Below are 57,671 nucleotides of genomic sequence, written 5' to 3' on the forward strand. Positions count from 1 at the left end.
AAAGTTTATTAAATCGGAACCGATAGCTTTCGCGGGCGTAGGTTCCAGTACTTTGGACAGCGGGAAATGGACCAACATTTCCCGTTTTTTATTTTAGCATTTTAGTAATGGATGTTTTATTTTATCTTTTATTCTATCATACGGATTGCCAGTTCTACAAAGGTTTCTGCCCGGAATACCAGGCGATCTTCCATCCAGGCTGTTTCAACCAGCAGGCTGCCCTTCGGATTAATGACCGCTGTGGACACCTGGAAAATCCGTTGGCTTTTATTCTGATCAACCTTACCGGAATTATTATCACTCTTGCCCGATTCTAACGTATTTGAATAGACGACGATCTTCTCGTTAGGTTTTGTTAGAATGGTCGACTGTTTTTCATTTTTTATTTCCTTTGTGGAAGTTGTTGTATAGCCTGATCCATTTCCCTGATCATTTCCGAAGTAATATAAAGCTGTTCCGGATCAGGTGCAGAACTGGCAATGGCAAGATTGTCTTCGGCAAACAATGTGGTTATTTCCCGTTTTTGGTGGGCAAGGTAATTCAGGGAATGATTACGGACACAGGTATAAAGGTAAACGGTGAGATTGTTGATGGTGTCCAGTTTTCGTCGCATATGCCAAACCTGCAGGAAAACATCAGACACTATCTCCTCGACCGCCGGTTTATATTTCACGAAAGAACCGGCAAACTTGAGAAGCGGTGTAATATAGATACGATACAAGCGCAGATAGGCCGTTTGATCGTCCGATAAAGCAATCAGCTGTTGAAGTTCCGTAACTTCTTTAGAATCTATCATGATCTTTTGCAGACCCTTTTATAATAGCGGGTGACATGCAACGCCATAGATACTTCAGCGAAATATATATTTTTTTCTACTGGTATATTTTTTCTACTGGAAAAATCCTTGTTGCTACATCCTTCTAGTATGGGCACGCAAAGGACTTTTGTTTTAAGATAAACATCAAGAGTTTCCGATTATGAAATTGTTATATCTGCAGTCTCAACAAAATATCTTTTTGCATTCCAATTTCACCTTGAATGTTCAGCAGTCAGTCCCGAAATTTAACCGGTATTGCAATTGGAATTATTAATTTAAGAAAGATCGTTTGTTTACAAATAAAGCCGTTAATTTGTAAACATAATTGCATTTATAGATAAAAAAAGCAACATGATTATCAGAGAAAATCCGGGATTATTTGAGAAGGTTTTAGCGGAAGGGGAACGTTATATCGCCGGCGGAGTGGTTTCATTGAATCGGAAAGTAAATCCGGCAATTGTATTTAAAGAAGGAAAAGGAAGTAAAATTTATGATATCAACGGTAAGGAATATATTGATTATCATGCGGCTTTCGCTCCTTATTTGCTTGGACATAATCATCCGGGTGTAAATAATTCGGTGATCCAGGTAATTACTGATCAGCTGTCCCTGATAGGAAGCGGAACCAATGAGCTGGAGATCCGGTTAGCAAAGTTGCTTTGTGAACTTATTCCGTCCCTGGAGCTGGTACAAATTACAAACACAGGCAGCGAAGCTACGGCCCATGCTATCCGTTTGAGCCGGGCTTATACAGGCAGGGAACATATAATTCTGATGGTGGGTGGATACAATGGCTGGCACAATGATGTGGCCAGGGCGGTAATGCCTTCCATTTCACAGTTAGGACCCCGTGTATCTCCGGGTGAATATCAATTTATCCCCTCTTCTGCAGGTATTCCGGAAGCTGTAAAAAAGCAGGTGCACTGCGTTAATTTTAATGATCTCGCTTCGGTAGAATACATACTGCAAAAATATCCTGTTGCCTGCCTGCTAACTGAACCGGTATTGCAAAACGTTGGAGTGATTTTACCAGAGCCTGGTTATTTAAAAGGCCTCGTGGATCTTTGTGACAAATACGGAACAGTATGCATTTTTGATGAAGTTAAAACCGGATTTCGTTCGGCCCTGGGCGGTTACCAACAAATCGCCGGAGTTACTCCTCATTTGTCAGTTTTCGGAAAGGCAGTGGCAAACGGCTATCCACTCGGTATAATCGGAGGTAAAAGAGAGATCATGGAATTATTTGATGCATCAGATCCATCCAAAAAAGTATTGATAGCCGGAACTTACAATGCTCATCCGATCAATACTGCAGCAGCGATAGCAACACTGGAAATTCTTAAGGATCCTGGTGTTTATGACCATATTTCCAATATGTGTAACCTGCTATATGAAGGACTGGAATCGCTTTTTAATGAAAAAGGCATACCAGCGGTGATTGCAAGAAATGCTTCGGCTTCCTGCACTTATTTTTGCGGGGAAGCGCCTAAAGATGTACACGATATTTTAAATACGCATGATTTTGATTTCGATCTGCGGTACCGCAGGGCTCTTATAGATAAAGGAATTTATCTGATACCACTTGCCTGCAAACAAAGTTCGGTAAGTCACGCTCATAGCGAGGAAGATATTTATCATACGCTTGATATAAATAAACAGGTACTCGACAAACTGTAGTGTATACCCTGGTATGTTTTAACCATATAACAATCATTTTGAAAAAAATGCGCAAATTATTCATTCCATCTTTAGCCGGGTTGTTGTTTATTACAGCATGTTCTGAAACGAATTCAACTTATCAGGGTTTAACAGCGGATATGCTGGGCACTAAAACTGACACAGTGCTTCAGGATAGTATAATCTATCATAAAGTAAGAGTCGATGAAAACGGGTATATTCTTCCCTGGTATTCTGCAGACCTTGGTCAGTCGTACGACCTGGTACTGGACCGTGTTTGGAATTTCTGGAAAAATATGGAGATCGATTCCAATGGTGAGAAATATTATATGAATCACCAGGTGTGGAGGCCCAATCATGATAAAAGAGGACTTGGAGGTGACCAGCTCATGATGGCGCTTTCTTCCTGGAATTTATATTATAATTATACCGGTGATGAGTCGTTGATAGAGAATATGAAGTATATGGCAGATTATTATCTCGCTCATTCTCTTTCCTCCCCGGATAGTAAATGGCCAAATCTACCCTATCCTTATAACATGGTGATTCATTCCGGTGTTTATGATGGTGACATGATCCTTGGAAAAGATTATTTGCAACCAGATAAGGCAGGTTCTTTTGGATACGAACTGGTCACATTATATAAAAAGACCGGCGATGAGAAATATCTTGATGCCGCTATAAAAATTGCCAATACCTTGGCCGATAGTGTAAAGCCCGGTGACGTGGATAATTCACCCTGGCCATTTAAAGTGAATGCAAAAACCGGTGAAACCGGGATTTTGATAAACCATGAGGTCTGGTACGAAGGCATGGATAAGGACTTGAAAAATACTAAAAAGGAAACCAAAAAATCAAGTTATACTACCTTCTGGACCGGCACACTGGGCCTGTTCTCAGAGCTAATACAACTTAAAAAAGGAAATGCCGGAGCTTATCAGAAAGCATTCGATCTTACCATAAACTGGTTAAAAGAATATCCTTCAAAAAATAATAAATGGGGACCTTTTTTTGAAGATGTACCGAGATGGTCCGACACTCAAATAAATGCAATAACGTATGCCATGTTTATCATGGAACATCCGGAACTGGATCCGAACTGGAAAGAGTCTGTTAATAATATTTTTAAATGGGTTTACTCTGAGCTGGGAAATAAGCAATACCTGAAATATGGAATTATCTGTATCGACGAACAAACTGCTTACCGTGTTCCTGGAAATAGTCATTCGTCCCGCCAGGCATCTATGGATTTGCTCTACTGGGAAAAGACAGGCGATACTACCTATGCCCGCAACGCAATACGCCAGTTAAACTGGGCTACCTATATGGTAGATAACGATGGCAAAAATTTCTATCCAACCAATGATATATGGATGACAGACGGATATGGAGATTATTCGCGTCATTATTTGCGTGCTATGGCCGCGGCTCCTCAACTGGCACCTGAAAATGAGGACCACCTGTTGCGCAGTTCGTCAACCGTTAAAAAAATCGTGTACGAACCAGCGCAGATCTCTTACACCATTTTTGATTCAGTTTCTGATGATCTCCTGAAACTTACAGCAAAACCAAAAAGTATAAAAGTCAATGGAAAATTACTCAGTGAAGTGAGTGATACAAGTGCTGTTGGCTGGACCTGGCTATCGATGAATAAAGGCGGAGTATTAAAAATCAAACAAACAACAGGAAATGAGATCGAAATCATTAAATAGTATCTGATTTGAGAACAGGCAAAATAATTGCTCTATTATTCTTTTACATATTTGGTGTAGCTGTTGAAGTTTTGGCGCAACCGATAAAAGTTCATCCTGATAATTTCAGGTATTTTACTGATGGTTCAGGGAAAGCGATCGTACTAACGGGTTCGCATACCTGGATGAGGAAACCAGTAAAAAAACAATGGATGCCTGATGGATGGGATCTTCAAAAGTTTTCGCGATACCTTGATTTTGTTGAATACTGGAACCTCAACTATGTTCGGTTGTGGATGTGGGAACAACCCGGTCAAACGGATATCTGGCTCAAAAACGCTGAAGGAAAATATGATCTGAATAAACTCAATCCTGCGTATTTCGAAATGGTCCGTTCATTTACTTCAGAAGCAGCATCAAGAGGTATTTATGTTGGAGTAATGTTGTTCCAGGGATGGAGCGGAACCTGTGATGCATCTAGAGAAGACTGGATAAGACATCCGATGTATAAGCTCAATAATGTTAACGGTGTGGATGGAGATCCGGATACAATCGGATATGGCAATAAAGTACACTCTCTCGAAAATAGTAAAATCGTTAAGTTCCATGAAGCCTATGTTAGAAAAATGATTGATGTTTTAAATGAATATGATAATATAATCTGGGAGATTGGGAATGAAACGATAGAGAGCAGTATTCCCTGGAAAGCACATCTGGTTAAATTTATCAGGAATTACGAAAAGCAAAAACCGAAAAAACATCTTATTCTTGATGGTACGGGAAATGGTGTGGGAAATAATTCAATCTGGATCACAGACGCAGATACATTCAGTCCCTGCGTTATCACAAAATGGGGGTCATTGGAAGATCCTTATATTGGAAACCCTCCCATCCCATCCGACAGCCTTCATAAGCCGATAGTACTTGACAATGATCATCTGGGAAATCACTTTTTAAGATATACTGCAATTAACCAGCGCAACTGGACTTTCAAATCCTTTACAAGAGGAAATCATCCGATACATATGGATTCTTATGATGTGCATTGGGACAGAGCTGATCCAACACCCAATCATCCCCTTAAAGGAGTGGCAACAAATCCTCATTATGATCCGCAGCGCAAAAGCCTTGGTGATGTTCAGCGATATGCAAAGATGATGGACCTTGTGAACATGACACCGACTTCAGATTCGTTGGTATGTTCTACCGGTTTTTGCCTTGTTAACAATGGCAAAGAATATCTGGCTTATCAGCCTGCAACCAACGGTACTATCAGTATCAGGCTTCCTGCCGGTAAATATGAGGTAACAAGTTTTGATGCAGCAGATAATTCCAACGATAAACAATTTATAAACTGGCAGGGCGGCTTCAAAAAATTTGAAAAACCAACACATGTTAATGAGGACTGGCTGCTTTATATAAAAATCAAACAATAATAGCTGTCAGGTATAGCTCAACCCGCCTGCCATCATGCCTGGTAAACCGCATACGCCGGATATTTTCCTGCACATATCCTGCAAAGACGCATAGCAGACATCATCAAAAAAGTATGAGGAATATCCGGAGATTAAAACTTTCGGAATTGTTATTCTGTTTACATTTTATGGCTATAATTGTAAACGAATAAACCAAGCAATTACAAAAGCTTCCAATAACATCTTAAATACATATAATATGGCAAGAAAATTCCGCGAAATCACTGCAGGAATTATACTGTTGATGGTATTCAATATTGCATCAGCTCAAAGAAGCGCAATTGTTCTGGAGAATCAGAAAGAAGGAACAACCGATTGGTTAATTACAAACGTTAAAAAGCGGGAGTGTGAATATCCGGACAACCAATGGTGCAGGCGCCCGGCTGTTGAAGGATATGTCTCTCACCAGAGTATTCTCGCCGGTGAAAAACTGAAGATTTTTGTAAGTACCAATCCTGTTTCCGAGTTTAAGATGGACATATACCGGTTAGGATATTATGGAGGAAAGGGTGGTAGAAAAATGTTGTCGGTCGGAAAATTAAAAGGTGTTACCCAGGCAGAACCTAAACCAGATCCTGTCACCAATCTTTTCGAATGTGGCTGGAAAGAAAGCTATTCATTCACCATTCCTAAAGACTGGATGAGTGGTGTATATATCGGGAAGATTACGACGCTGAAAGATTCTTCACAGACTTATGTGATTTTTATAGTGAAAGATAAAAGAAAGGTTGATTTTCTTTTCCAGTGCTCGGATATGACCTGGCTTGCGTATAACCGCTGGCCATACTGGAATTCCCTGTACGACCTGGAGCATAAGGCATGGAATAATAAGCCTGGTACCATTGTTAGTTTCAACCGTCCGTATGGGATATTTATAAATAATCTTCCTTCTGATTTTAATCCATATTCTTTGGGTGCGGGCGAATTTTTATTATGGGAATATCCGCTCAGCTACTGGATGGAGAAAGAAGGTTATGACGTAAGTTATATTTCGAATACGGATACCCACGCCGATGGAGAGGGTCTGAATCGCGCAAAGGGCTTTCTTTCTGTGGGCCATGATGAATACTGGTCGCAGGAAATGTTTGACAACCTGATAAAAGCAAGAGATAAAGGATTAAACCTGCTTTTCTTTTCAGGTAATTCCATCAGCGGTCGATTACCGCTTACGCCATCTGTTGACGGTACGCCAAATAAAGTAATGGGACCAAAAACCATGTTTAAAAATGAAGAAGAACTAATGGGTTCTACTTCTTACGGTGTAGGCTATGCGCCTTTCGTTTGTAAGGTTCCTGACCATTGGCTTTTTGAAGGAACAGGTATGAAAATGAACGATACGATTCCGGATCTGATAGGTTGGGAATACCACGGTTACCCGCTTAAAAATGATCCATCGCTGGTGGTGCTGGCCACTTCCGATTCTTTTAATGCCAGCTGCTGTCATGGCGATAGCAGAAAACCGTACGCTGTAACAATTTATGATGGCCCGAAAAATAATATCGTTTTCAATGCTGCAAGTTGTTTCTGGAGCATGCCATTGGCCAAAACACCGTCTTATCAGAATCCGGTTAATAACAGCGGATCATTGGTTTACAAAGAGATCGATTTCGCAAAAGGGGATGAAAGAGTGAGGCAGATGACGAAGAACCTCTTCAAGCGTGTGCTCAAAGGAGGCGAGAAAAAATAAATGTGTGCAATTCATTCTAACACAACTATTTTATTCTATCACAACTATCATAACATAAATCTTTAAAAATATGCCGGCTGCATTATCTGCTTTCAATCGAAAGCACAACAGATACCCAGGTAAACTGACAATAAAATCATTCTTTATTGCACAGTTAATGATGGTTTTCATTTCAGGTATGCAGCCGCTTTATGCCCAGGCGGTGATAATAAAGAAAGGAAACGCTTTTGAACTAAATGTGAATGGTACAAAAACCTTTATTAAAGGAGCCGTTGCGTATGAGTATATTGATAAGATAAAGAAATATGGCGGGAATGCAATCAGGATTCCCTGCAAAGCAGAGCAGATAGCAAAGGCCGGCGAGGAAGGTTTGATGGCTATGGTAGGGCTTCCTTTCGAATCTGAACGAAATGGATTTGATTATAATGATAAGACAGCGGTTCAACGGCAACTTGAAAATGTGCTGGCATTGGTAAAGCAATTCAAAAATAATCCGGCAATTCAATTTTGGGCCGTTGGAAATGAACTGGATTTTATTCCACCCGATAATGCTTGCAATCCTGCTGTATGGGATGCTGTGAACTCGGCTGCAAAAGCAATAAAAGCTATTGATCCGAACCGGTTGGTTCTAACGGTTATCGGTACCGGCAGGATGTATAAACTGGCAGATATTATTAAAAGGTGTCCGGACCTGGACCTTTTAGGTCTTAATACATATAAGGATATTTACGGCCTGGCTGATACGCTGGGAAAATGGGGATGGAACAAACCCTACGTGATTGCCGAATGGGGGCCCAGTGGTTATTGGGAAGTAAGGAAAACGCCCTGGAAAGCGCCTTTCGAGCAGACTGCTGCGGAAAAAGCTGTTGTCTATAAAGATAAATATGAAAAAGTTATTCTCGCCAATGAAGGGCAATGCCTGGGTTCATTTGTTTTTTACTGGTCAGGGCATAAACAGGAAACGACACATACCTGGTTTAATATGTTCGATTCCAAAGGAAATGAAACGCCTGTGGTTGATGTAATGCAGTATCTGTGGGCAGGCAAGTGGCCATCCAACCGGGCACCTGTAACCGACTCCATAAGTATTGACGGAAAAAGCAAATATCAAATTCACCGTTTGAGTCCTTCATCGTCCTATACAGTACAGGCATTTGCCTCGGATCCTGACAAAGATATATTACAATTCACTTGGGAGATAAGACCAGAGGCTCAGTATGCATCATATGCAGGTCAGGGAGAAAAGGAGCCGCAGCCAATAGCAGGGCTCACGGATAAAAAAGGAAATAAAATTCAATTTACCACACCGCCCACAAAAGGTGCATACAGGTTATTCGTTTACGTGACCGACAAGTACAATCACTCTTCTTCTGCTAACACTCCTTTTTATGTGGAATAATTATAATTTTATTTTAAACCACCGAATGGCATTAAGCCTGTAAATTTTATCAACGACTGTCCTGGGCAACCGAAGTCCTTTGAATGCTCCTTCAACCTGAACAGATTCCATCTTGTTGCCGGTAACAAAATAGTTCCAGTCGCTGAACCATGTCTGGTGCCAATAATTTCTGGAAGCTGCTGTATCAGAAACCGAATTATTAAGATCGGTTCCGTAGATCAGTCTGTCCTGATATTTTATGACAAAATTTCTTACTTTTTCATAGTTCGTGATCGATTGGTATTGAAGATGTCCTATACGGGCGGCCATGTCAACAGCCATGTTTGGAAATTTGTCTAAACGTTTGGCCAGTTCATCTATGTTCCATTCAAGGCTACCCAGATGCGCACCTACAAAACGGAGTGTAGGATGTTTTTCAAGAAAGTGGTCACGGGCATTGATTAATTGTTCATACGAAGGATATTCCGGATGAAGATACATATGATATTGGGGGTGACTTTTATAATAGCTCTGATCATTTTTGACAGTCATTTTTTCCAAAGGCAGCCAGCAGTTCTTTGGTTCACCGGAATGGGCCAATAAGGTTTTATCTTCTTTAATAAGATAATTAATAACTGAATCAAACTTCGGATCGTCAATCAAAATAAATCTGCCAGAAGCATCCTTATAATACATGCCTATGTTCTTCCAGATTTTAATTCCTAAAGCGCCGTTATAAATGGATTTCCGGATACCTGCAATGGTTTCATTTGTCCATTGCGGCGAGTTTTGATTTTTGAGACTAAAAGCACTCAGGAACCTGACCCTATCAGGAAATTTACTGATATGAAACAGCGCGAGCCGCTGTTGTTCGGCAAGCTCAGGTTCGCCAGGTGAATCAAGATTCACATCCAATAAAAGAAAATTATCTTCTTTTGCTTTTTCTGAAAAAACGAGACTCTCTGTTCGGAAATGTGTATGAGCATCAATTTTTAAAACGGAAGTATAATCTTCCGGTTTATAATAGACGTCATCGAATGAACAGACCGTACAAAAAACTAAAAAAGATAAAAATTGGTATCTTGTCTTCAAAGCGTAATTTTTTATACACAATTTATTTCTTCCGGATATACAAAACCCAATCTTTATAATCGAGGGTACCAGGATAACCACCTGGTGCAGCAAAAAACCGGGCAGCACCCCCTTTCACTGTTTTCACCTCATTTGATTTTCCTGTTCCCGGGTTAAACCAGTAGTATTCAAAATTGTCAGATTCGGAAGAAGGCCGAAGATCAACTTTCAACGTACCGCCCCAACGCATATACACCACATATTCCTTACCCGGAATAGCCGTACAATATTTATCAGGATATTCTAACACAAGTTCGGGATGAGGACTCATTTGCCACCATTTTATTTTCCGGAAAAACCCCGAGAAATGACCCATGGATACAGCCCCTTCATAATCCATTGTGTTTCGTTCAAATCCTTTTTCCATAGGCCATGTTCCTCCGCCACCGGAAGATTCCGGTACATTGGCCAGCCAAACATGTCCGCCTCCGTATGTATGCCCGGCTGCACCGGACAACATAGCCGACCATGCGGCAAAGCGTATGTCCATTCCCGTTGGGTTACCCTCAATGAACTCATACCATGGTTCAGTGACTACAACCGGTTTGGAAGGCTTTTCCGAATAAGACTGGCTGATTACATCAGGGATCATTTCATTTGCCATTTTTCCGTGGCCAACCTGGGTCTGATTATAATCAAGCCAGGGTTCCTTGTGAAGAACTTCCGCTGTTGACCACTGTTGAGCATCCATTCCTCCACTCCAGTTCGGCGGCGTGTTATGAGCTCCGACTATTCTGTTATAAGGATCCTCGGTTTTTATCATCTGCCCCACAGATTTCCAGAATGGCAGACCCATGCCTCCATAATTGTCGAGATTGTATTCTCCGGCTATCACCCAAACCACGTTATAAGCACCCAGGCGATGCACCAGGTAGCGCCACCACCGTTTCATCTTTTCCTCACCTGCAGTAAGATTTAAGTTTTTCCGGCTCCACCAGCCATGCACCCACACAGTGATTCCTTTGCTATTGGCATAGGAGATCATGCTATCTACTTTCTGCAGAAGTGCGATGTCCGGGATAGTATAAGTTTCATCAAGAATAGAAGGATCCTTTCCCCAGCCATTGGCTGCAACGAAAAGCTGACCAATGGTAAATCCTTTCGCGGCACGATCATCTACCATTGTTTTATAAGTAGACAACTTTATACTTCGTTTTGTCCAGTTCCACCATGTATCACCTACCCATAAAAACGGAGTGTTGTCTGTATATTGGAAAAAATGGCCCGCCTGTGGTCCTTCGTGCATAACCTGTACAAAACCATGGCGCGTGGGGTTCTGGTCTTTTTCATTGTTCTGCCAGTCAGTTACTATCAGCTTACCTTTCTTATTATTCAATCCCTTGTCTGCAGATGAAGTCTTGTATTCCCAGGTTCCACTTTTAGGAGGAGCAAAACGAAGTTTCCAATCCTGTCCTCCATCCCAGAATCCAAAAATATCGATGCTTTCTCCCGCAGCATCGCCATCAATACCAGTGAAATTGATTTTCACCAGACCTTCTTTTGTAATTGGTATCTGCACATAAGGGTTCGCGGTACGATTAGCAGCTTTGAGCTTCAATTCGAATACTTCCCATGTTCGCAGGTTTTGTTGTGCTATTGAATTCAATGTAAAAAATATTGAAAACATTAATACCAGACTTTTTACCTGCCAACCTATAAAGGATCTTTTATTCATGTAATTCTTCATTAATTCGTTTATTTTGATATTTCTGCTTCTTTCTCCATCAGGAGCTTAACGATTTCCTTGTGCCCGTTGTCTCTTGCCCGGTCTATAGCTCTGAAGCCATCGCCATCCCGGTAAAATATGTCAGCGTTTTTTCTTAGTAGTTCTTTTACTTTGGTTGTCTCTCCCATCCATGCTGCTTTTAAAAGCGCTGCTCCATATTTTCGGACCTCATTTGAATCGTTTGCGGCAGTTGTATTCCCGGAGTCAGCATTCTTTGGTCCTTTTCCCTGGAGAATGGCGACTACTTCGTTAAGTTTCCGGTTGCCGGCAAGATCGTCTGCGGTATTTCCGTTCTGGTCTTTTAATCTGGTATTTGCTCCTGCATTTACCAAAGCCAACACTATTGATTTAAATCCCATTTCCGAAGCATAGTGTAATGCGGTTCTATTCCGGTTATCAATCGCATTAATGTTAGCTTTTGATTCAATTAATATTTTAACTACTCCGTCGGAAACTTTTAACATGTCTGTCATTCGTCCGTAACCCTGCCTGGCTGCCCAGTGCAGACAAGTCATACCTGCACTGTCCCTGGCTTCGATATCCACGCCGGCTTTTATTAAATCCCTGATGCGGTTAAAGCTTTCGGCTTCTTGCTGACGCCATGCTGTATGAGCATTCATAACGGCGATATGCAGGGGTGTCTGTCCGTCTTTTGTCCGAACATTGATATCAGGTCCCGCATTTAATACCAGTTTGAAAACATCATACTTTGTAGTTGCAGGTGTTCCATCATTCTGCTGGGGAGTTCCAACAAAAGTTCCGGCTGCCATGTGTAAAGGCGTCCATCCGTCTTTTGCAGGTTTGTTTAAGTTGGCCCCGTTTTCCAGTAATGATTTAACTTCCCTGCTTCTGCCATTCAGAATCGCTTTATGCAAGGGCGTCCATCCATTTGCATCTTCTTCTAAATTACTAAAATCACCAATCTTTTTATTTTTTGAAGCTATAGGTATTTGCCAGGCTGCCGGCCATGGTGAAATCTTTGTGGATGCCAGTAATTTATTTTCACCGTTGAGCGTAATTATGCTCTGAGGCGGTAATGTGACGATAATGGTCTGTTTTTTCAGGGAACCTTTTAGTTCACATTTTTCTTTATCTGTAGAACGGTACCAGTTAAAAGTTTCTGGTATATTTTTACCATCAACCTGAACATTAACTTTCATTTCCTGATCGCCGCGGTTAATCAGTACCATTGTTACGGTACCCTGCTCATTGTGTTTAAAAGCTGAGACAAGGATATCTTTATCTGAAGATTCGCCTTCTATCCGCAAGGCTCCGGGACGAACATACCGATAGAAATGTTTTGCTGCAAAATATTTAGGCGATGTTTTTGCACCATCCATAATCGCATACTCACTGTTTGGTTCAGCAATTTGCCAATACACCCATGCACTCATATTACCGCCAACCAGGTAGTCGTACATATCTGTAGCCATTTTCATCGCCCCTGGCCAGTTCATGTGGTGCCCGGAAGTTTCAGTCATCCAGGTTTGGCGATTATATTTTTTTGTTGAATCCGCCCATCTTCGTACTGTTTCAAACCCTTCCTGACGGTGAGTGGCAAAACCTCCGTTGAAATTTTTCGTTTCCGGATCCGCCATGGTAGGGCCAATGTATGCCAGCATACGACTCAAAAACATCATATCCTCTGGTAAAAGTATCCGGGTGTTAATATTCTCTTTCTTAAATTTATGCATCAGGGCCCTTACCGCCTCTCTGGCCTGCTCCGGCAAATAAATACAGGACTTATAAGGTTCAATAAACAACAATTCATTTTGAATTGCTACTGCACCGATATCGATCCCCCAATTCTGCTTGCAGGCAATTATAAGCGCAGCCATATTTTCAGCATACTCATCGTACATATCGGCTCTTAGTGCTCCTCCCTGTGTGGTTGACCGATGCGTTTTCATAAATTCCGGTGGGGACCAGGTTGAAAATATAAACTTTTCCAATCCCCGCTTTTTGAATTCAAGCGCAATATCCATACGACGCTTCAGGAAAGGCATGTTGAAACCACTCCAGTTAAAATGATCCGGATCCGAATCATCATTTACAGCCTCGAGTTCCTGCGGAAATGACATACGCAGTATACTCATTCCTAAATCATTTACCGCAAGATCATAAAGCTTAGGGTCATTGAAGAAGGCGGGTGGATTAACGTAATCTATGATGCAGCCACCAAACCCCTCAATGGTCTGAAAGGTTTTTTCGGTATTAACCGTTACCTGTACGTTATGATGCTCCTGCGCAGATGCTGAAACTGACGCAAAACAGATGCTTATACTGATGAAAAAAACTTTCATTCATTGTTCCTTTATACGTTGTGGAGATTCCGCTTACCTTAAATATTATTCATCACCTTCCGGAGTTCCTGACTACTGTAGGTTATTGGTTCTTTCGCTCTCTTGACATTATTAAACCTAAGGCTGATGTCATTACTTTCTTTTCCTTCCAGGTGAATAAAAACATTAGTTCCTTCCGTAGCACGTGAATCCCTGATAGTACCATCCTGCACATTATTCATTAGAATGGCCGGATCCTTAGCGTCTTTAATTCCCTGCCGTCCTGAAAAAGAACATATTTCAAAATCAGCAACATCTTTTAATGATAAAGCACTTTTCCATTTTTTCTCTACTTCATCCTCCCACTTTACGGAAAGATTATCGATCTTCAAACCATTGATTCCCTCTATCTGTAACGAATGAGAAGCACGTTTGTCTTTCGAGTTTTCCGGATGCATAAATATCTGCACGTTCGAGAGCCGTATATTTTCAAGTGGCTGATCAGCGTGACCGGTCATGGTACTGGTGCCTCTAACATGAGCTATGATGTTTTCAACAACGATGTTTTTTATTATTCCAAGTCTGGAAGATTTGGTTCTTTTTATAAGCAGGAACTTTGCCATCTCTGAGTTTCCCCACCAGTTCCAGTGCCGGCGGCTTGTTTCAATAGTAAGATTGCTGAAAATGACATCGCTTACTGTAGCACCGTCCTGTACAGTTATACCGAACCCTTTATTGGAATTGCGGATAACACAATTATTAAATAATACATGCCGGATATCTGCTTCTGTTTCCGTGCCGATCATCAGGGCTGCTGATGACGATGTTAGAATACAGTTGGTAACGGTAACGTTTTCAACCGGGTTGGCTTTTTTGCCATTACGCGCTATTGCTTTTAGTACGATTGCATCATCAGCAGTTACAATTACCGAATCGGAAATGGTAACATTACTTGATGAGCAAATATCAATGCCATCTGCATTAACTCCTTTTTCAAGGTCAGAATAAATATATACTCCTCTTACAAACACCCTGTTACAATCATTTAACCGAACGGTCCATAATGGAGAATTCAATATGCTTATATCACTTAGAAGAAAATCAGTACAATCATTTATCACAAACATAAATGCGTTAAGTGCAGTGGTTTTGCGATAATACCTGCGCATATCCACACCTGCTGCTCTTGCGAGCTCTATCTCTTTGCTGATATCTACATCGAGACCTTTCATCTCAGTGTAATCATATTGAGCCAATCCATCCAAAACACCTTTTCCAGTTACTGCAATATTTTTGGCGTTTTGTGCAAAGATCATTGAACGCTGTCCCTGACGGTAGTCCTCTTTTAATTGACTTAAGTACAAGGTTGCTCCTGCTTCAATATTCAGTGTGATATTGTCTTTCAACTCTATTGTGCCAACCGTATACTCGCCAGGTGGAACATTGATTATACCGCCACCACGCAATGATCCGGCCGCGATAGCATCTTTGAATGCCTTTGTTGCATTATCAGCACGTTTTCCGGTTGCCCCGTAACTTTTCACATTAATAATATGATCCTCCTTATTCGTGTCAGCAATTTGTGCCCTAGCCGGGATGGCTGTGGCAGAAAGCAGGCAGGTGCCAAACAATGCAGTGCCTTTGCTGATCATTGAACGACGTGTAGAAAGATTCGAACGTTCATCAGACATTAACTATGATTTAAATTAAAAGAATAACCAACGGGCTTTTCCTTAGTAGCCCGTATTCTGCGGTATGTTTGGATTTACATCGATCTCATTACTTGGAATAGGAAAATTTAAATGTTTTGCCGGCTGAAAAGAAACGGTGTTGAGATTGGAACTGAAGAAAGCATTGTCTAATGAAATGATGTTCTGCAATTGCCATCTTTTAAGATCCGGCCATCTCTGCCCTTCTCCTGCTAATTCAAGAAAACGCTCATTTATGATCCAGGTCATAACGGTCTCTTTATTTGTTTCTGAAACAGCCCTGTCTGCTGGTTCCACACTGGCTGGCACCATTGCCCTTGCCCTGCCCCTTACCTGATTAATCAGTGCTATTGCATCTGCTGTTGAACCGCCGGATTGTAAAATGGCTTCTGCTTTTAATAACAGGACATCTGCATAACGAAGTATACGATAATTGTTCATTGAACTTACACCACTTCCTGTTTCTTTGTCGCGGGACGCGTACTTAGTGACTGTTCTATTTGTAGGATTTAGTGTAGCCGTCCGTCTTGGATCGTTCGTGCTAAATGCATTCAACAATTTCGTGGTTCCAAAAAAACGGGATCTCCCCTGTTGCCCTGTTGCATTGTTTGAGTAAAATCCCCAGTAAACTGAAAAGGAACCGATCGCATTATCAAAATCATTATCCAACCAAACATTATCTTCGGAAAAAGCACCGCCGGATTGGTATTCAAATAAACTTTCTACATTATTCTCAGTGTCCCATGCGAAATTATCAGTGAAGTTTGAAACAAGTGCAGCGCCGGAAATTTTATTAAATGCCGTGATTGCAGCTGTATAATCTGCCGCATTTTTTGTTGCGGAGCCTCTGAATACAAGACATTTCCCAAGCATCCCATGGGCTGAATTTGCTGTAACTCTCCCTCTGTTGGCAGCATCCCATATTCCGGGCAACAAAGCTTCTGCATCCGTAAAATCCTTGATTGCCTGATCAAGCAGTTGGGTACCTGTTGTACCGGGAGGTGTAAACTGATCTGATGATTCCGGACGATCTATAACCAAAGGAGCGGTACCATAAAAGATCCACAAGTTGTAGTAAGCGTATCCCCTTAAAAAAAGTGCTTCACCTTTGTGGTGGTTCTTTAATTCCGGGTTTAGGTAAACGCCATCCTTTACTTCAGCTATCTTCTGTAATACGACATTGGCTCTGTTGATCAATTGATAGTGCCTGGAGAACAAATAGGAAACCCTGCCAGACGTGGGTTGCAGAGGACCGAATATCTCAAATTCCTCATTGCTTTGATTCGTAGTGATATCATCACCCGGCAATAAAAAAGCAGATATGGTTGAATTTCCGGGTGCAGTATTGAACCAGAAGAAATCACTCATTTTAGCATACACGCCCAACACAGCGCGATTGAATTCGTCTTCCGTAACAAAATAAGATTGCTCGGTAGGGCCATGTGGTAACAGATCAAGATGATCCCGGTTACAGCTATTGACGACCATGCAACATGAAAATAAGAATATGATCAGCAATGTTTTTATAAAGAGTTTCATTGTAAATAAATTACTGGATTAAAAAGTTGCGTTGACTCCAAAAGTGAATTGACGGGTAATAGGAACACCATCGTTTTCGGGATCAAGACCTGTCCATTCGGTTACGGTAAACAAATTGATTCCACTGGCATATAGTCGTAAATTTTGAATGAAACCCGCTTTGCTCAACAGGGTTCTCGGAAGAGTATATCCGATCTGAACATTCTTTAATCTGAGATACCCTGCATTTTCTACATACCTGGTCGAATTTCTGGATGGATTTGAAGGATTGTTAAATACCGCTCTTGGCATCGTTGATGAAGGATTGGACGGCGTCCATCTATCAAGTACGGTAGTAAGCTGATTGGCCAGTCCCCCCATTCCTTCAAGTCCGCTGCGGACCCCGTTATATTTTTGCACGTTGCCTACGCCCTGAAAGAAAATACTGATATCTATACCCTTGTAATTGGCACCGATATTAAGGCCATAATAAAATCCGGGAATTGTTTTGCCAACATAAGCGCGGTCACTGGTGTTGATGATACTATCCTGAAACGGACTGTATCTTTCCTTTGAATTTCTTGGATTACCATATACATCCGTAAAATACATATCACCGGGTTTATATTGATAACCAGCTGCAGCGTTAGTGAGGCTTTGGCCAATACTTACGTCCGCATATTTAGATCTCCATGCGTCAATTTCCGCCTGCGATTGAAACACGCCTCCTACCTGGTACATCCACAGATAATTCATAGAATAACCTTCTTCAATTCTTCCGGTTTCACCACCCAGAGGGGTTCCGCCGTTTAGTTTCTGTACCCTGTTTTTAACTGTTGTGAAGTTTCCGGAGACATTAAAATTTACAGGACCGAGTTTATCATTGTAACCGAGCTGCAATTCAAAACCTGAGTTTTTAACCTGCGCAATATTAAGATCCGCCTGGCTTTGAATACCGGTATTAGGAGGTAATGAAACACCCTGTATGATATCAAAAGTTGTCTTGTCATAATATTCTGCGGTAAATGAGATCTTGTTATTGAACAACATCGCATCAATTCCTGCATTGATAGTCTTCAGCTTTTCCCATTGAAGGTTCAGGTTGGCGAAATCAGGAAGTCTGATTGCTTGTGTTTGTGTACCATTACCGTTACCATTTCCGGAACCCAATGGGTAATCAGGAGATCCATTAACACCTGAGAGATATTTATAATAACCGGCTGATTGAAAATTGCCTAACTGGCCCCAGCCTCCACGGATTTTTACGTCATTAATGAAATCGACTTTCGGGAAAAACTTTTCTGAGCTGATACGCCATGCAACGGCAAACGCCGGAAAATAATCCCAGTTGTGCCCGGGAGCCAGTCTTGAAGAGCCATCGTATCGCAGTGTAGCATCCACATAATATTTATCACTGAACTTATAGCTAACCCTTGCCATATAACCGATCAGGGCATCTTCCTGCAGGATGCTTGAAGATCCCTGTGTAAAAGGTGGTTGGTTTGAAATGCCCCTGTATTGAGGGTCAAGGTCATTCACATTACCACTCAAATCCACCCAACTCCATTTTGCAAACTGGTCAGAAGCAGACAAGATCACATCAACGCTATGCTCTTCGGCAAATATGCGGTTGTAGTTTACTGTTAGCTCCTTGTATAAATTGTAGTTGGTACCGCGTCTTTCCATAAGTCTGCCTTCAGCCTGACCGTTGTGACCGGAATAAGGATTACCGGGCGTCTGCGAAAAACGCCACATATCATAGTCTGTCCAACTTTTTCGAAGGTTAGTGAACCAGTCACCCCCCAGGCTACCTTTTATTTTTAATCCCGATATTGGTTCAATCTGCACATAGGCATTACCCATGGCCTTCATGATATCGTATTTGTTATCATTGTATCGCTGAAAGGCAAAGGTATTCTCCCCACTTTGGGGACCCCAAAGCAGTTTGGGATCTCCTGGTGCAAAATTGAAAAGTGGACCCGCATCTATTTTGCTGGCATCGTAGTCAGGATTTGGTACAAAAGAGCCGGTTGAAACGCCCTGAAAACCAGAAGGATCTGATGGATCGTATATGGGTTGGAATGGCACTTTTGCAGCAAGCGAGGTTAAATCTGTACCGGTGTTCACAAGTGCATTCTGCTGAACCAAACGGAGTGTAATACCTGCTGAAAGGAATTTCGAAACTCTTGTATCAATATTGGCCGCGATATTGTAACGCAGCATGTCGTTAGCTTTTAACGGACTTTCCTGTTTTGCGTACCCTGTCGAAACATAGTACGTAGTGCCTTCGCTTCCTCCACTAATTCTTATATTATGTTCCTGCATGGTAGCATTCTTATTCAACAAATCCTTTTGCCAGTTATAGGTAGGATTGTTTCCTACGTACAGCGGACTTGAAGCATCATATAGTGGTCCGTTTTGCGCTTCGAACGTTATACTACCGTTGGGATTTGCATTATAGGCTTCCTTTACGAGATCGAAGTATTGTTGTGTATTGAGCGCTGAATATGTTTTGGTAATATTCTGTACACCGAAAGAGGAACTGACGTCCACTTTAGGACGACCCAACTTACCTTTTTTAGTGGTTATTAAAATAACACCATTTGAAGCCCGGACACCATAAATAGCCGCAGAAGAAGCATCTTTTAGAACTGATATAGATTCAATATCCTGTGGGTTGATCTGGGTCATGATATTTATCGGAGACCTGATGTCGCCGGTAGAAGAACTACTACTGGAACCGGCACCCCCTTCATAAATAGGAATCCCATCCACTACGTATAACGGCTCTGCATAGCCGAAAGTGTTAACACCCCGTATTCTTACCGTGGGTCTGGCCTGCGGATCTCCACCACCGGAATTGATGAAAACACCTGCAGCACGTCCTTGCAGGGCGAGTTCAGGACTTAAGGCGGTACTTTTTTCAATGTCTTTGGCAGTTACCTGTGAAATGGCACCGGTAACATCTTTACGTTGCCGGGAACCATAACCGATAACCACAACTTCTCCAAGCTGTGAGTTGTTACTGGTAAGAAAAACAGTAATTAAACCGGTATTGTTTACCCGGACTTCCTGTGGTTGATGGCTGGTGGAACTAATTTGTAAAATCTCACCTTTTGCTGCAGAAATTTTAAAATTTCCTAAACTGTCCGTGGAAGTTCCACGTGATGAGCCTTTTATTAATATGCTTGCGCCGGCTAGTCCCTGGTTAGACGTAGCATCAACGACGCGCCCCTCCAACACTTGCTGTGCGAACAAAAAAGCAGTGGGTAGTAATAAAAGGATCAGGCTTAAGAGATACTTCTGGCAAAAGGAAACAGCAGTTAAGTTTCGCTTCATGGCAAGTGTTTGTTTGATTACTAGATTAAAATGTTTACAAAAACAACGTTAATATCGACCTAAAAATAGCTATTTAGCTGATTAAAGCACACTATTATAAAAAATTGGGCATTAAAATTTATAAAACTATGTGAGAATTAGTTTACATATATTATTTATATATGTAAACTAATTTACAACCAACCCCTGTAACCCAGGGATCTGGATTTTTACGGTTTAGTATCCGGGATTTTGCTTTAATATAGAGCTTCCGTCCTGCTGACTCAGATCCATTTGGGTTAATGGGATGGGAAACAATTCATTTCTGCCTTTTGTAAAAGTTGCTCCTTTCAGGATCTGGTAGTCGTAACCAGGTATGGATGTTTCGTGCTTAATATAATCATTAAGAACCTGTGCCATATATCCGGTATTGTTATCATATCGTTGTAAATCGAAAAAGCGATGGCCCTCCATAGCAAATTCCAGCTTTCTTTCAAACCGGATAGCTTTACGCGCAAAATCTTTACCCTGTGTTTCAAACATCAATGCAGGATAAGGGTCTATTTTATAGTTCGCTGCGGGAATGTTGGTAAATCCTTTTGCAGGATCATTATCTACATAAGTATGAACCCAGCCGGCGGGATCAGCCGCACGGTTTCTTACCCGGTTAACGTAAGCCTGGGCCTCACTTAAACTTCCGGCTTCTGCTTCCGCTTCAGCGGCCCACAGTAATACGTCGGCAAAACGTATCATAACATAGTTGATGGATGTTGCCTGGTTAACTGCCCAGCCTTGTGCTATATCACCGGTAGTTGCTGCTGTTGCTTTATAAATTACATTCTTCTTCGGGATATATGGTCCACCCTGGATCTGCGCCCTTACCCATGCCTGACCAGGCATAAGGCCCCAATCAAGATAAGGAATACCACGTCTTCCAGCGGTATGGTCCAACCTTGGATCCAATGTTCCGGCATAAGGTGTAAACGGAGTTGTTGAGCTGATGTCCTGATCATTTTTTATGTCTGAATTATTCCAGGTATCTAATAACGGCAATCCTGTTACCGGATCAGTTTTATAAGAATTAACGAGACTGAAGGATGGTTGATAGAAGCCGCAACACGTGGTTGGACCTCCATAAGGAAAGTTAAGGAGGTCACCGATATTACCATTGTTTGCTCCTGCTGCACCGTCCTTAACCGACATTTGAACGGCAAAAACTGATTCCGCATTGTTCTTTTTTGTTGCGTTGAAATTATCCTGGAAGGGCACCAGTGTATACTTCTGGCCGGAGGCAGTTACGCCATTCAATATAATATCTGTCAGCAATGGCTTTGCTTCTGTATACTTATGCTGGAAGATATATACTTTGGCAAGAAAAGATTTTGCGGCCCAGGAATTAGCTCTTCCTTTCTGAGGTTGTGTGGGCTCGAGATTATCCGCTGCAAATTGAAAGTCGGCTTCAATTTTAGGCCATACCGGCACCTCATTAGAAACATTGAAATTGCCGTTTTCGTAATTTACTGTTTCGTCTACATAGGGAATATTTCTCCAGAGTTTTGCTGCTTCAAGATGAAACACCGCTCTTAAAAAAACTGCCTGACCCTTAATGCTTTTCATCTCCTGCTCCGAGATTGATCCGTCAGTTACTTTAGCCAGTACTCTTATCACATCATTTGCGCGCTGAATACCTGTGTAAACAGCAACCCATTTACCATTCAAATAAGACGTTGTTGAGTTGACTGCATATTTCTCGATATCCGCTATAGCAGATTGATCATTATCAGTTGAGCCTTTATGTGCATCATCTGAAGCTACTCCTCCAAAAACCCAGTTACTGATAGATTGTGAATAAGGTGCACCTCCGGTTGCGGGCCCGCCGATACCATCCAGCATAGAATAGGCGCCGATTAATAAACCATTCACTCCGGCTTTATTCGCTAAAGTATTTTCGCTTGTGGAACCCCGTGGTTGTTCATCAAGAAATTTTTTGCTGCAGGCAAACAAGCCAATAGATGCGAGACTGCTTATGAATATAATTCTGGAATATAGTTTCATGATATTCTTATTATTAAGTGATAACTTTTAGAAAGACAGGTTCAATCCAACAATGAAGTTTTTGAAATTATTAGGGTAGTTGGAATTATCTATTCCAAACGCAGCACTTTGCTGGTTACTGCTTAAACTTCCAAAAGCAGAAGTAAGCTCCGGATCCAGCCCTGAATACTTTGTTATGGAAAATAAGTTAGCAACCTGGAAATACACCCGGAACTTGTTGAGGCCTGCATTTTTCAATGCAGCAGGCCTGATGGTGTATCCTAACATAATTGAGCGACATTTAAGAAAAGAACCGTCTTCCACATAAAAAGAATTTGAACTACCCTTGCTGAAATTTGAAGAGTTTTCAGGAATCGGTGCTTTGGCATTTTGATTGTCGGGCCTCCAGGAATCGAAGATGAGATCATTGCTAAGGGCACCCATAAAATCGTCCCATTTAGTTAATTGATATCTTAAAGAATTGAAGACATCGTTACCCTGGGAACCGTAAATCATCATAGAGAAATCGAAATTTTTATAAGCCGCACTCAAATTTAGTCCATAGGTAAAATCGGGATTTGGATTACCAATAAATGTGCGATCATCCGGTGAAATTTTCTTATCTCCGTTCACGTCCCTGTACTTGAAGCGGCCCGGCGCTGCGTCCTGTTGTGTGGGCGATTGTGATACATCATCGGCATCTCTGAAAAAGCCGACCACATCATATCCGAAGAATGCACTTACAGCCTGTCCTTCCTGATTTCTTGCTATACCCACATCAAAATATCCGGGACCAGGAATGTCTGTAATCATGTTTTGATAAGTGGTGATGTTGGCACCAATGTTATATTGGAAATCGTTGCCAACTTTTCCATGATAAACGGCCGAAACATCCCATCCTTTGTTTTCGATATCACCGATATTGATAACAGGTGCAGACGCCCCTCCTGTTGTTGCCGGCAAAGGTTGAGGGAACAGCAGTCCATTGATTTCCTTTTTATATCGTTCTACCGAGATTTCAATCTTATTATTGAAAAGTGATGCATCAAAACCAAAATTGGTTATGATATCTTCTTCCCAGCCGGTATTCTGATTGCCGATATTAGTTTGATAAAATCCCTGCTGTATTGAGCCGGAACCATTGATGTCATAATATGAGTTGCCGAAATTTGAGTTGAAAAGAGAAAATGCATTTGTCGGAGACACATTGTTTTGTGATCCAAGCTTTCCCCAGCTTCCTTTTAATTTCAGGTCATTGATCCAGGTAATGTCCTTCATGAAATTTTCCTGTGAGAGGCGCCATCCGGCAGAAAACGAAGGAAACACGCCATATCTTTTGGCACTTCCGAACCTGGAAGAACCGTCTCTCCGCACTGTTGCTCCTAATAAATATTTGCCGGAAAATGAATAGTCCAACCGGGTAAATAACGAATAAAGACTGTTCGCATAGGCATTACTGTAATTCGTAACATTGGTAGTACCATTATTTAATACAAGATAATTGGGATCAGTTGAGAAAAGACCGGAAGAGGAACCACCGACTGACCGCCCGGAATTCTTAATAGCTTCGGAACCCACCAGTAATTTTATATTATGCTCTCCGAATACCTGACTATATACAAGTGTGTTTGTCCAGGTCCAGCTGCTGTTGAATAAGGCATTTTCATTATAACGGTTAATTCCGTTGTGTTGTTCTTTCTCCTGGTACTGATTTGGAAAGAAGTTATAAGAGTATTGGTTATCTATGGTTCCGCCAAAGCTTGTTCGTGCAGTTAAGTGTTTAAGTATTTCAAGCTCAGCAAATACATTACCGCTAACGTTCCAGGAGTTTGCCCGGTTATTGGATGAGTTCTCCAACATCGCTACGGGGTTCCAGCGATTACCTAATTCTGGTCCTGCCCAGGTGCCGCCATACTTGCCATTAATATCATGAACAGGTATAAAAGAAGGCATGGTGTAAGCAAAGAATATAGCATTATCCTGGTTTTGATTGTTGAAAGAAGGATTTTGCTTATAAAAAGCATACAGATTTTCACCGATCTTAAGCTTGTTTTTTATTTTCACTTCAGAATTACTTCGGATCGAATATCTCTTAAGATAGGTTTCCTGTAAAGTACCCTGCTGGTCTAAATATCCAAATGAAAAAAGGTAGTTGGATTTATCTGTACCACCACTAACAGAAAGCGTATGATTCTGCATGGGAGCCGGTTTAAAAACTTCATGAAACCAATCAGTTCCCTGCTTGTTGAAGCGCTGGATTAAATAATCGTTTGCAGGATTCGCTGCATCGAATACATACCTGGATGGATCAACTGCAGGATCACCTTCATTACCAACACCTATTACACCAGGGCCGGCATAAGTATAATCAGGCATACCGTTAGCAAAAAGTATACTATTGGGCTTCATTTTTTTTACGAACCCCGCTACTGCTTCGGGACTTGCGATGTTAAGCACATTGCCAGCCGGAGGTACCTGGTAACCGAAATAAGAATCCAGTGATACAGTAGGTGTACCTGCCTTACCTTTTTTAGTGGTAATGATGATAACTCCATTGGATCCACGAACGCCATATATAGATGCCGCACCAGCATCCTTCAATACCTGCAGTGATTCAATATCATTAACATTAATGTCGCGAAGGCTTCCCTGTACTCCGTCTATGATCACGAGCGGTTGATTATCTCCAAACGAAGATACTCCTCTGATGAAAACATTGCTGGCTCCTCCGGGTGCACCGGAACTTATGATAGTTACGCCGGAAGCCTGACCCTGAAGCGCCTGTTCCCCGGTTCCTGCCGGAATCGATTTAAGCGATTTTACATCGACCACTGAAACAGATCCGGTGATGTCCTTACGTGCCTGCCTTGTATAACCCGTCACCACTACTTCATCAAGTTTCTGAGACAACGGTTCCAGAAACACCTGAAGGTTGGTTCGGTTGTTTATATCAATCTCCTGTGTTCCATAACCAATATTTGAAAAGACAAGCGTTGATGAAGGCGAAGCATTAATGCTGAATAAACCACTGCCATCTGTTTGAACAGATGTAGTGACTCCCTTTACTTTAACACTCACCCCTGCCAAGGCAGTATCACCACTGCTAACCCGGCCTGTGACTACCTGCTGTGCGGTAAGCGGTGAAACTGACAACAAAAATGACAAGATAAAAAAGAGACTTAACCTGATGTAACCGCAGTTAATTGTAGAGTTTAAAAATTTCATGGTGGAATGCAATCGGGACATAGTAGTATAAGTTTGGCAATTAAATGTTACGGCTCCTTAAAACTGTAAACATATTTATGTAATAATTGTAAACATAATTAATTTTCCTTTCTCACTTTCCTTTTTTAGAAATTTATTTTCCCTTACTTTATCTAGTGTGAAATGGTGCCGAAAAAGAATGATGCAAATCCGGTTCAGCAGTCGTTAAAATTGCGTCTTTGGCGGGATGGGTCTATGTTCCATGAATATTCTTTCAAAATTGTCAGAAGGTTTCTCTGTAATCATTTGCTTTTTTTTATCTTTACCAGGTCACAAGAAATATGTTTACAAATAAAAAATCGTTTGTAAGAGACTCATTATGAAAATAGACTCATTAGCCAGTAAAGCTTTCTCAGAGATAAGAAGGAAAATTCTTAGTAATCAATTGCCCCCAAATACCCGGTTAAAAGAGGATGAATGGGCAAAAAAAATTGGTGTGAGCCGAATGGCAGTGCGGGAAGCTTTAACGCGATTGCTGGGCGAAGATTTAGTAATCCTTGGTGAAAAAGGTGGTTACTATATCAAACCACTTCTTCCTGCAGATATACATGAGATCCGGGAACTAAGAGAAGTACTCGAACTTGGAGCCATCCGCCTCGCCTTCAAAAAGATGAACAAGGAGAAGGTTTCCAATCTCGAAAAGATCTGTGATGATTTCACACTGATGGTTAAAAAAGGATATTTTAACGGCGCCCTGGAAGCTGACATCAAATTTCATGAAACTTTGGTGGACTACTCTGAAAACAGCAAACTGCAACAGGTTTACAGGGTTTCGCATATTCCTTTGTTTCACCAGAAACTCGGAAAGTCACAAAATGGAATGGACGATTACGATCAGACAGATTCTGAACATCGCCTGATAGTTAAAGCTCTTAAAGACAAAAAATTATTGGTAGCTGAAGAAACACTTATCCACCATTTTGCCCGGGGAGAGGCAGTTGTGCTGGAAATGGATTAGGAGCGGAATCGGGCCCGTAATCGCTAACGCTATTGCACAAGCGATATTACTCTTCTCTCTTTCTTTCGATTAACCACTTCAATAGATTTCATTGTACTGTCTGTAATCATAAATCTTGAAGACTGCGAAAGGTAAGAACTGCCATACCCAACCTCCAGTTTTCTTTTCCTGCTATTTTTAAATTGAACAATGCCAAAAAGATCATCATCCCTGAACCGGATTAGATTATTTGCCCGTTGTGGTTCAAAAAACTGAAGTTTGTTCCTGTTCTGTGTTGCGGCAAACTGGTAGTTATCGCCAACAACCAGTTTGATCAGTCCTTTTGAGTCGCCCGATAAAAAGTAACCGCTTCGCTGGGTGGCAAGTGCATGAAAATTTCCTTTACCATCCCCCAGCATTACGAGTCCATACATGGCATCATATTGACCATTGACCGGCTCATTGCCATAATCATTCCCGTTTACGACTAAATCAAGAAAGCCATCTCCGTTCACATCTTCCGGCATCATACCGTTAATGGGGGCCAACTGAGCCTGAACAGGCAATGGTTTCAATTCAAATGTATTGTTGCCGTTATTCTGAATATAACTGCTGGTAAAATAATTCGCTTTTGATAAACGAGCTTTTTGAAATTCATCTTTAGTTAACAAGGCATTTATATCTGCTTCTGCGTAGCTTTTATAGGTGGGGAATTTTCTTCGCATACCAACCAATTGTCCGATCATTTCATCCCGCACATTAACCGGATATTCTTTTCGTTCATTGTTTTTACCAGTAAGGAATAATGTGATAATCGCATCATAAACCTGGTCGTTGTTAAGATCACCGGAATATATCTTTACAGGCTCTTCCGCGGAAGCTTTCAGAAAAGAATTTAATCCAAGATTACCTGCTACATAATCCATATCACCATCATTATCAAAATCCCCGGACACAATGCTAGACCACCATCCATTTAAATTTTGCAGGCCGGTTGTTGGAGTTATGTTCACAAATTTCCCGGCATTGTTTCTTAGAAAAGTCAGCGGCATAAATTCACCTGCGATGATGAGGTCCTGCCATCCATCGTTGTCAAAATCGGTCCATACAGCATCACAAACCAGTCCTGCATTATGAAGGTCCGGCGTTATCTCAGTTGTTATATCCGTAAATTTAATAGTACCATTCCGTGAATCATTCCGATAAACGAAGCTGCTTACAGGTTCTGGATACAGTCCGGGTTTCACCCTTCCCCCGATAAACAAGTCAAGGTCGCCATCATTATCAAAATCGGCTGCTTTCACACAACTTTTGCTGGTAAAATTCTGGGGTATTGCCTGTGGTGATAGCAGGAACTTTCCCTTCCCGGCATTTATATAAAACTGATCCTGGTAATTTTTTGTGTCAGCGGGGAACTCACTGCCACCACTAACGGCATACAGATCCAGATCGCCATCTCCTTCCGCGTCAAAAAGCAACAGACCCATCATTTCCGGTTTTCGACCATCTTTTTCTGCAGATGCAGGCAATGTGTTTTGTATAAATCTACCGCCATTTTGTTGTAAAAATAATAAGCCCTGATTGTGTCCGGAAGCACCGATTATAATATCGTCTGCACCGTTATTATCTACATCGCCGGCCGCGATTGAAGGACCATACTGAGAAAATTTATGAGGTAGAAGTCGTTGGTAGTCGAAGTCATTAAAATCAAATTCACTGTGGCGATAATCAATTCCACTTTTTTGGGTAGCATTTACAAACAGCGTATTCTGTGCAGGTCCTTCTGTAGATTCTTTAATTTCCCGCGCATCTTTATATGAGACAGTGAGGGTTTGATTGACCGGTAAATTTAGTAATACCTGTTGATTGCCATCGGGCCATTTAACAACAAGCGAATCAATTTTTAATATTTTACCTAACCCGAAATGCAAAACATCCTCTACAGTCGACAGATAACCGCGGTATGGCGAATTTTCAAAGGTCTGCATGGCGCCATTACCATAATAAATGTCAGCAATCGCACCGAGACCATTAACATTTCCGACAGTACCGCTGAAGCGGATATTGAGATAATTATTCTTATTATATTTCTCGGATTTGTTTTCATAAATAAAAGCTTCTTCATTGATATTGTTAATCACATAATCCAAATCGCCGTCCCGGTCCAGATCAGCGTATACAGCCCCGGTTGAGAATGCAGGATTGTTCATGCCCCAATGGGTTGTTACATTATCAAAATGAAGGTCTCCTGTGTTTCTGAATGCATAGTTCGCAATTTTTATCTGGGGGATCTGTGCGATCAGCTCTTTTTTTGATACTGTTTTATATGCTTTGGCACGATATGCACCAAAGTCATGATCGGTCACATCCTTAGGATATCCGTTAGTGATAATCAAATCCTTATTCCCGTCATTATCAAAATCTGCCATCGATGGGTTCCAGCTCCAATCAGTTTCTGCCACGCCGGCATAAAATGAGATATCACTAAAAAAAGGTAACAGCTGATTGCTGGTATCAAGCGCAGTCAATCCATTATTCAATTGCAATGTATTGCGTACGTATTGAACCATTAACCCTTTTTGTTTCATTGATTCCTGCACATAATAATTCAGCCCGTTCATGTTTGTTTTCTTACGGTAATTATTTTCGGGGTTCATATCCACTGCAATGATATCAGCCATCCCATCATTATTGATGTCGGCAATATCGTTACCCATAGCATTTTGAGAGGTATGCCTGAAACACAGCTTTGCTTTATCTGTAAAAGTACCGTTGCCATTATTTATATATAAAAGATCGCTGCCGAAGAAATCGTTCGTAACATATATATCTTTCCACCCATCGTTATTAAGGTCTGCAACAGCAACGCCTAGTCCGAATCCCTCATCGCCTATTCCGGCTTCTTTTGATACATCTTTAAAATAGGGATGACCAAGAGAATCGCTTCCATTGTTGCGATAAAGCTTATCAGATAACGCATGTTTGTTTTCATTGCCACCCCCATCAAAACGTGTGCTGTTGCGCTCTGCCAGGGTAGTTGTAACCAGGTACATGTCCAGATCGTCGTCTCCATCGTAATCGAAAAACGCAGCATGAACAGAAAACCCTGTATCGGCAAGATTATATTCCTTTGCCATTTCTTTAAAATGGGGTATACCCTCTTTATTCAAACCCTGGTTGATGTATAAAAGATTTGCTCGGTTGGCAGGGTCTTTTTTTATTGTTGTACACACATATAAGTCAGGCCATCCATCCGCATTAACATCAACGACTGAAGCTGCATTACTCCAACAGTTACCACTACCGGCAGCTGCTCTTTCTGTAATATCTTCAAATACCAGGTTCCCTTTGTTTAAGTACATTTTATTGGTCACCTGGCTTCCTGTAAAATACAGATCCGGTAAGCTGTCCCTGTTGAAGTCCGCAACCGCCACACCACCTCCATTGTATAGAAACTCCATGTCGATAGGATTAATGGAATCGTTTTCTATTATTTCATTATTAAAATGAATATTGGTATAAGATGAAGGTATTTTTTCAAATAGTGTATCGGCGGTATTGCATGAACCCATTAAACCGAGTGCTATGAAAAGTGTGAGACATCGCATGTACAAAAATTAAGCAGCAGTGAATTTTCATCTGTTGGCAAAGGCCGGTACGAAAAACTAAAAAACTGGTTACTGATAACTCTTCAGTTTGTTCAACATGTCCGCACCGGCTTTTTGCCCGGCTAACTGCCCGCCATCAGCAATAATTATCTGACCTGTAATAAAACTACTTTCATGACTGGCGAGGAATAAAAATACAGGAGCTATTTCTTCTACTGTACCTGGTCTGTTCATAGGAATATACTGTCTCACGAAATTTTCTGTGAACTCCGGCGAATCAATTTCTTTTGACATCGGTGTCTGGATATAACCCGGGCAAACAGCATTGACCCTGATTCCCAGGTGGGCCAATTCCAGCGCCATAGTTTTAGTGAGCATAATAACACCACCTTTCGAAGCATTATAGTGAGCGTATCCAAATTCACCATCCAACCCATTTTTGCTACCCATATTCACCACTACTCCTTTCTTTCTTTTAGCCATCAAACGGCACACAGCTTGGGCAACGTTAAACATACCTGTCAAATTTATATCAAGTATCCGCCTCCATTCCACCTCATCGATACCTAAAAATGGAGTTTCTGATGCTATGCCGGCATTGTTGATCAGGATATCAATGGGTTGAGCAAGATCAGCCTGCATTACTGCAGACTGTACGGCCTTGCCATCAGCAACATCCACACAATAAGTATATACACGGGTTCCTTCGTTTTTAAATCCTAAAGCTGTACCCGCCAGATTATCTTTGTGAACATCAAAAAGAGAAAGCACAGCTCCTTCGGCTGCAAACTGACGGGCTATTTCTAATCCAATTCCTCTTGCAGCACCTGTAATCAGAACATGTTGATTTGTGAAGCGATCGCGATTAGCATTCATGGTTCCTTTATAATTTAATTAAAACTTTAGTGAAAATATAATAATGTTTACAATTTATACCTATAATTGTAAACTATTTTTACTTACTCGTTGCATTAAAGATTTCATGCACAATTTTGTAGCCAGAACCATAAACCGACATTAGAAACATATCAAGTCATATGAAGAAATCTTATTTATCCTGGGCTGCCCTGTTCGCATGTAACCTGATGTGGTCATTGCAATTTACTTGTATAAAACTGGTTCAGGAACAGATAGGAGCCTTCAGTACAGTCTTTATCCCAATGCTTCTTGCTACTGTTTTCATGATCCCGTTTGTTTATAAAGATGTGAAGGCAAATAAAAAAAGGAAAATAGGTGATCTGAAAATTTTTGTAATGCTCGCCCTGTTAGGACAATTTCCTGCCCAGGTATTAATGACCCTTGGAACGCAACAATCAACGGCCAGTAATGCGGGAATTATCAGCCTTACATTACCTGTTGTTTCTGCGTTGCTGGCAGTTGTGCTATTGAAAGAAAAAATGAACAGACTAAGATGGGTAAGTTTTTTCATCGCGATCATTGGAGTGGTCCTATGCTCACTGAAAGATATTGTCAGCGTTAACTTTAGTACGCAGTATATCATTGGAAATGCTTTGATCTTTGCGGGTGTGCTTGGAAGTGGGTTCTACAATACCATTTGTAAAAAAATATCGGAAGATTATACAGAGATGGAAATGCTTTTCTATACATATATTTTTATGGTGATTCTGCTCGCTCCATTAGTGTGGCATTACGAAGGCGCAACCCTTCAGCAGATTCCTTCTTACACGGTAAATACCTGGATTGGTTTAGGTCTGCTCACCATATTCCATAATTTCTTATCAATGATTTTATTTTTTAAGGCTTTAAAGAATCTGGAAGCAATACAGGTGTCACTTTCCAACTTTCTGATCGCATTTTTTGCGTTGCCAATAGCTGCTATATGGCTGCATGAAAAACTGAGCCTGATGTCTATCCTGGGCGGTTTACTGGTATTGATAAGTACAATTGCTATTACAATACTGGAATATAAACAACAGTTGACAATTAAAAAGCTGGCTCCCGACAGCAGGATCTGATAACCGGTCTGTTGCGAATCGGGTCTTAATTAAGGAAATGAAAAAAGAATTACGAAGTCATAAATGGTTTTGGGGCGCAAATGAAACGGGCTTGTTGCATAAGGGTGCACTTCGGGCTTCCGGTATCAACATGGATAACTATAATGGGCAGCCGGTAATCGGTATTGCAAATACCTGGGGCGAACTGAATAATTGCAACATGAGTCTTCGGCAGGTGGCCGAAGAAGTGAAATCCGGCATTCGTGCCGCGGGCGGGATCCCTTTGGAATTTCCGGTGATAACCCTTGGTGAAGAGTTGATGAAGCCTACTGCTGCTTTATATAGAAATCTGCTTTCAATGGATGTTGAAGAAAACCTTCGCTCCTATCCTATTGACGGTATAGTATTGCTGGGAAATTGTGATAAGACTGTTCCCGGATTATTGATGGGGGCAATCAGTGCAAACCTGCCCGCCATTCAATTAAACGCCGGTCCTAAAAAAGCAGGCATACATAAAGGGCAGCGACTGGGAAGTGGAACAGATCTTTGGAAGTACTGGGATGAATTAAGGACGGGTGGAATAAACAATGATGAATGGGAACAAATAGGAAAAGCATTGAGTTGTGGTTTCGGCGCATGCAATACGATGGGTACAGCTTCAACAATGAATGGTATACTGGAAGCATTGGGAATAATGCCCCTGGGCTTAAGTACATTGCCCGTGGATAGTGAAAAAAGATTTGCAATTTCCCGAGATGCCGGAAAACGAATTGTATCCATGGTTCACGAAGATCTACGGCCCTCGGATATCCTTACTTTACAGGCTTTCAGGAATGCGGTTGCAGTATGCATGGCGCTTGGAGGATCCACAAATGCCATCATTCATTTAACGGCCCTTGCGGGGCGGAGAAATATTTCGTTATATCCGGATATCTTCAATGAGATTGGTAACAAAGTTCCCTGCATTGTGAATGTACAGCCTGCCGGAGACCTGCTGATTGATGAGTTTGACAAGGCCGGTGGTGTACCCGCTGTAATGATGCAGCTGAAAGATTTTATAGATTATGATGTTAAAACATATACCGGCAATTTGTTGAAATCGGCATTAGGCAGTGCTGATATAGCTGATGAAAATGTGATAAGGAGAATAGACAGACCGGTGCACAAAGCGCCAACGCTGGCCATACTAACCGGGGATCTTGCAACAAAAGGTGCAGTTATTAAAGTCGCTGCAGCCTCTGTTCATTTATTAAAGCATACAGGAAAGGCACTGGTATTTGAAAATTATGAAGATATGCTGGGCAGGATCGATGAAGAAACACTCGACGTTGATGCTTCAAGTGTTCTGATCTTACGCAATGCCGGTCCGAAAGCGGTACCTGGTATGCCAGAATGGGGAATGATACCAATACCTAAAAAGTTAAGGAAGCAGGGAATAACTGACATGGTCAGGATCAGCGATGCAAGAATGAGCGGCACCAGTTTCGGCACCGTTGTATTACATGTGTCGCCGGAAGCGGCAGTCGGTGGCATGCTGGCGTTTATTAAAAACGGCGATGAAATAACACTCGATGTTGAAAAAAGAACAATTACGACTAACATAAGTGATCAGGAACTGGCTGATAGAAAGGCAAACTGGAAAGAACCTGTTTCCATACATACAAGAGGTTATCCAAAGCTTTATGTCAGGGAAGTACTTCAGGCAGATGAAGGTTGCGACCTTGATTTTCTAAAACCGAAAACTGATGCCGACCTGATTTTTATTGAACCGGTTGTGGGCAGATCTTAATATTACTAACCATTTTTAAATTATATGAAACAAAACCTGTTATACTTAATTGCTATCCTTATACTTGGCTCCTGTTCAAATGGCGATCCCGTCGATGTAAAAGGAACAAAAGGAAATGTAATATTTACAGAGAATACCTTGCCCGGCACAACTGATTGGCTGATCGATGTAAAAAACGAATCCTGCCCACTACCGGATCACAGGTTTTGCAGGAGACCCCAGATAGAAGGTTATGCGTCTCAAACAAGTGTGAAACAAGGTGATTCCATAAATCTCTTTGTAAGTACCAATCCCTCATCAAAGTTCACGATTGATATTTACCGGATGGGTTATTATGGAGGAAAGGGAGGTAATTTAAAAAAGACAATTGGCCCTTTGCAGGGAACGATACAACAAAATGCGGAGCCAGATCCAAAGTCCAATTTTCTTGAATGCAAATGGGATGCAACTTATGGGTTGGTCATTCCTCCGGATTGGGTAAGTGGTGTATATATATGTAAACTAACCAGCATGCCGGACCGGTTTCAGTCTTACATTGTTTTTATTGTAAAAGATGACAGGAAATCAGACTTTATGTTTCAGTGCTCTGACTTAACCTGGCAGGCTTATAACCGCTGGCCATACTGGAACAGTATGTACGATGAAGGACATGTTCCCTGGTCAAATACAAATGGTGCCAAAATAAGCTTTGACCGCCCCTATTCCATCTATGTAAATGAGCTGCCTTCTGCTTTTAATCCATTATCAAATGGAAGCGGTGAATTTCTGCTATGGGAATATCCTTTATGTTACTGGATGGAGAAAGAAGGATATGATGTTACTTATATTTCAAATATCGATACGCATTCTGACTCAGCGGGACTGTTACGCTCCAAAGGATTTTTATCAGTAGGTCATGATGAGTACTGGACATATGATATGTTCAACAATGTTCAGAAGGCGCGCGATGCCGGAGTCAGCCTTTTATTTCTAAGTGGCAATTCGTTGGATGGAACCGTATACCTGGAACCTTCTACCGATAAACGGGCGAACAGGACTACGGGCCGCCTTCCCGAACGCGAATTTAAAAATGAACAGGACTTAATGGGAGCCAGTTCCTATGGCGTGGGATATGGTAGTTTTATCTGCGAACAACCGGATCATTGGTTATTTGAAAACACAGGCATGAAAAAAGGAGATAGTGTTGCAAATCTTGTTGGATGGGAATATCATGGACGTCCTACCGGTAACCAAAAAGACCTGGTGGTACTGGCTGAAACAAAAGTAAATGCCCTGGGCTTCGGAAAAGATCCCGAAAACTATGTTGCTACCATTTATACTACACCGAAAGGAAATTTTGTATTTAATGCAAGTACCTGTTTCTGGGTTCAGCCATTAGCTAAAACACCGGCATACCAGCATCCGAGAAGGCAAAAGGATACATTGGATTTTTCTAATTCAGATCAAAGGATGCAACAAATGACCAAAAATCTGCTTGAGAAAATAAAAGCTCAGAAGCAAATAAATTAACTCCCGTTGTTAATATCAATAAATGAAGTTGTTAATATAAATAAATGAAAAAGTTCCTGGTTTTTGTTCTCTTGCTGGCAGCATCTTACAGTTATTCTCAACACACAGAGGTTATATCCGCTTCAAATAAACTTATTCTGAAATGGAATAAAAAAGAAAGGCTTTCGGGAGGAATTGCTACAATTATAAACCATAAGGACATTTCTGTAAAATACCAGCTGGTAAACGATGTAACGCTTTTATGGATGGCAATGCCGCCCGCACCATTGAAAGCTAACGAGATTGCCGGTATTTTTTTTGACGAAGCTCCGCAATACAAACAAGGCGTTGCTCTCTGGCGGTATAAACCCTGGAACAGCTGGACAAAACCAATGGCAATCGCTGCAGCGTCAAATATGCCCGTGGATGATGTTCAGTTTTACTATTGGCAATATGAAGACGGAGTTTACGGAGCGGCAGTGCCGCTGAGTGGTAATGGCTTTAGAAGCACCATTGGAAGTAACGGTTCAAAATGGGGAAGTAAATCGATAAGTTATGCTGATAATAAAAACATAGACAGCGTTCCGTCTATGGCTATAGCATTTGGCAAAGATCCATTTGAACTTTTCGAACGGATTTATGGAGTTTCATTAAAATTTATGGGTAAGGGTGAAAATCTACGTTCCTTAAAAAAGTTTCCTGAACAATTTAATTATATAGGCTGGTGCACCTGGAATGCGTCTGACAATGGAAAAAAACTAAACGAGGAGTTGCTATTAAGGGCAGCAGAAAGTTTTTCAGCGAACAAATTTCCTCTTGGATGGATGCTGGTAGATGATGGATGGTTTCAGGCCGGTGACAGGAAACTGCAATCATTTACACCCAATCTCCAACAATTTCCAAATGGATTTAAACCCGTATTGGATAAACTTAAAAAACAATACGGTATTAAGTATATGGGTGTCTGGCATACATTCAATGGACTTTGGAATGGGATTGATACAGCTTCAGAACTTGGAAAACATTTTGCTTCGGCTATGTTTTCCTGGAAACAAAAAGAGAGTCCAGATAAACAGCTTGAGCCCGATAAGACATATCATTTCATCAGGCCGGATAGTGACTCGCTAAGCGCATTTTATAATACATGGCATAGCTATTTAAAACAGGAAGGATTTGACTTTGTGAAAGTTGATAATCAACTGGCAGTTGAGAAAATGGCAGTAGATAATTATCCGATTTTCAGTTTATCCGATTCCATGCACAAAGCTTTATATAAATCAGCCGATAAACATTTTAAAGGTGCGGTAATCAATTGTATGGATATGACCGCGGAAGCTTATCTGAATTTCGGTTCATCTGCTGTTGCCCGTACCAGTGAAGATTATTTCCCCTACAAAAAAAATGAAACCTATAATCTTCAACATGGTAATGCAGCAGCGCATGTACTACAGGCCATTTACAATTCGATTTATTTCGGGCAAATGGTCTATCCTGATTTTGATATATTTCAGTCACATAATCCGAATGCAATATTCCATGCGGTTGCAAGAGCTATCAACTGCGGTCCCATTTATATAACGGATAATATTGGCGAACAAAAGTTCGATGTGTTGCGTCCTCTTATATATTCCGATGGCCGGATCATTAAATCTGAAACCCCTTTGTTACCCACCGATGACTGTTTGTTCCAGGTCCAGGACGCAAAGTTGTTTAAAGCCTCTTCAATGGTTCGAAATGCAGGATTATTGGGTGTATGGAATGCAGCTGATGCCAATTCAGTGGAAGGAATAATAAAAGCATCGGATATAAGGAATATCAAAGGGAACGATTTCATTATATATGAACACTTTTCAAAATCAATAAAGAAAGCGACATTCAATGATCAGTTTCCTGTTAAGTTGTCCAGGATGGGTTACCAGTTATATTATATTGTTCCACTGAAGAATAATTTCGCGGCGTTGGGTTTAACAGATAAATACAATGCACCTGCAACTATTTTAAAGGAAGAATGGAAAAACAATAACATCTCGGTTACCTTATATGAAGGTGGAACCTTTAAAGCTTATAGCAAGTTGAAGCCTTCCAGGATTCTGATCAATGGTAAACCTGTCCGTGAATATTTGTTCCAGGACAATCTGCTGACACTTGAGATACCAGCTTTACATAAACCAGTAGTTACCATTTATTGGTGAATATCGGATGATGCTCACTCGCTTTTCAACGTTTTAGCAGGATTCGCCAAAGCTGCACGCGCGGCCTGTAGGCCTAAGGTTAGAATCGCAATACCCATTCCAATTACCGAAGCGAGCGCAAACATCCACCAGCTTAACCTGATTCGGTATTGATAGTCCTGCAACCAGTTGTTCATTGCCCACCAGCCTGCGGGAGTGGCAATAACAATTGCAATCATCACCAGCTTTAAAAGATCTTTTGATAGTAAAACAGTAATACCCGAAACACTGGCGCCCATCACTTTGACGCGCTTACCGATCACCGGTTGCGTGATGCCGAATTTTTTCACAAGGTTCAATTTCCTTAAACTTTGAAATATTTGTTCCTGTATGCATTTTGAAAAACCGACTAAAATGCGCTGGACTTTCAAATCCCAATTCATATGAAATTTCCTTTGCGGTTTTGTCCGTATAATGTAGATATCGCTTTGCTTCAAGTACAATCCTACTCTGAATAATTTTCGAGGGAGCCAATTGGCCAACCAGGGCGAAACTATTGCTTAATGTCTTTGGAGATTTATTTAGTGCATCAGCATAAAATTTTACACCGTGTTCACTTTTGAATGATCCTTCCAATAACAACGAGAATTTACGCACTGTGTCCATTTTCTCGTCAGGAAATATTTTATAACTTTCACTTTGCTGTTTAGCAGTTCTTGTAGTTTTGATTATTAAATGCTTGAGCAGAGTTCTTAACATCTCGCCCTGGAAATTGTCCTTTGTGGACCATTCCATAGTGAACATTTTTTCTATGTTAACCATCTCCTCTTTTTCTTGTGCATTCAGAACAATAAACATAGGATGTTCAATTCCATAAAAAAGGAAGCCCACACAACCAACCTCTGCATCGTGATCCACAATACAATAAAATTCTCTATTGAATTGCCAGGCAACCAAATGTTCAAGGCGCTCAAATCTGAAATTTTGATTTGATACTAATGGTAAAATGGACGCTGCAGGCATCGTGTATTCGATTTCGTCTATTTTTACCTTCTGTTCCTCACCATTGTTATAAACAAACGTATTTATAGGTGCGGTAGGCTTCAGAAGTCCCGCCCCTTTTAATTTATCGCTATTTACATGCATAATGAATCGCGCCAGTGTAGCTTTCTCTTCGAATTCGGTTACCATATGCCAATCATTTCCTTGTTACTATTGGGTTTTATCTTTTTATGCCTTCTGTAGCACCACCATCTTCTACATTCTGATTTGCTTTTAGTTCATTTTATTTTATTTTAAAATTCTATTGAACAAAAGTAGTTCTCAATATCAGCTATTGAGTTATCCATATTTCCCTATGACCTGACAGATTACCCCGAATTTTAATTTTACAAAATCTTAAGACACTATCTTAAAGTATTATTCATAGGTTGTTGTTACCTACTTGATAAAACATTGGCATATCTACTCCAAATCTTTGTGGGATGTCGAGGAATGTTACCCAATACTGGCTCTAAAAATTGATAACGGGAAATATTGTCAATCTTTCGGGAAAATCTGTCATTTCCTGAATATCATAGCGGTTATAACTTTACAATCTCCTTTTATACCATAGTGTAAAGGCTAAATATGTTACTCAAGAAGAAGCAAATAGACTATGATTGGCAAATCGTATAACAAGGAAATTTATATCAAAAATTAGAAATGGATTACTTAAAAAAAAATCAAGACTGGGGAATTCTGATTTTGCGTGTAGCATTAGGAGTTGGGTTTTTAGTGCACGGCTGGGCAAAAATAAGTAGAGGAACAGGTGGCTTTGAAAAATTATTAAATTTAATTGGGGTACCTATGGCGAATCTAAATGCACAAATAGTGCCCTACCTGGAATTTCTTGGAGGGATAGCTATTATAGCAGGAATATTTACCCGGATAATTTCTGTTCCTTTGATAATTACTATGATAGTGGCAATGTTTACAATACATATACATTATGGATTTAGTACTGTAAATACGATTGGATTATCTGAAACGGGACCAAAATTCGGCCCTCCGGGATATGAAATCAATATAGTTTATATAGCAGGGTTGTTAAGCCTGATATTTACAGGAAGCGGAAAGTATTCTGTTGACGAATTCTTAAGAATAGGAAAGAAAATAAATAGAAAGCTGAATAAATAAACGAGTGATTGTAATCAAAATATAAATAACAATAGTTAGTTGAATGGATATATTACTGATTAAGGTACTACTGATTAATTTGTTAGCGACTTTAGTTAGATCGACTTTTGGTTTTGGAGAGGCGTTGGTAGCAGTACCTTTGCTAGGCTTATTATTGCCACTGAATATCGCAGTACCGTTATCGGTGCTACTATCAGTGGCAATCGCGTTATTAGTTGTCATTCAAGATCATCGTAAAATAGACGTAGGAAGTGCAAAAGGTTTAGTTTTAGCTGCAATAATTGGCGTCCCATTAGGTCTTTTAATATTAATCTATGGGAATGAAAAATTGATCAAGATGTTTTTAGGTCTTGTGCTGATTATCTATTCAATATGGGGCATGATAAATAAAAGTGCTATTTCTAATGAACTGAAGAATGATAAAAAATGGCTTTGGGTATGCGGCATTATTTCAGGTGTATTGGGTGGTGCTTATGGAATAAATGGACCTCCACTGGTGATTTATGGACAGTTGAAAGGTTGGTCTCCCAAAGAATTCAGAGCCACTTTGCAAGGTTACTTTTTACCGGTCAGTCTGATAACCGTTGTCGGCTACTTTTTTAAGGATTTAATAACCAGTGAAGTCATAGGCTATTTCCTAAAATCTATTCCAGTAATGATTCCTGGGATATATTTGGGTAGGTGGTTAAATCACAGAATTAAAATCGATAGATTTTTCTTTTACGTACATATAGGGTTAGTTGCAATCGGCATTATCGCGATTTTTGATGCAATACTTTCCATCAACGATAGTTAATACAGAAGAAATGGTTTTTATTTCGTCATCCGGTCTGGTAAAGTAATCAGATGCTTCGGGTTACATTGCGGCGAAGCGTATAAGCTCGTATCAATAGCTTTCTTCTGTTCTTAATAATTTTAAGACATTGGCCCAGGCAATTACCTGATCCAACATTTGATGAACATTTTTTTGATGAGATGATGCGGGTTTAAAAACATGGTAGTTTTCAAAATCAGTAATCATTGACAGGGACACTTGAATCCTCACATCAGCGATTTGTAATTCAGCCATTATTAACCTTAAATGCTCAATTGCCCGGGCTCCTCCGAGGCTTCCATATCCTACAAAGCCGGCAGATTTGTTATTCCATTCTTTATAGAGATAGTCAATAGCATTTTTTAATGCCCCTGAAGTTGAATGATTGTATTCAGGTGTTACAAAAACATAACCATCAAAAGATGCAATCGTTTCGGCCCATTTTATTGTATGAGGTTTAGTATACTGTCCCATAGACGGTGGTATGGGCTCATCAAGAAGCGGCAGATCAAAATCTTTGAGATCGATAAGCTCAAATTCTGCATCATCCCTGCTTTTTGAAAGTTCATAAACCCATTTTGCAACTGCCTCGCCATTTCTGTTGGGACGAGTGCTTCCGAGAATAATAGCTACTTTAATCATGATTTTTTGTATTTGATTTATGTTATTCTTTTATTTGAATTTTATTATTGTTTAGCCAGAACCAATGGCTTTAAACGTGTACCAATCAGCTCAATAGATTGCATTAATTTTTCATGCGGCAATTCAGCAGCATCCATCTGAAAAGTAAGCCTTGAAATTCCGCCAAGTGCATCGGAATGACGGAGAATCTTTTCCGCGATTTCTTCAGGACTACCAACAAGTAATGCACCTTCGGGTCCCACCTGGGCCTCGAACCGGCTTCTTGTCACAGGCGGCCACCCACGTTCTTTACCTACCTTGTTCATTGTCTCCGCATATCCCGGATAAAATTCATCTAACGCTTGTTGGGTGGTGTTTGCCACATAGCCCAAAGAATGCATTCCTACTTTCAATTGATCAGGCTTATACCCTGCTTTTTTCCCGGCCTCGCGGTATAGATCTACCAATGGGCGAAAACGATGTGTTTCACCACCAATGATGGCAACCATCAGCGGCAGCCCGAGAGTGCCTGCACGAATAAATGATTCCGGTGTACCACCTACTCCAATCCAAATGGGCAAGGAATCCTGCGATGGTCTTGGGTATACTGGCAGGTTCTTAAGAGCCGGACGAAATTTACCTGACCAGGTAACAAACTCCTCATCACGAATTTTAAGTAAGAGGTCTAGCTTTTCGGCAAACAGTTCGTCATAATCCTGCAGGTTATAGCCAAACAGCGGAAAAGCCTCTATGGAGGAACCACGTCCAACTACCATTTCAGCCCGCCCACGGGAAATCAGATCCAGTGTCGCAAAGTTTTGGAATACCCTTACCGGGTCGGCAGCACTAAGTACGGTAACCGCGCTTGTAAGGCGGATATGCTTTGTACGGGCAGCGGCTGCAGCAAGAATAAGAGTAGGCGCAGAATCAAGAAACCCCCCGCGGTGATGCTCCCCAATTCCAAATACATCAAGGCCGACATGGTCTGCATGTTCAATTCTGTCAAGCAATTGACCAAGTGCATCCGTATCACTAATGAATTTGCTGCGATTGCCGCTAAACATGGCGGCAAAACTATCAACTCCAATTTCCATATTATTTGTATAAAGTATAATTTTTGCTTTTGTGAAACCGTCTTAGATATTTTTAATTTACACTACTGTAATCAATTTCTCCGTATTTGCCATCATGAAAATCACTGTATGCCTGGGCTATTTCAGCATTGCTGTTCATCACAAAAGGGCCCCCAAATACAATTTGTTCTGCATATTTTTCACCGCCAAATACAATAATGTCAATATCATCTTTTAAGTTGTTGTTCATTTCAATTGTTCCTTCGTTCCTGTCAAACTCAATGAATTCACCTTTTCCGAATTCTGTGTCGTTGATCACTGCATTTTGCAGCGGAAGAAAGGCGGCATATTCCAATCCTTCTTCTGCTGTGATTGAAAATTGTCTTCCGGAGCCCAGGTGAATGTGATATAAAAACTGTTTTGAATAATTAGGGATTTTGGACACCAGGTTTTTATACTCCCCCACAATTACTTTGATCCATCCGCTATTATTACTCAGCTTTTGTTGCGGAACTTCGCTTGCCTGTATCGATAGATATTCAGGTGGTTCGGCTTTTTGTTTGGAAGGCAGATTGATCCAGAATTGAAAAGCATGAGTAAGCAGATCGTTGGTTTGATGGTCAACATTCACCACTTCATCATGGATAATACCATCGCCGGCTTTCATCCACTGTGCTCCGCCTGACGATACTTTGGCGTGATGTCCCCTGCTGTCAAGATGTTCAGCTTCGCCGCTAACAATATATGTTAGCGTAGCAATGCCTCTGTGAGGGTGTGCTCCTTTTCCATTTGCTTTTTTAATCGGTTCACCAGGTGAATGTTTAATTGGCAGAGCATGGTCAAGAAATACAAACGGACCTACTGCATTAGTATACCTGTTTGGCAATATTCGCTGAATAATATATTCGCCTATGTCGGCTCTTTTTCCTTTTGTGGTGAAACTAATTTTCTTTTTCATCTCCTTTTGTTTTGGGAAGCACCGATAACACCAAATGATATTCCCATAATATCTTTCCTTAGTAGTTTGTAATATCAACTACTTGCAAAATTGCATGAAAGAACATGGGAGAAACGATGACAAATGATAAAAAATTCTGTTGACAAATGATAACAGAACGGGAGGAGAATAAAAAATGTAAAGCAGAGATCTTATTTTTTCGCTGCCTGTCCACCTGATCCTGCTGAATGACGTATCCGGCTGAGGGTTTCTTTGGTGATGCCCAGAAAAGAAGCAATCATGTGCTGTGGAAAGCGTTGTAAAAAATCGGGATAGGTATTTGCCAGATCGGAGTAGCGTTTTTCAGCCGTAAAACTGATAGTAGCGTTCAATCTTTTTTGAGAAGCAAAAGCATGATGTTCGTCCAACTTCCTTGTCCATTCAGCCATAACCGGAATTTGATCAAGCAGTTTCAATGAATCGGATTTTGTAACGAGCAGTATTTCCGTGTCTTCCCAGGCATCAATATTATAAACCGTAGGAGTGAGCATCACAAAACTTTCGCGATCTACAGCCCACCAATTTTCAATTAACAAGCGAACAATGTGTTCTACACCTTTCTCATCAACACTGTATTGTCGCATAGCGCCTTTAACTATAAATGCAGCGTATTTGCACACTTCGCCTTCCTGCAAAAAGTATTGCTTTTTCCTTATTTTTTTGGATACAAAAGTATTTTTAATCAGCTCTATCTCCCTGACGGTAAGCGGTGTTGAAGTGTAATTGTTGAAGTGTTTGATAAGAGATTCGTGCATTGATTGGTAATTATGACGCTTCACAAATGTAAATTATTAAATACAAACAAGGCATTTCGTGTCTGACAACATTTGTTTTTCCAGTTATCAGGTTTTATTCAAGGTGATTGATTTTTTTAGCCTTCACAGCACATTTTTTAGCCTACACAGAACATGCTGCCAATAAATGTGTAACTACATTTACCTGTAAATAAATTTTATCATCTTTTGTAAAAATTATTGTTATGAAAATTTCAAATATAAGAGCTGCTTTGGGGCGCTCTGAATTTATTGAAGTTGAAAAAAATGTAAGACTTCATGTCAGCGATTTGGGCGAAGGAAGTCCCGTAGTATTAATTCATGGTTGGCCACTCAGCGATGCAATGTATGAGTATCAATATGCAACCCTAATGGAAAATGGCTATAGGGCTATTGGTATTACGTTGAGGGGGTTTGGTCAATCGGATAAACCATACGGAAAATACAACTATGACGTTTTTGCGGACGATATTAAAGTTGTTCTTGAGGATCTGAGAATCGACAATGCTGTTCTGGGTGGCTTTTCATTTGGGGGTGCCACTGTTATCCGTTTTGCTTCAAAATACAATAATGAACACATCAGCAAATTGGCCCTGTTTGGAGCAGCTGCACCTTGTGAGGTTCGCAAAGATGATTTTCCTTATGGTCTTCCAATCGAAATTCTAAATAGCTTGATTGAACTGAACTCTGTAAATCGCCCACAGCTAATAGAAGAATTTGGAAAATTGTTTGCAGCATCAGAAACAGCGTTACCAAAAAGTATATCTGATTGGCTTGCAGGAATCGAATTTCAGTCTTCTCCATACGCAATGGAACAGGGGCTCTATATGATCAGGGATTCAGATATCAGGGATGATCTTAAGAAAATAACAATTCCTACAGCCATTTTTCATGGAAAACTCGATAAGCTTTGCCCATTTGAACTGGCAGAACAATTACATAAGGGAATAGCAAATTCAAAATTGATTGCGTTTGAAAACAGTGGGCATGCGCTATTTCTGGAAGAGCGGTTGAAATTCAATGATGAACTAATCACATTTATCAGGGATAAATATTTTGTGAAAAATTTCAAGCCAACGGCCACAAAAGAAATAGTCTCCTAAATACCGGAAAAAAGTTAGGAAAATAAAATATAGGAGTTAAGCCAGAAAATGCTTAACTTTTATACACACGTGGAGGAACAATGTTCAACTTACTGGAATTTGTAAGCGGCAACAGTATTTTCAAACAGTTTAAGGTAAATGATCTTCTTTTCCTGGAATACAAGTGTGTAGCAGATCAAGCTGCTGTAAAAGTATGGTCAAAGTATAATTATTTTTTGTATGCAGTGCGAGGCAAGAAAATGTGGCAAAGCGCTCGTGCCGAATACTGTGTTCGTGAAGGAGAGGCTATTTTTGTAAAAAAGGGAGCAAATATTATTCACCAGTTTTTTGAAGAAGGGTTTTGTTCGTTGATGATTTTTGTTCCTGATGACTTTATCAGTGGTGTTATTAAAGAGAGCTCTGCTCCTATTCAAAAATACACAATAGAAAACACAGACTCAGTTATTAACCTCTGCTTAGACGAGGTGCTTCCTTCTTATTTTCATTCTGTATTGTCTTATTTTGCTAAACAGGAACCACCTCCCGGGAATTTATTAGAGATAAAATTCAAAGAGTTAATCCTCGATCTCCTATTATCTCCTCACAATGAGTCGCTTTGCAATTATTTTAAATCATTGTGCGACAGGAGTAAAACCTCTATAAGGGAAATCATGGAATCTAATTTCATTTACAATATGAAACTGGAGGAATTCGCGTATCTGAGCGGTAGAAGCATTACTTCATTCAAAAAAGATTTTATCAGTACATTTCAATGCACGCCGGGAAAATGGCTTCTGAAACGAAGATTGGAACACGCAAAATATCTCTTAGAAGTGACTGATAAAAATATTAATGAACTGGTGTTTGAAACCGGTTTTGAAAATGCTTCCCATTTTATCAGGGTTTTTAAGCAGGCATATGGAGTTGCGCCGCTACAATTTAAGAGATCGATTATCGGGCATATTCAGAACGATAGAGTGAAAAAAAACTGACCAATTGATATCTCGTCTTATTTCAGGATCCGTCTAAAATTTCAATACGGCAATTGACTAACTTCTCCAGCTTATGTCAGATAAGTGCTTTGAAAATCATTTATTTCTTTATATGTATTTATCTATTTTATAGCGAACTAGAAAATGTCGTCCAGATTACTGGGATTTTAAACAAAACTGGTACTTAATAGTGTGATTTTTAACATAAATTAGTACCAAATAATGTAAAATGGAACGGGCAGAAATGAGGATTTTGAAGACATGGAAAGCAACTGCGACGAGAAAACCGATGATCATCCGCGGTGCCCGCCAGGTAGGTAAAACCTGGCTGATGAAAGAATTTGGACGGCAGCAGTACGAGCAGGTGGCGTATGTCAACTTTGAAAGCAGCGCTAACCTGAAAGGCCTTTTTCAAGATAATTTTGACATCCGGCGGATCCTGACGGCCCTGCAAATTGAAACAGGCATTACCATAGTACCAGCCACAACGCTGCTAATCTTTGATGAGATCCAGGAAGCGCCGGGAGCCATTAGCTCACTGAAATATTTCCAGGAAAATGCCCCGGACTATCACATCGTAACAGCCGGATCTTTACTAGGCGTCGCCTTGAATAATCACCAGTCATTTCCGGTTGGGAAGGTAGATTTCCTGGAACTTTACCCATTAAGTTATTCAGAATTCCTGGAAGCCGCAGGAGAAAAACCGCTGGCGGAGTTATTGAAAGTACCGGACTGGCCGCTGATTACCACCTTCAAGGTAAAATTCATGGAGCGGTTGAAGCAGTATTACTTCATCGGAGGAATGCCGGAGGCGGTTCGTTCATTTGTCACAAATGGCGATTTCAAACTGGTCCGGACGATCCAACAACAAATACTAACCGGCTACGAGCAGGATTTTTCTAAACATGCACCAACCGACATTATTCCGCGGATCCGTATGCTATGGAACTCGATCCCGGCTCAACTTGCAAAGGAAAACAAGAAATTCATTTATGGATTAATCCGGAGCGGTGCCCGGGCAAAGGAATATGAACTGGCAATGTCCTGGCTGATCGACTGCGGGCTGATCCATAAAGTGCATAACATTTCGCATCCAGGTATTCCATTAAAAGCATTTGAAGAACTGAGTGCGTTTAAGCTCTTTTTAGGAGATGTAGGTTTGTTGTCTGCCATGACCGGCCTGGATGTCAAAACTTTGCTGGATGGCAATGATATCTTTGAAACCTTTAAAGGAGCGCTCACCGAACAATATGTTCTGCAGCAACTTCTAACCCTGCCCGGTCTCCCGGTTTATTATTGGACGCCAAACAACGCAAAAGCGGAAATGGACTTTGTGGTGCAGCACACCGGCAAAGTGATCCCGATAGAGGTAAAGGCCGCCGAAAATCTTCAGGCAAAAAGTTTAAAAGTGTATTGCGATAAATATATGCCGGCACTCGCGGTCCGTGCATCGCTTTCCGATTACAGGCCCGAGGGCTGGATGGTAAATGTTCCTTTATATGCTATTGAAACAATTGATTTACTCGCCAGCGCTGTACCCACGTCACCAATAACAGCAACAATTTAATCGATCTAACTTTTGTTATTTTTCAAGTGCGGTTTTCATAAGAATGCATCAAGGATTTATAACGTCTATGAAAGGGATGTCCAGGTGATTAAATCTACCCTTTCAAATCCTGTAAGTTACTTGCGTTCTGAGTGGACTTAAAGAAAGATGACGCATTGACGAGTTTTTCTTCTTTGTAATTCCGGTAACTTCAACAACAAATAATTTATGGACGCCACAATTAATAATAAAAATCGCTTCTCGAAGAATTTTCAGCTTACATCGCAATATATGTACCTGGTAGCTATAGCGGAGCTGGCTATTTACAGTTTTGTGAAGACAGATATTGCAATGACAAGGCCACGACCACTGCCAGAGTTCTTACAAGGACTTAATCCTTTTATGGCCTATATATCGGGAGCCTTGTTTCTGATTGCAGTGTTGGCTTTATACCTGGAGCGATATCGGGCTGCAGCATTGCTCACGATCGCTAACCTCATCTTTTGGCTTGTTACGAGTAGACATATTCTTAATTTATGGCGCGATCATATTAACGGGTTCAAAACGCTGTGGCTCATCAGCGGTGCATTCCTGATTTTAACTACGCTAAGCAACTATCATAAGTATCAGAAGAAAGTTATTTGGCTTAATCTCATCATTCTCTTTGTATTTTTTGTGGATTGCGGCGTTGCACATTTTAAATATGCTGAGTTTGTTCAAAGCCTGATCCCGGAATTTATCCCCTTCCCATTGTTCTTTACTTATTTTACCGGGACAACCTTAATCCTGGGAGGTATTGGACTGCTGATCCTCAAACTCAAAAGTTAGCTGCACTTCTTTCCGGAATCCAGGTATTTGGCTGGTTCCTTTTGTTGCATGTACCGAGAGCCCTAACCCTGCGAGGCGATGAGTGGATAGGAGTTGGCGAGTCGCTGGCTGTTTCGGGTATTTGTTTTATGATCTATAAACTCCTTACAAAATAATATATACTAGACATCAAAAAAATTACGAACAAATTATTGCGCATATATATCAGTCAGAATTTTTGTCTTTATTTGGTTTTAAGTTTCGAATCGATCCAGGCCCTGATCTTCTGGTCCAGGATGTCCAGCGCAAGGCACCGTCTTTCAGAACCTGGCCGTGGAATTCGCGAATATGCCGCCTGTAAAAATATGGAACACTATAGCATTGTACTGGTTATTTTAGGTTTGATAATTTTACTGACTGCACTGGCAGAGCGGCTGAATTGGTCAAGCCCGATTTTCTTAATCGTTTCAGGAATCGCCTTCAGCTTCATGCCGGGATTTAAACCTGTGCATATCGAGTCTGAAGTTATATTTCTACTCGTACTACCTCCATTGCTGTTTGATGCCGCCATTAAGATCCCGCAAAAAGATTTGAAAGAACAATTTTCAACCATTGGTACACTGGCATTCGGATTGGTATTTATTACAACGATAGGTATTGGGCTTTTATGTCGCTTTATGATTCCGGGAATGACATGGTCCTTAGCTTTTTTGCTAGGAGCTATTTTAGCGGCTACAGATGCCGTTGCCGCCATCGGGGTTACCAAAAATCTTGGTCTTTCACATAAAACAAGCGTTATTCTTGAAGGTGAAAGCCTTCTGAATGATGCATCGGCATTGGTAGCTTATCAATTTGCTCTTGCCTCTGTTGCGGGAGCGGCTTTTATATGGTGGAAGGCCGGACTGACTTTTATGATCCTGATAGCTGGCGGAGCATTGCTCGGAATTGTGATGGCTTTCGTAATGGGATTTCTTTTGCGCATTGTGAGGCACAATGCTACCGCAGTAAATAGTTTTCTGTTGTTAGCCCCATTTGTAACCTATCTTTTAGCTGAAGAAATCCATGTTTCCGGTGTAATTGCGGTAGTTGTTTTAGGATTTGTCATTTCGTCGAAAGGCAAAATTCATTTTTCAGAAAAAATGAATTTGCAGTCCGAAAACATCTGGGATATGGTTATCTTTTTGCTGAACGGAATGATATTTATCCTGATAGGGTTAGAATTGAAAGAAGTGATTTCCGACCTGGACACATACTCAATAGCTATCTACTGTCTCTACGCGTTAATCATTACCATTGCCGCTATTGTAATCCGCGCATGGCGTATTTTCACTTTTAAGAAAAAAATCGAGAAAGGATTGAATAACCCCAGGTTCAACAAAAGGGGGCGAATTTCTGAAAATAATCTCATCAGTGTCGAGGAAAGTATCATAATAAGTCTTTCCGGAATGAGGGGCATTGTTTCATTGGCGATTGCTCTGGCCTTGCCACTGTCAATGGATGACGGCTCTCCGTTTCCTATGCGCGCGGAAATCCTGTTCATTACATTTATGGTAATATTGTATAGCGTCATAGGGCAAGGACTATTACTACCTATGGTAATAAAGAAACTATCTCAGCAAAGAGAAGCTTAAGAGGTAGTTATCTTTTAGTTTTGGGTTCATCCATTTTATCGCCCGGTTGCAAATTAAACACATGGTAAAAAGGAGTGAAATCCTTCCTCAATTTTTACAACTTTGTTACCTTCATATTACTGACAACAATGCCATTACGCAATATCTGCACCAGGTGCACACCATTCGCTAACACGCTCATATTAAGACTTTCGGTGCCCGTTGTCGCCAGCTTTTTTATTTCGGCACGACCATCGCTGGATGTTACACGTATCTCATCACCCATCTTCAGACCAGTAATAGTCGCCACGGTATTAACAGGATTCGGCATTAACTGAATAATGGTTTTCCCGCACTCAGTTCTTACTGTTACTGTTCTGCTGTAAGCGTAGGTACCATCAATATCCAGCATTTTTAAACGATAATAATTCAGGCCATTTGCTACACTGTTGTCGGTATAAGCATAAGAGTTGCTGCCGGCATTGTGATTACTATTCATCTTCGCGATCGTTTTGAATGTTGCCCCATCATTACTATGAAGTATTTCATAACCTGTATTGGTTTCATCACTGCTGCTGGTCCATTCTATACGGGCAGCACAATTTCCGGTTTCAAAAGCGGTAAATTTCGTGAGTGTTATTGGTAAGAGCGTGGCATATGAGACAAAATAATCCTCCACTTCCCCATTTGTAAAACTTCCGCTACCGTTCATAGTTTTTGTGAAACCGGGATCAACAGCAATGGCTATTACACGTATCACACCATTCGCAGCTCCGGAAGCAGGTGGCACGGAAAAGTTGAAATTTGTCGAGACGGGACTGCCATGAATCATATTGCCGTTCATGAATACATCTGTAGCATCAGTAAAGTTGCCATTACCATCTGCATCATACCATAAAGCCCAGTACACCGGCTTAGATGCGCCATTGCCATTTACTGTAAGTGTGAAGTTGAATACGGAACCCACACCACTCATTACCCATGGAGTCGCACTGCTTCCATTTCCACCGTTTGCGCCGCTTGTTAGTACCAGGCCATCGGCTTCATCAGTTAAGCTATTTGCGCATTCATTTGTGGGTACGTTATTTCCTAACCAAGCAGCATTATTGGTACTGGTTGTTGCTGAAGCAATTGGCCAGGAAGAAGACATGTTACCAAAATCTGATGATACGGGCGATATCAAAACGGAACTAATGTTATTTAAATAATTGCATTCATTCAAACTGATCCCTGCTACCGGGAATGTGATTGGCACAACGCTTAAACCATTATCATTTACCACTGCGAATATCGTGTACGGTGATGCGTATGCTGCAAGATTCAAATTCACCGTCCTCGTCACCGAAGCGCCGGCATACAGGTTCGCAGCCAGCGCATCCGTGGTACTCAATAACACAGCACCACTCACTGTTGGATCACCTTTGTAAAATCGTACAGGGGTTCCGGCCGGCGCTATTGCGGATCCGTTATTGGTCAGCGTATAACTCAAAACCGCTGAGGCTGGTACAAAACTGCAGGCTGTGCTGCTGTTAGCAATGCTTAATGCAGAAATGCTAAGATCAGGTGAAGCGACAATACCCGGAGCCAATACACGAGCATCAACCTGGCTGTTAAAAATATCCAGCGGATATTTACCGGAACCAGAAGGATATTGCACTGTGATATTTTGCTCAATAACGGGTATGGTCAGGTCGTCGTTGACAGACTTTGCACGATAACCACGTCCGTTCCATACTTTACGGGTGCCTTGCCAGCCCGAGCTACCAACTGCAGCTCCAAATACACGAAGCATACCGGTGAACGCATTTGTGCCATTGCTGACACAGACAAATTCGGCACTTCCATCATTGTCCACATCGGCTACTACCGGGTGTTCCATCCAGGTTGCTGTACCGGATGCATAGGTGGCAACATCCGAAGGCGAAGCTTTATTGCCATTAATCACACGAATATTCGTTTCATCGTTATAGATGATCTCCTGCACGCCATCCCCGTTAAGATCGAATGCAGTAACCGATGTTTCCGCGGATCCGTCAGTAGTAACAAGTGACCAGACAGGACCTGTCGTTTTATTAAGGTTGAATGCATGCATTACATACCTAGCATTGAAGATGATCTCGGGATAGTTTACCGCCTTCGCATCCAGCGTTTTTTCATCGTACACATTTGCAATGGTCGGCATACCCATGTATAGAACTCCGTTATTGTTATAGGCGATCTTCATTTTTAATATAGCAGATGCAGGGTCCCAAACAATAAGATCAGTGCCGTTAGGATAAACAATGTCGAGTTGACCGTCATTATCCAGATCGGCCACGGCAGACGGTCCGTCGTTATTCGCGGGGATTACTCCTGCCCCGGCGATAGTACTAAGATTCGCTAAAACCGTAGTTATGCCGGTTGCCAGGTTAACTCCATAAACCTGGGAGCCCGCAACGATTTCCTTGCCGGGATTTGAACTCATAATATCAATAACAACCACATCATTACCCCAATCAAAACCATCTTTTCCATAAGGTGCAGTTGCTGAACCGGTAACTGCTTTAAGAAGGCGGTTTTGGCCGAAATTAAATTGAAACACGTCCAGGCCAACTATTATTTCGGGCACACCATCTTCATTGATATCAGCCAACCTTGGTGAACCGCTTGCAAAACGGGTTGACACCGGTTCCAGCGAACGGTACTTATAGATACCGGAGCTGCCGGAGACATTATTGAAAACATACACAAATCCATCGTTGCCCAGAACGATAACTTCAGGCAATCCGTCACGGTCCACATCCGCCACCGCGGGTTGCATCGTAGACTGGGTAACCCGCACAGGCAACTGAATGTTGTAGTCAATTGTATTTTTCGACAGATTAGAACCATCGCCTTTGAAATATGTAAGACCTGCGCCGCCTGCTCTTACCGTCAGGATCTCGGGTATACCGTCACCATCAAGATCAGCAACTGTAGGCGAAACCGATGTGGCAAGTGCATCTGCTGAACTCGTAACCCAATCCTGTTTTATTCCGAAGTTTGTGAGAGGCGGTGCAGGCGCTGTGCAGGATGGTATGGGTGTACAGCTTGCGTCAAGCTCATCAGTATAGCCATCAAGGTTATCATCAATGCCATTACCGCAAATCTCCGGGACTACCTGGCCTGCAAAAGAAAAATACAAAACGGCTGTAGTTGGAAAGGTCACTGAATAGGATCTATATGTTTCTCCGCCGATGATCACGTTTGCACCCGCATTCACCTGTGTGGCAGTTCCGTCATCCAGTGAACCAGGCGTGCCATAAATAAATTTCGGTGAATTACCCAGCCCGGCAAGCGCCGAAACAGGATAATAGACTGTTACCGCCTGGTTAAAAGAATTGGTGTTTTCCAGTTTCCAGGTAGAAGCAAGGCGCTTTTGACTTATAAGTATGCTGGAAGTATAACCGGGAAGATCATTATCACCCCATACCAGGAATTGCTGGTCAGCAATTATCGATGCGGTGTTAAGTGCGTTGTTGGCGTTCACGGTGCCGCTGGCCATTACAACCTGGCTGCCGGCATTGCCGCTTTTTCCCTGGCGCTGATCAAGGGCTGTATTATCATCCCGCCCAATGCCGGCAATGTCTGAGCTGTAGCCACTGACTGAATAGATATTGTTGCTATTCGAAGCAAGATAGTCTCCGCCCATTGTGAGGCCATATTTTAAACTGAGATAAGTCTCAACCTGCCGGGCATCAGCTGTACTCAACGCGCTATTATAAACCACCGCTTCTGCGATGTTGCTACCGGCTGAAAGTATCGTTGTACTATTATATGCACCGATTTGTAATTGATCGACGCCATAGCTGGCACTGGAAGTCGCCGATACATTTGTGCTTCCATTTATCCTTATTTGGGTACCGTTAACTGTTCCGTTGCTGAATATCATGCTGGCAAGATACTGTCGTCCCGAATTTAAAAAACCGTCGGGCGTTTTTATAAAATCCGAAACACCATGTCGTATAGTTAAAGCCTGATTTGGTGCCCATATCGCAAGTCCCGGAGTTCCGTGTGCTGCAGACAAAAGGTTATTACCGGCAACAGACCTGAAGACAATGAATCTTGTATAGTTGCTATTGGCTAATGCGGGGACGTTACCCGCGCTCGTCAGAAAATCTGAACCACCAAAAAGTACAGTTGGATTAAAGTTTACCGCACCGTCTGTAAGTTGAGGGGTGCCGGAAGCAGTAAAGTTATTGGCGGGATTTACCTGGTTCACCCATGAACTTATTGTTGCGCCTGATGAGTTGATACCAGCATCAGCCCGCACCCATACACTGGCCCCACCTATATTTCCCGGATTTACCGCTTTTGAACCAAAACTGAAATACAAGGTTCCTGCAGATGGAAATGTTACAATAAAACCGGTATAAGAGATGCCATTGATAGTTGTTGTCGTTGTTCCAGGTGTTTCGGCCCCTGGAGTAGCGAATGTAGCGCTGGTACTTTGCACAAGGTATTTGCCGGCATTAGAAAGTTGATTAAGACTTATGGTCGGAAAATAAACAGTTACCTGTTGACTGAAGTTACCGGTGTTTTGCAGTTTCCATGTTCTTGCGAGCTTGTTATTAACGTTAGAGAAACCGGCAACGGGCACTGTCGAAGTGATGGAGCCATTGTCATCGCCCCAAACCAAAAATTGTTTGTCAGCAGCGATCACACTTGCATTCATTGCGTTGGTATTGGCCAAACTGCCGGCGGCCATCACTACCTGGTTTGTAATTGCCGTATTAATACTTTGACTTTGCTTTTGGTTAAAAGCACTATTATCATCGCGGCCCAGGCCTGCGATATTATTATTATGGGTCGATATCGAATAGATGTTGCTGGTTCCATCTGATGCGAGGTAATCATGACCAATCGTGATACCGTATTTAAGACCGAGATAACTTTGTATCTGCCTGGTGGAGACAGCACCACTGGCTAACGCTGACGGGTACACTATTACTTCTGCGATTCGCCCGGCAAGATTATTTCCGCCACCATGCGCGCCTAATTGCATTGTGGAAGCAACATAAGGAGCAGCTGAATTAATGGCGGCTTTGTTCACACCATTTACGTTTATGAACGTTCCGGCGGCGACCCCGCTGGAAAATCCGGCTGTGCCCAGGTAATAGCGGGTACCATCAACTACGTTAGATGCAGTAAGTATCGCACCGTTATGAAAAACACACAGATTAGTATTTGTATTTGCTGCAAAAAGAGCGTTGTCGCCAATTCCGCCTGAAGAAATAAGATTATTTGCCGGGACACCGTCAAACCTGAATACAACAAACTTTGTATATGCGCTATTAGCTGGTAATACATTGAGAGAACTGGTAAGAAAATTACTTCCGCTAAAGGTGATAGCCGGGTTGAAGTTTATATTGCCGGCATTGAGTTGCGGATTATTAGTACCAGCAAAACTGTTCGCTGCATTTGCCTGGTTTACCCAACCGGTGACATTGGTACCGGTGGCAGTAATTCCGGCATCGGCACGTAGCCATACGGAGGCACCGCCAACGCCACCCGGATTAGATTGTGCGATGGCATATATCGATGCAATAGTAAACGAACAGGAAAGCAACAGGCCTTTGTACAACCTGGTAACAGCGGTTTTCATAGGTAGGGATTAATTTCAATTAAATATCTTCATGCGAACCTGGGAACAGCAAAAATTATCTTTTCAAATATTATTTTCTCAATATTATTTTCTTAAATATTATTTTCTCAAATCAACAACCTAAAGGTTCGTCATTACCGTCATATAACGACTGTCATATAAGATATTACCGGGGTGAAGCTGTGATAAAAGGGTTAATCATTATCATTTGCTAGTCGATAGCACTTAGTTTTACCGGGCTTAAGACTTAGCAATGAATTATGGATTTTTAAACGGAGTCAATGCGTATTTAGTATGCAAAAGTTTCAACAAAATTTTCAAGATTGATGACATATAAAAAAACGTTTGAATGAAATAACCACTATCGTAAAACTCCTTTATTTAGTCCCGGAGGTGAGCAATTTGTCTTTCCCTGGTTTTGATCAGGGGGGAAATTTACATAGGTACAAGCAGATGACTTCTGGTGCACACATCATTCACTATCAAAATGCGAACATTAGTTAACAGGAAGTTATAGCAGGCATAACTTGATGAATTTGAATAACGAATCAAAATCTCCATAGCTTATCTAATTCCATAAACCTGGATTTCATAAGTTTTAAACAATTAAAGCTTCAAATAAAATGAAAGATTATTTATTGGTATTCAGGACTGATGAAAATACAATGCAAGCTTTCCCTAAACGCTCACCCGAAGAAATGCAGGTTAGTATGAAACGCTGGATGGACTGGATAGGTGGTATTGCAGCTCAAAACAAATTGACCGATCGGGGAAATAGATTAGTCCCTTCTGGCCAAGTTGTAAAATCTAACAATGTAATCGCTGATGGACCGTATAGTGAAATTAAGGAGTGTATTATTGGCTATAGTATTGTAAAAGCCACTTCTATTGAAGAAGCTGCTGAATTAGCAAAGGGATGCCCTGTCTTAACAATTGGTGGAAATGTAGAAATTAGAGAGATAAGTGCTATGTAAGCATAATTTCAAAAAATCCAGAATACTTTGTTTTACACAGGCAATTATTTTTATGATCCAGGCAGAATTGATGCCTCATTTATTTAGAACGGAGTACAGAAAAATAGTTTCTGTACTCTGCAGATTATTTGGCATTGAGCGCATTGAAATTGCAGAAGACATTGTAAGCGATACTTTTCTTTCGGCATCTGAATTGTGGGGTTTAAAAGGACTGCCTGAAAACCCGGCTGCCTGGCTATATACTGTTGCAAAAAATAAGACGAAAGATCATTTAAAACAAAATTCGCTTTTTGCTGAACACATTTCAAAAGAGATAACATACAGTGCAACGGGTTCGGAAGAAATAGAAATTGATTTGTCAATCAAAAACATCAACGATAGCCAACTGGCAATGATATTTGTGGTTTGCCATCCCTGTAATCCTGCTGAAGCACAAATTAGTTTGGCATTAAATCTACTTTGCGGTTTTGGCGTTGATGAAATTGCAAACGCTTTTCTGACAAACAAAGAAGTTATATATAAACGTTTACAACGAGCCAAAGAAAAACTTAGAATTGAAAAAATAAAAATTGAACATCCTACTTCATCTGAAATAAATGAACGCCTACCTTCTGTTTTAATGACTTTGTATTTACTTTTTAATGAGGGCTATTATTCGTTAAATCAAGACATTACTTTGCGTAAAGACCTATGTTTGGAAGCGATGAGATTAACGTATTTGCTTATTGAGAACAACCAGACAAACAAACCATCTGCAAATGCCTTGTTTTCCTTAATGTGTTTTCATTCATCAAGATTTGATGCAAGTCTTAACCAAAACGGAGAAATAATTCTATATGGAGACCAGGAAACGGACTTATGGAGTCAAGACCCGATTAGCAAAGGAGAATATTTTTTGGATCAGGCTTCGCAAGGCGATACACTTT

General features: G+C 41.1%; 37 protein-coding genes (1 of these 37 running past the window's edge). 19 read left to right on the forward strand and 18 right to left on the reverse strand.

Annotation, left to right across the window (positions count from 1 at the left end; translation table 11 throughout):
• Positions 1-382 precede the first annotated feature (382 nt).
• Positions 383-796 carry a sigma-70 family RNA polymerase sigma factor gene (locus tag VK664_RS04480; protein WP_461397415.1) on the reverse strand — a complete coding sequence of 138 codons (414 nt, stop codon included), beginning with the start codon at positions 794-796 and terminating at the stop codon, positions 383-385.
• Between the two features lie 372 nt (positions 797-1,168).
• Here VK664_RS04480 and VK664_RS04485 point away from each other — a divergent pair, with 372 nt between their 5' ends.
• The 5 genes from VK664_RS04485 to VK664_RS04505 all read left to right on the forward strand — a co-directional run bounded on the left by VK664_RS04485 (position 1,169) and on the right by VK664_RS04505 (position 8,746).
• The gene (locus VK664_RS04485) at positions 1,169-2,494 is read left to right on the forward strand and encodes an aspartate aminotransferase family protein (protein ID WP_461397416.1); all 1,326 of its coding nucleotides are present in this window, start codon (positions 1,169-1,171) and stop codon (positions 2,492-2,494) included.
• A gap of 47 nt (positions 2,495-2,541) precedes the next feature.
• Positions 2,542-4,206 (forward strand): hypothetical protein, encoded by a 1,665-nt coding sequence (locus VK664_RS04490; protein WP_461397417.1) that lies wholly within the window; start codon positions 2,542-2,544, stop codon positions 4,204-4,206.
• 8 nt (positions 4,207-4,214) lie between these two features.
• Positions 4,215-5,621 carry a hypothetical protein gene (locus VK664_RS04495; protein WP_461397418.1) on the forward strand — a complete coding sequence of 469 codons (1,407 nt, stop codon included), beginning with the start codon at positions 4,215-4,217 and terminating at the stop codon, positions 5,619-5,621.
• A 238-nt stretch (positions 5,622-5,859) separates the two neighbouring features.
• A complete protein-coding gene (locus VK664_RS04500; protein WP_461397419.1) occupies positions 5,860-7,347 on the forward strand; it encodes a N,N-dimethylformamidase beta subunit family domain-containing protein in 1,488 nt (495 codons plus the stop codon).
• A 70-nt stretch (positions 7,348-7,417) separates the two neighbouring features.
• Positions 7,418-8,746, forward strand: coding sequence for a glycoside hydrolase family 2 TIM barrel-domain containing protein (locus VK664_RS04505; protein ID WP_461397420.1), 1,329 nt, complete (start codon positions 7,418-7,420; stop codon positions 8,744-8,746).
• Here the strand turns inward: VK664_RS04505 and VK664_RS04510 are convergent, their stop codons facing one another.
• The 8 genes from VK664_RS04510 to VK664_RS04545 all read right to left on the reverse strand — a co-directional run bounded on the left by VK664_RS04510 (position 8,747) and on the right by VK664_RS04545 (position 25,689).
• Entirely contained in the window at positions 8,747-9,817 is a 1,071-nt protein-coding gene (locus tag VK664_RS04510; RefSeq protein WP_461397421.1) for an amidohydrolase family protein, read from the reverse strand.
• Positions 9,818-9,839: 22 nt separating this feature from the next.
• Positions 9,840-11,543, reverse strand: coding sequence for an apiosidase-like domain-containing protein (locus VK664_RS04515; RefSeq protein ID WP_461397422.1), 1,704 nt, complete (start codon positions 11,541-11,543; stop codon positions 9,840-9,842).
• A gap of 8 nt (positions 11,544-11,551) precedes the next feature.
• Positions 11,552-13,885 (reverse strand): ankyrin repeat domain-containing protein, encoded by a 2,334-nt coding sequence (locus VK664_RS04520; protein WP_461397423.1) that lies wholly within the window; start codon positions 13,883-13,885, stop codon positions 11,552-11,554.
• A gap of 38 nt (positions 13,886-13,923) precedes the next feature.
• Positions 13,924-15,555 carry a glycoside hydrolase family 28 protein gene (locus VK664_RS04525; RefSeq protein WP_461397424.1) on the reverse strand — a complete coding sequence of 544 codons (1,632 nt, stop codon included), beginning with the start codon at positions 15,553-15,555 and terminating at the stop codon, positions 13,924-13,926.
• Positions 15,556-15,597: 42 nt separating this feature from the next.
• Positions 15,598-17,112 (reverse strand): RagB/SusD family nutrient uptake outer membrane protein, encoded by a 1,515-nt coding sequence (locus VK664_RS04530; RefSeq protein ID WP_461397425.1) that lies wholly within the window; start codon positions 17,110-17,112, stop codon positions 15,598-15,600.
• An 18-nt stretch (positions 17,113-17,130) separates the two neighbouring features.
• On the reverse strand, positions 17,131-20,430 hold the full coding sequence (locus VK664_RS04535; RefSeq protein ID WP_461397426.1) for a SusC/RagA family TonB-linked outer membrane protein: 3,300 nt from the start codon (positions 20,428-20,430) through the stop codon (positions 17,131-17,133).
• Between the two features lie 216 nt (positions 20,431-20,646).
• Entirely contained in the window at positions 20,647-22,464 is a 1,818-nt protein-coding gene (locus VK664_RS04540) for a RagB/SusD family nutrient uptake outer membrane protein (RefSeq protein ID WP_461397427.1), read from the reverse strand.
• A gap of 27 nt (positions 22,465-22,491) precedes the next feature.
• On the reverse strand, positions 22,492-25,689 hold the full coding sequence (locus VK664_RS04545) for a SusC/RagA family TonB-linked outer membrane protein (RefSeq protein WP_461397428.1): 3,198 nt from the start codon (positions 25,687-25,689) through the stop codon (positions 22,492-22,494).
• Positions 25,690-26,026: 337 nt separating this feature from the next.
• Here VK664_RS04545 and VK664_RS04550 point away from each other — a divergent pair, with 337 nt between their 5' ends.
• Positions 26,027-26,665, forward strand: a complete 639-nt coding sequence (locus VK664_RS04550; RefSeq protein ID WP_461397429.1) for a GntR family transcriptional regulator — start codon at positions 26,027-26,029, stop codon at positions 26,663-26,665.
• A 29-nt stretch (positions 26,666-26,694) separates the two neighbouring features.
• On the opposite strand, the gene VK664_RS04555 is transcribed toward VK664_RS04550, so the two are convergent.
• Together VK664_RS04555 and VK664_RS04560 are read right to left on the reverse strand one after the other, a co-directional pair.
• On the reverse strand, positions 26,695-30,252 hold the full coding sequence (locus VK664_RS04555) for a VCBS repeat-containing protein (RefSeq protein WP_461397430.1): 3,558 nt from the start codon (positions 30,250-30,252) through the stop codon (positions 26,695-26,697).
• Between the two features lie 69 nt (positions 30,253-30,321).
• A complete protein-coding gene (locus VK664_RS04560) occupies positions 30,322-31,128 on the reverse strand; it encodes an SDR family NAD(P)-dependent oxidoreductase (protein ID WP_461397431.1) in 807 nt (268 codons plus the stop codon).
• A 161-nt stretch (positions 31,129-31,289) separates the two neighbouring features.
• Here VK664_RS04560 and VK664_RS04565 point away from each other — a divergent pair, with 161 nt between their 5' ends.
• From VK664_RS04565 to VK664_RS04580, 4 genes are read left to right on the forward strand one after another with little or no spacing between them, the layout of a single operon-like run.
• The gene (locus VK664_RS04565) at positions 31,290-32,228 is read left to right on the forward strand and encodes a DMT family transporter (protein ID WP_461397432.1); all 939 of its coding nucleotides are present in this window, start codon (positions 31,290-31,292) and stop codon (positions 32,226-32,228) included.
• A 37-nt stretch (positions 32,229-32,265) separates the two neighbouring features.
• On the forward strand, positions 32,266-33,996 hold the full coding sequence (locus tag VK664_RS04570) for a dihydroxy-acid dehydratase (protein WP_461397433.1): 1,731 nt from the start codon (positions 32,266-32,268) through the stop codon (positions 33,994-33,996).
• Positions 33,997-34,020: 24 nt separating this feature from the next.
• Entirely contained in the window at positions 34,021-35,505 is a 1,485-nt protein-coding gene (locus tag VK664_RS04575; protein ID WP_461397434.1) for a N,N-dimethylformamidase beta subunit family domain-containing protein, read from the forward strand.
• Positions 35,506-35,549: 44 nt separating this feature from the next.
• A complete protein-coding gene (locus tag VK664_RS04580; protein ID WP_461397435.1) occupies positions 35,550-37,676 on the forward strand; it encodes a Sip1-related alpha-galactosidase in 2,127 nt (708 codons plus the stop codon).
• Positions 37,677-37,690: 14 nt separating this feature from the next.
• Here the strand turns inward: VK664_RS04580 and VK664_RS04585 are convergent, their stop codons facing one another.
• Together VK664_RS04585 and VK664_RS04590 are read right to left on the reverse strand one after the other, a co-directional pair.
• A complete protein-coding gene (locus tag VK664_RS04585; RefSeq protein ID WP_461397436.1) occupies positions 37,691-38,005 on the reverse strand; it encodes an ABC transporter permease in 315 nt (104 codons plus the stop codon).
• Positions 37,968-38,846, reverse strand: coding sequence for a helix-turn-helix domain-containing protein (locus VK664_RS04590; protein ID WP_461397437.1), 879 nt, complete (start codon positions 38,844-38,846; stop codon positions 37,968-37,970). Before VK664_RS04590 ends, VK664_RS04585 begins: the two co-directional genes overlap by 38 nt.
• 513 nt (positions 38,847-39,359) lie before the next feature.
• Here VK664_RS04590 and VK664_RS04595 point away from each other — a divergent pair.
• A complete protein-coding gene (locus VK664_RS04595; protein WP_461397438.1) occupies positions 39,360-39,833 on the forward strand; it encodes a DoxX family protein in 474 nt (157 codons plus the stop codon).
• Between the two features lie 43 nt (positions 39,834-39,876).
• Entirely contained in the window at positions 39,877-40,629 is a 753-nt protein-coding gene (locus VK664_RS04600) for a sulfite exporter TauE/SafE family protein (RefSeq protein ID WP_461397439.1), read from the forward strand.
• Positions 40,630-40,719: 90 nt separating this feature from the next.
• On the opposite strand, the gene VK664_RS04605 is transcribed toward VK664_RS04600, so the two are convergent.
• From VK664_RS04605 to VK664_RS04620, 4 genes are all read right to left on the reverse strand, one after another.
• Positions 40,720-41,289 carry an NADPH-dependent FMN reductase gene (locus VK664_RS04605; protein WP_461397440.1) on the reverse strand — a complete coding sequence of 190 codons (570 nt, stop codon included), beginning with the start codon at positions 41,287-41,289 and terminating at the stop codon, positions 40,720-40,722.
• A gap of 44 nt (positions 41,290-41,333) precedes the next feature.
• Positions 41,334-42,362 carry an LLM class flavin-dependent oxidoreductase gene (locus tag VK664_RS04610; protein ID WP_461397441.1) on the reverse strand — a complete coding sequence of 343 codons (1,029 nt, stop codon included), beginning with the start codon at positions 42,360-42,362 and terminating at the stop codon, positions 41,334-41,336.
• 52 nt (positions 42,363-42,414) lie between these two features.
• A complete protein-coding gene (locus VK664_RS04615) occupies positions 42,415-43,299 on the reverse strand; it encodes a pirin family protein (RefSeq protein WP_461397442.1) in 885 nt (294 codons plus the stop codon).
• A gap of 191 nt (positions 43,300-43,490) precedes the next feature.
• Positions 43,491-44,093 (reverse strand): Crp/Fnr family transcriptional regulator, encoded by a 603-nt coding sequence (locus tag VK664_RS04620; protein ID WP_461397443.1) that lies wholly within the window; start codon positions 44,091-44,093, stop codon positions 43,491-43,493.
• Between the two features lie 224 nt (positions 44,094-44,317).
• On the opposite strand from VK664_RS04620, the gene VK664_RS04625 reads away from it, so the two are divergent.
• From VK664_RS04625 to VK664_RS04645, 5 genes are all read left to right on the forward strand, one after another.
• Positions 44,318-45,214 carry an alpha/beta fold hydrolase gene (locus VK664_RS04625; protein WP_461397444.1) on the forward strand — a complete coding sequence of 299 codons (897 nt, stop codon included), beginning with the start codon at positions 44,318-44,320 and terminating at the stop codon, positions 45,212-45,214.
• An 80-nt stretch (positions 45,215-45,294) separates the two neighbouring features.
• A complete protein-coding gene (locus VK664_RS04630) occupies positions 45,295-46,185 on the forward strand; it encodes a helix-turn-helix domain-containing protein (RefSeq protein ID WP_461397445.1) in 891 nt (296 codons plus the stop codon).
• A 229-nt stretch (positions 46,186-46,414) separates the two neighbouring features.
• Complete coding sequence (locus tag VK664_RS04635; RefSeq protein ID WP_461397446.1) at positions 46,415-47,752, forward strand: ATP-binding protein; 1,338 nt, start codon at positions 46,415-46,417, stop codon at positions 47,750-47,752.
• A 207-nt stretch (positions 47,753-47,959) separates the two neighbouring features.
• Positions 47,960-48,559 carry a hypothetical protein gene (locus VK664_RS04640; RefSeq protein WP_461397447.1) on the forward strand — a complete coding sequence of 200 codons (600 nt, stop codon included), beginning with the start codon at positions 47,960-47,962 and terminating at the stop codon, positions 48,557-48,559.
• Between the two features lie 227 nt (positions 48,560-48,786).
• The gene (locus VK664_RS04645) at positions 48,787-50,169 is read left to right on the forward strand and encodes a Na+/H+ antiporter (RefSeq protein WP_461397448.1); all 1,383 of its coding nucleotides are present in this window, start codon (positions 48,787-48,789) and stop codon (positions 50,167-50,169) included.
• Between the two features lie 94 nt (positions 50,170-50,263).
• Here the strand turns inward: VK664_RS04645 and VK664_RS04650 are convergent, their stop codons facing one another.
• Positions 50,264-55,771 (reverse strand): beta strand repeat-containing protein, encoded by a 5,508-nt coding sequence (locus tag VK664_RS04650; RefSeq protein WP_461397449.1) that lies wholly within the window; start codon positions 55,769-55,771, stop codon positions 50,264-50,266.
• Positions 55,772-56,394: 623 nt separating this feature from the next.
• Between VK664_RS04650 and VK664_RS04655 the strand changes: the two genes are divergently transcribed.
• Positions 56,395-56,745: a YciI family protein gene (locus VK664_RS04655; protein WP_461397450.1), complete on the forward strand. Its 351-nt coding sequence runs from the start codon at positions 56,395-56,397 to the stop codon at positions 56,743-56,745.
• A 52-nt stretch (positions 56,746-56,797) separates the two neighbouring features.
• Positions 56,798-57,671 carry the 5' portion of an RNA polymerase sigma factor gene (locus tag VK664_RS04660; RefSeq protein WP_461397451.1) on the forward strand. 383 nt of this gene lie beyond the right edge of the window, so 874 of the gene's 1,257 nt are visible here — the first part of the coding sequence; its start codon is at positions 56,798-56,800; its stop codon lies off the right edge, out of view.

The sequence above is a fragment of the Flavitalea sp. genome (assembly GCF_035489435.1).
Lineage (GTDB): Bacteria > Bacteroidota > Bacteroidia > Chitinophagales > Chitinophagaceae > DATHKG01.

Coding starts and splice junctions, on each gene's coding strand:
- VK664_RS04480 (WP_461397415.1), bottom strand. CDS start 796: ATGATAGATTCTAAAGAAGTTACGGAACTTCAACAGCTGATTGCTTTA.
- VK664_RS04485 (WP_461397416.1), top strand. CDS start 1,169: ATGATTATCAGAGAAAATCCGGGATTATTTGAGAAGGTTTTAGCGGAA.
- VK664_RS04490 (WP_461397417.1), top strand. CDS start 2,542: ATGCGCAAATTATTCATTCCATCTTTAGCCGGGTTGTTGTTTATTACA.
- VK664_RS04500 (WP_461397419.1), top strand. CDS start 5,860: ATGGCAAGAAAATTCCGCGAAATCACTGCAGGAATTATACTGTTGATG.
- VK664_RS04505 (WP_461397420.1), top strand. CDS start 7,418: ATGCCGGCTGCATTATCTGCTTTCAATCGAAAGCACAACAGATACCCA.
- VK664_RS04515 (WP_461397422.1), bottom strand. CDS start 11,543: ATGAAGAATTACATGAATAAAAGATCCTTTATAGGTTGGCAGGTAAAA.
- VK664_RS04520 (WP_461397423.1), bottom strand. CDS start 13,885: ATGAAAGTTTTTTTCATCAGTATAAGCATCTGTTTTGCGTCAGTTTCA.
- VK664_RS04525 (WP_461397424.1), bottom strand. CDS start 15,555: ATGTCTGATGAACGTTCGAATCTTTCTACACGTCGTTCAATGATCAGC.
- VK664_RS04530 (WP_461397425.1), bottom strand. CDS start 17,112: ATGAAACTCTTTATAAAAACATTGCTGATCATATTCTTATTTTCATGT.
- VK664_RS04535 (WP_461397426.1), bottom strand. CDS start 20,430: ATGAAGCGAAACTTAACTGCTGTTTCCTTTTGCCAGAAGTATCTCTTA.
- VK664_RS04540 (WP_461397427.1), bottom strand. CDS start 22,464: ATGAAACTATATTCCAGAATTATATTCATAAGCAGTCTCGCATCTATT.
- VK664_RS04545 (WP_461397428.1), bottom strand. CDS start 25,689: ATGTCCCGATTGCATTCCACCATGAAATTTTTAAACTCTACAATTAAC.
- VK664_RS04550 (WP_461397429.1), top strand. CDS start 26,027: ATGAAAATAGACTCATTAGCCAGTAAAGCTTTCTCAGAGATAAGAAGG.
- VK664_RS04555 (WP_461397430.1), bottom strand. CDS start 30,252: ATGCGATGTCTCACACTTTTCATAGCACTCGGTTTAATGGGTTCATGC.
- VK664_RS04560 (WP_461397431.1), bottom strand. CDS start 31,128: ATGAATGCTAATCGCGATCGCTTCACAAATCAACATGTTCTGATTACA.
- VK664_RS04565 (WP_461397432.1), top strand. CDS start 31,290: ATGAAGAAATCTTATTTATCCTGGGCTGCCCTGTTCGCATGTAACCTG.
- VK664_RS04570 (WP_461397433.1), top strand. CDS start 32,266: ATGAAAAAAGAATTACGAAGTCATAAATGGTTTTGGGGCGCAAATGAA.
- VK664_RS04575 (WP_461397434.1), top strand. CDS start 34,021: ATGAAACAAAACCTGTTATACTTAATTGCTATCCTTATACTTGGCTCC.
- VK664_RS04580 (WP_461397435.1), top strand. CDS start 35,550: ATGAAAAAGTTCCTGGTTTTTGTTCTCTTGCTGGCAGCATCTTACAGT.
- VK664_RS04590 (WP_461397437.1), bottom strand. CDS start 38,846: ATGGTAACCGAATTCGAAGAGAAAGCTACACTGGCGCGATTCATTATG.
- VK664_RS04595 (WP_461397438.1), top strand. CDS start 39,360: ATGGATTACTTAAAAAAAAATCAAGACTGGGGAATTCTGATTTTGCGT.
- VK664_RS04600 (WP_461397439.1), top strand. CDS start 39,877: ATGGATATATTACTGATTAAGGTACTACTGATTAATTTGTTAGCGACT.
- VK664_RS04605 (WP_461397440.1), bottom strand. CDS start 41,289: ATGATTAAAGTAGCTATTATTCTCGGAAGCACTCGTCCCAACAGAAAT.
- VK664_RS04610 (WP_461397441.1), bottom strand. CDS start 42,362: ATGGAAATTGGAGTTGATAGTTTTGCCGCCATGTTTAGCGGCAATCGC.
- VK664_RS04615 (WP_461397442.1), bottom strand. CDS start 43,299: ATGAAAAAGAAAATTAGTTTCACCACAAAAGGAAAAAGAGCCGACATA.
- VK664_RS04620 (WP_461397443.1), bottom strand. CDS start 44,093: ATGCACGAATCTCTTATCAAACACTTCAACAATTACACTTCAACACCG.
- VK664_RS04625 (WP_461397444.1), top strand. CDS start 44,318: ATGAAAATTTCAAATATAAGAGCTGCTTTGGGGCGCTCTGAATTTATT.
- VK664_RS04630 (WP_461397445.1), top strand. CDS start 45,295: ATGTTCAACTTACTGGAATTTGTAAGCGGCAACAGTATTTTCAAACAG.
- VK664_RS04635 (WP_461397446.1), top strand. CDS start 46,415: ATGGAACGGGCAGAAATGAGGATTTTGAAGACATGGAAAGCAACTGCG.
- VK664_RS04640 (WP_461397447.1), top strand. CDS start 47,960: ATGGACGCCACAATTAATAATAAAAATCGCTTCTCGAAGAATTTTCAG.
- VK664_RS04650 (WP_461397449.1), bottom strand. CDS start 55,771: ATGAAAACCGCTGTTACCAGGTTGTACAAAGGCCTGTTGCTTTCCTGT.
- VK664_RS04655 (WP_461397450.1), top strand. CDS start 56,395: ATGAAAGATTATTTATTGGTATTCAGGACTGATGAAAATACAATGCAA.